General features: G+C 52.6%; 31 protein-coding genes and 2 pseudogenes. 28 read left to right on the top strand and 5 right to left on the bottom strand.

Annotation, left to right across the window (positions count from 1 at the left end; genetic code table 11):
• Together EDI29_RS22825 and EDI29_RS23085 are read left to right on the top strand one after the other, a co-directional pair.
• Positions 1-443, top strand: a 443-nt coding sequence (locus EDI29_RS22825) for a hypothetical protein (protein ID WP_167494543.1), incomplete at its 5' end; no start/stop codon positions are given.
• 274 nt (positions 444-717) lie between these two features.
• Positions 718-831: pseudogene (locus tag EDI29_RS23085) on the top strand (DUF4440 domain-containing protein); the annotation flags it as partial.
• Positions 832-937: 106 nt separating this feature from the next.
• Here EDI29_RS23085 and EDI29_RS20325 read toward each other — a convergent pair.
• On the bottom strand, positions 938-2,008 hold the full coding sequence (locus tag EDI29_RS20325) for a DUF1176 domain-containing protein (RefSeq protein WP_137742336.1): 1,071 nt from the start codon (positions 2,006-2,008) through the stop codon (positions 938-940).
• Positions 2,009-2,386: 378 nt separating this feature from the next.
• On the opposite strand from EDI29_RS20325, the gene lpxP reads away from it, so the two are divergent.
• The 24 genes from lpxP to EDI29_RS20445 all read left to right on the top strand — a co-directional run bounded on the left by lpxP (position 2,387) and on the right by EDI29_RS20445 (position 40,853).
• The gene (gene lpxP / locus EDI29_RS20330; protein WP_137742337.1) at positions 2,387-3,310 is read left to right on the top strand and encodes a kdo(2)-lipid IV(A) palmitoleoyltransferase; all 924 of its coding nucleotides are present in this window, start codon (positions 2,387-2,389) and stop codon (positions 3,308-3,310) included.
• A gap of 906 nt (positions 3,311-4,216) precedes the next feature.
• Positions 4,217-5,584: an NCS2 family permease gene (locus EDI29_RS20335; protein ID WP_137742338.1), complete on the top strand. Its 1,368-nt coding sequence runs from the start codon at positions 4,217-4,219 to the stop codon at positions 5,582-5,584.
• A gap of 279 nt (positions 5,585-5,863) precedes the next feature.
• Positions 5,864-7,510 (top strand): Na+/H+ antiporter, encoded by a 1,647-nt coding sequence (locus EDI29_RS20340; RefSeq protein ID WP_107167835.1) that lies wholly within the window; start codon positions 5,864-5,866, stop codon positions 7,508-7,510.
• A 372-nt stretch (positions 7,511-7,882) separates the two neighbouring features.
• Positions 7,883-8,593 carry a response regulator transcription factor gene (locus EDI29_RS20345; RefSeq protein ID WP_107167834.1) on the top strand — a complete coding sequence of 237 codons (711 nt, stop codon included), beginning with the start codon at positions 7,883-7,885 and terminating at the stop codon, positions 8,591-8,593.
• A complete protein-coding gene (locus EDI29_RS20350) occupies positions 8,571-10,085 on the top strand; it encodes a sensor histidine kinase (RefSeq protein WP_137742339.1) in 1,515 nt (504 codons plus the stop codon). Before EDI29_RS20345 ends, EDI29_RS20350 begins: the two co-directional genes overlap by 23 nt.
• A gap of 308 nt (positions 10,086-10,393) precedes the next feature.
• Positions 10,394-10,618, top strand: coding sequence for a Flp family type IVb pilin (locus EDI29_RS20355; protein WP_005971678.1), 225 nt, complete (start codon positions 10,394-10,396; stop codon positions 10,616-10,618).
• Between the two features lie 10 nt (positions 10,619-10,628).
• The gene (locus tag EDI29_RS20360) at positions 10,629-11,180 is read left to right on the top strand and encodes an A24 family peptidase (protein WP_137742340.1); all 552 of its coding nucleotides are present in this window, start codon (positions 10,629-10,631) and stop codon (positions 11,178-11,180) included.
• A gap of 46 nt (positions 11,181-11,226) precedes the next feature.
• On the top strand, positions 11,227-12,174 hold the full coding sequence (cpaB, locus tag EDI29_RS20365; protein WP_137742341.1) for a Flp pilus assembly protein CpaB: 948 nt from the start codon (positions 11,227-11,229) through the stop codon (positions 12,172-12,174).
• An 80-nt stretch (positions 12,175-12,254) separates the two neighbouring features.
• Positions 12,255-13,676: a type II and III secretion system protein family protein gene (locus EDI29_RS20370; protein WP_137742342.1), complete on the top strand. Its 1,422-nt coding sequence runs from the start codon at positions 12,255-12,257 to the stop codon at positions 13,674-13,676.
• Between the two features lie 20 nt (positions 13,677-13,696).
• Positions 13,697-14,383: a CpaD family pilus assembly protein gene (locus EDI29_RS20375; protein ID WP_137742343.1), complete on the top strand. Its 687-nt coding sequence runs from the start codon at positions 13,697-13,699 to the stop codon at positions 14,381-14,383.
• 14 nt (positions 14,384-14,397) lie between these two features.
• Positions 14,398-15,597, top strand: a complete 1,200-nt coding sequence (locus tag EDI29_RS20380) for a CpaE/TadZ family protein (protein ID WP_137742344.1) — start codon at positions 14,398-14,400, stop codon at positions 15,595-15,597.
• Between the two features lie 39 nt (positions 15,598-15,636).
• Entirely contained in the window at positions 15,637-17,046 is a 1,410-nt protein-coding gene (locus EDI29_RS20385; protein WP_137742345.1) for a TadA family conjugal transfer-associated ATPase, read from the top strand.
• 18 nt (positions 17,047-17,064) lie between these two features.
• On the top strand, positions 17,065-18,045 hold the full coding sequence (locus EDI29_RS20390) for a type II secretion system F family protein (RefSeq protein WP_137742346.1): 981 nt from the start codon (positions 17,065-17,067) through the stop codon (positions 18,043-18,045).
• A gap of 14 nt (positions 18,046-18,059) precedes the next feature.
• Positions 18,060-19,019: a type II secretion system F family protein gene (locus EDI29_RS20395; protein ID WP_137742347.1), complete on the top strand. Its 960-nt coding sequence runs from the start codon at positions 18,060-18,062 to the stop codon at positions 19,017-19,019.
• Between the two features lie 89 nt (positions 19,020-19,108).
• The gene (locus EDI29_RS20400; RefSeq protein ID WP_137742358.1) at positions 19,109-19,960 is read left to right on the top strand and encodes a tetratricopeptide repeat protein; all 852 of its coding nucleotides are present in this window, start codon (positions 19,109-19,111) and stop codon (positions 19,958-19,960) included.
• Positions 19,960-20,508, top strand: a complete 549-nt coding sequence (locus EDI29_RS20405; protein WP_137742348.1) for a hypothetical protein — start codon at positions 19,960-19,962, stop codon at positions 20,506-20,508. Before EDI29_RS20400 ends, EDI29_RS20405 begins: the two co-directional genes overlap by 1 nt.
• Positions 20,501-21,139 (top strand): TadE/TadG family type IV pilus assembly protein, encoded by a 639-nt coding sequence (locus tag EDI29_RS20410; RefSeq protein ID WP_137742349.1) that lies wholly within the window; start codon positions 20,501-20,503, stop codon positions 21,137-21,139. The genes EDI29_RS20405 and EDI29_RS20410 overlap by 8 nt, the downstream gene beginning before the upstream one ends.
• Positions 21,140-21,248: 109 nt before the next feature.
• Entirely contained in the window at positions 21,249-22,880 is a 1,632-nt protein-coding gene (locus EDI29_RS20415) for a Tad domain-containing protein (protein WP_137742350.1), read from the top strand.
• 58 nt (positions 22,881-22,938) lie between these two features.
• A complete protein-coding gene (locus tag EDI29_RS20420; RefSeq protein WP_137742351.1) occupies positions 22,939-32,637 on the top strand; it encodes a beta-propeller fold lactonase family protein in 9,699 nt (3,232 codons plus the stop codon).
• A 129-nt stretch (positions 32,638-32,766) separates the two neighbouring features.
• Positions 32,767-34,569: a TolC family protein gene (locus tag EDI29_RS20425; protein WP_137742352.1), complete on the top strand. Its 1,803-nt coding sequence runs from the start codon at positions 32,767-32,769 to the stop codon at positions 34,567-34,569.
• Complete coding sequence (locus tag EDI29_RS20430; RefSeq protein ID WP_137742353.1) at positions 34,569-35,324, top strand: efflux RND transporter periplasmic adaptor subunit; 756 nt, start codon at positions 34,569-34,571, stop codon at positions 35,322-35,324. Before EDI29_RS20425 ends, EDI29_RS20430 begins: the two co-directional genes overlap by 1 nt.
• Entirely contained in the window at positions 35,321-36,679 is a 1,359-nt protein-coding gene (locus tag EDI29_RS20435) for an efflux RND transporter periplasmic adaptor subunit (protein ID WP_137742354.1), read from the top strand. The genes EDI29_RS20430 and EDI29_RS20435 overlap by 4 nt, the downstream gene beginning before the upstream one ends.
• 2 nt (positions 36,680-36,681) lie before the next feature.
• Complete coding sequence (locus EDI29_RS20440) at positions 36,682-38,811, top strand: HlyD family efflux transporter periplasmic adaptor subunit (RefSeq protein WP_137742355.1); 2,130 nt, start codon at positions 36,682-36,684, stop codon at positions 38,809-38,811.
• Between the two features lie 326 nt (positions 38,812-39,137).
• Positions 39,138-40,853: a polysaccharide lyase family protein gene (locus tag EDI29_RS20445; RefSeq protein ID WP_193555683.1), complete on the top strand. Its 1,716-nt coding sequence runs from the start codon at positions 39,138-39,140 to the stop codon at positions 40,851-40,853.
• 138 nt (positions 40,854-40,991) lie between these two features.
• Here EDI29_RS20445 and actP read toward each other — a convergent pair whose 3' ends face one another.
• The 3 genes and pseudogenes from actP to acs all read right to left on the bottom strand — a co-directional run bounded on the left by actP (position 40,992) and on the right by acs (position 45,043).
• Positions 40,992-42,650, bottom strand: coding sequence for a cation/acetate symporter ActP (actP, locus tag EDI29_RS20450; protein ID WP_010295745.1), 1,659 nt, complete (start codon positions 42,648-42,650; stop codon positions 40,992-40,994).
• Positions 42,647-42,958, bottom strand: a complete 312-nt coding sequence (locus EDI29_RS20455; RefSeq protein WP_010295748.1) for a DUF485 domain-containing protein — start codon at positions 42,956-42,958, stop codon at positions 42,647-42,649. The genes actP and EDI29_RS20455 overlap by 4 nt, the downstream gene beginning before the upstream one ends.
• Positions 42,959-43,082: 124 nt before the next feature.
• A pseudogene (acs, locus tag EDI29_RS20460) lies at positions 43,083-45,043 on the bottom strand (acetate--CoA ligase).
• Between the two features lie 901 nt (positions 45,044-45,944).
• Between acs and EDI29_RS20465 the strand changes: the two are divergent.
• Entirely contained in the window at positions 45,945-46,337 is a 393-nt protein-coding gene (locus tag EDI29_RS20465) for a transcriptional regulator (RefSeq protein WP_137742356.1), read from the top strand.
• Between the two features lie 741 nt (positions 46,338-47,078).
• Entirely contained in the window at positions 47,079-49,463 is a 2,385-nt protein-coding gene (locus EDI29_RS20470) for a TonB-dependent siderophore receptor (RefSeq protein WP_137742357.1), read from the top strand.
• 73 nt (positions 49,464-49,536) lie between these two features.
• Here the strand turns inward: EDI29_RS20470 and EDI29_RS20475 are convergent, their stop codons facing one another.
• Positions 49,537-50,499, bottom strand: a complete 963-nt coding sequence (locus EDI29_RS20475) for an IS110 family RNA-guided transposase (protein WP_137742186.1) — start codon at positions 50,497-50,499, stop codon at positions 49,537-49,539.
• Positions 50,500-50,727: the final 228 nt, after the last annotated feature.

The following is a 50,727-nucleotide window of genomic DNA, read 5'->3' on the forward strand; positions in this document are numbered from 1 at the left end:
ATCAAGGGTTGGGAAATGGAGAAATAACAAAAAAGTGTAAATTTAATTTTTCATATTTCGATAACACACAAACGGCTGGACAGGATTTCAGAGACTGGAGTCAGGATGAATTAGTTAAATTACTTGAAAAAATTAAGAATTATTCTGAATCTCCTCTTGATTATTGGCGAAGTCAGAGATGTGGTGGTGGTGGGCTTAAAGTTCTTGAAATTTATGGTAAATTTCCTAAGAAAAGTGATTTCATTCATCCAAAGCATGTTCCACATGATGTTGCGTGGGCACGATTTAGAATGGAAAATCTTGTGAGGCTTGTCGGCTTTGTTGTGCCAAGAGGATTTAATTGCGATCAAGAGGTAACATTAACAGAGCCATTTGATAGCAATACATTTTACGTTGTTTTTCTTGACAAGCAGCATAAGTTTTATCTCACAGAAGATGCCTAGTTACGGGGATCGCCATCCACTAATTGCTTTCAACGAAAGATATGAGGGCATTAGTGGAACATTATTATAACAATTTGATTTTTTTGTTCGTGCTATCGCACTGATTATTTTAGTGGTTCTTGAATAAAGATGTGTATAGAAATGTGAGTAGGGTATCAGTTATTTTTTATTTAATTCTATTAAATTCATTACATTATGTGTTTTATTCGATTCCCTTCACTGCTCCAAAAATATCTCCTCTGAAGTTCTTCAAAGTCAAAAAAACTCAGTAAATCAGGGGAATCGTGTCACCACAACCCGACGAGCGACCTACGTGTTCAGGAAAGACGCTGATGAACACTGGCTTTGCACGATTGATAACTCCTATGGAACAACACTTCTTGACTGATTGTCTGGTCAATTCAGGCGCGCCAGGGCGATGCTGGCGCGTTTTCCTTCTTTCTCGATAGCTTTCCCATGTTTGGATATAGGCCAACGAGTGACCTCAATCTCTTTTATTTCCCTGCTTTAATTACGGTCGCCGTCCAGTAGGGTAAGTCCCAGGTGCCGCCGAGGCGGATCATACGGCATGAGCCTGTGATTGATGCTCGGCTTTGCTGAAATGTTTTGCCATCCCATATCCAGGCACTATCGCTCATGCAGTCCGCGAGTCCGCGCCCTTTCTGTACTGCGGTAATTTCACCGTTTTCGTAGCCGACTCCAATTGTGGTTACGAGCTGAGGCTGAGTTTGCATGGCGTGGTCGATGACCCAGTAAGCGTAGCCTTCATTGTAGGCTGCACGCCAGCAGAGAGTACTGAGCAACGACATGCTGCCATTGAGCGGTGTGAGCATCATTGGTTCCTCTACTCTGCCATCTTGTGGTGGGAAGTCATCGCAGTCATCTTTCCCCAGTGTCTTGAGCAGCTTTTTCTGGATAGCCGCTTGTTCCACATTCGTCAGATTTCGTGAGGGTTCCTGTTGGGTGGCTGCCGCGTAGATAATCGGGGCTGCTAAGGCCGGTAGATCGCTGCTTTTGTTGCCTTTTTTGGTTATGGCGTCCGTTGTACCAATGCGACCCTGTCTTTCATCCATTTTTAGCAAGACCGCGTAGGCACCTGCTCCAGAGAGTTCGGAGACTATGTCATCGTGCAGAAAAGCCACTTTCCCGCTTCCTTTTAGGGCCTGTAATACGACGGGAATTTGCGTCTCATTGAGTTGCCAGAGATTGTCTCCTGTTGAGGTGAGAGAGCCTTTATCCACGCCGTCAACGGTTAGCGTGAGTTTGGTGCCTTTAGGGATCTCTTTGTCCACTTCAGCGAGCGTGATCTCAGCTGTTATTGGCGTATTTTTCCCGGCATGGCGCGTTATGAGCAATGAGACGTCTTGAGCTTCTCCATCTTCTCCTATGCCTTTCTCTTCTGGTGAGTAGCCTGCTGCCCGGCACGTTAGTGTGTTATCGCAGACCAGCTCCCAATCTTTATGAAAGAAAGTGCTATCGGCGAATGTTGTGGCACATGCCAGAGTAGGGAGCGCCGCGATGAGGGCCGTTAGCACATTGACGCGGTAAAGGAGAGCGAAAGTCATTTTCCATCAAATCCTTGGTTATGTTACGGCTTATCCTCGACCTATTTGGGGCGCGAGGAAAGCAGTCGCTTTTTTTGACCTATGCCAAGAGGTTAGCTTGAGACCGCGTGATATTGCGAATATTTCTTATCCGGCCACTCCTCTATTAAGAACGAATCGGGTATGATGCCTATGCCGTCAGCCGTTCATCGGTTGCTCAAAATCCCCTCTGCGTTATCAGCATGTTTATCCTGCTTTTTAACCTCATGCGTGATAACGGTCAGAAATCAGTTTCCCACACAGCTGAAACGATCCCTATAAATAAGTGTCATGATAGATGTAGCGCGATGAGAACGACTCTTTATGCGGTACGCTGTTAATCACTTAAAGATGAGTATCATGAAAATTAAGCAAACATTTACCAGGGCATTACTCCACCCGCGCTATTGGGCGACTTGGTTCGGTCTGGGCGTGCTGTTTTTATTAGTCCAACTCCCTTACCCGCTGTTGATGAAGCTCGGGAGCAGTGCAGGTCGTTTATCCCGCGTCTTTCTTAAGCGTCGGGTGTCGATTGCCCGACGTAATCTTGAGTTGTGCTTCCCTACAATCTCCGACGATGAGCGAGAAGCCATGATCGATAGCAACTTTGCGTCGCTTGGCATGGCATTGATCGAAACCGGCATGGCCTGGTTCTGGTCCGATCGTCGTGTGCGCCAATGGTTTGATGTCTCGGGGCTTGAGCATTTGCGGCACGCTACGGACAAAGGGCAGGGCGTGATGGTGATTGGTATTCACTTTATGTCGCTGGAACTGGGCGGCAGGGCGATGGGGTTGTGTCGGCCAATGATGGCGATGTACCGCCCGCATAATAATAAAGCGATGGAAATGGTGCAAACCTGGGGACGTTCTCGTTCAAACAAGGCGATGATTGACCGTAAAGATCTGCGCGGTATGGTGCAGGCGCTAAAGCGTGGTGAAGCGGTGTGGTTCGCACCCGACCAAGATTACGGCCCGAAAGGCAGTGTCTTTGCCCCATTCTTTGCCGTGAAAAACGCGGCTACCACTAGCGGCACATTTACCATCAGTCGCCTGGCAAAACCTGCAATGATGACGACGGTGCTGATTCGTAAACCGAATGCGTTGGGTTACCAACTGGTGATTCAGCCTGAATTACAGGATTATCCTTATCACGATGAACAGGCTGCGGCGTGTTACATGAATAAGGTAATTGAGAAAGAAATCATGCGTGCGCCTGAACAATATCTTTGGCTGCATCGCCGCTTTAAAACGCGTCCCGCAGGGGAAATATCGCTCTACGCCTGATGGTTGGGTGAGATGACGTAAGTATGTGCGAAATGGGACGGCGCTTACGCGCCATCCTGATAAGACAGTTGCTACGTTTGGTGCAGAAACAAAAATGGCCGCCGGATGGCAGCCATTTTAGAGTGGTTAACGTACTGAGTACGATTAACGGAAGATAGCGTGGGGGTTAACACCGCGATAGGTTTTGCCCAACGCTTTTAATATTTGATTGATTTTGCGGACAACGCGCATCTTTTTATCCCCCACGATTCTTAAATAATTATTGGTTAAAAGTACCAAAGTTGATGTTGATGTTTTCAAACATAGCGATGATTTTGTTCAGCAGTTTCATGGTCATTTCCTCGTTGTTAGTTAATTTGTTTTCTGTGATGCTGTTCACGTTTTTAAGAATACTCGCACTGATACGGCTGGTCAACTTTTTTGTGATGGGAATCACAAAAAAATGAACGATCAGTTTGTGAGGAGTAAACCGCTGTTTTGATTTCAGTCTAAAAACCCTTTCTGTTTTTTATTCATACTGGCGCGTTTTCAGCGAGTTGCCTGATTGCACAGTACCTGTATCGATTGCACATTTCCTTAACGGGAAGATGAAATAGAGATAGGTAAATTGTCTCGATTAGCAGTTGAAATAAGCGCGGGGGAAGCGGGATAATCGTGCGCTTCGCATTACCTGGCACTGTTTATCCGGTGATGTTTTACTTCCGCTTGTTTTTATACCGCTCGTTTTGATCGAGCAACGTTTTCTGGTTCTGCATCCCGCGAGTTAATCGTTTGCGTGCGGAGCCATAGGGTTCATGGCGTGTTCTGTTCATTGCTAATTAGTGTACTAATGCGCTCGCGGAGCAAGGCTGCGAGAACCGTTCAGAATTGATCGTAAATAATAATGGCATTTCAGGGGATACCACTATGTCAAACACCACCCGTCAGGCAGAGAATGCGGCGCGTCCGCAAGGCGCGCTTGATGCTTTTTTCAAAATTACACAGCGTGGCAGTAACACGCGTCAGGAAGTGTTAGCAGGTCTGACAACGTTCCTGGCTATGGTTTATTCGGTGATAGTTGTACCGAGTATGCTAGGCAAAGCCGGGTTCCCGCCGACTACCGTGTTTGTTGCAACTTGTTTGGTTGCTGGACTGGGGTCGCTGCTGATGGGATTGTGGGCCAATTTGCCTATGGCGATTGGCTGTGCGATTTCTCTGACGGCGTTCACTGCGTTTAGTCTGGTACTGGGGCAACAAATCAGTATTCCCGTGGCGCTGGGGGCGATCTTCCTGATGGGGGTACTGTTTACCATCATTTCCGTTACCGGCATCCGTTCTTGGATCTTGCGTAATTTGCCGCTAGGCGTGGCGCATGGTACTGGGATTGGTATTGGTCTGTTCCTGCTGATTATTGCTGCCAACGGTGTGGGACTGGTAGTAAAAAACCCGATTGATGGCCTGCCTGTCGCGCTGGGTAATTTCACCTCTTTCCCTGTTGTTATGTCCCTGCTGGGATTAGCAGCGACTATTGGTTTAGAAAAACGTCGCGTACCGGGCGGAATTTTGCTGGTTATCATCGTGATCTCTATTCTGGGGCTGATTTTTGATCCGAATGTCAAATATGCCGGTTTCTTCGCATTGCCGAGTCTGACGGCGGCTGACGGTTCGTCGCTGATCTTCAGTTTGGATATCATGGGCGCGTTGCAGCCTTTGGTTCTGCCGAGCGTACTGGCGTTGGTAATGACGGCGGTGTTTGATGCTACGGGGACGATTCGCGCGGTAGCGGGGCAGGCGAATCTGCTGGATAAAGACGGGCAAATCATCAACGGCGGTAAAGCGTTGACAGCAGACTCTGTGAGCAGCATTTTCTCCAGTCTGGTTGGGACATCTCCGGCGGCGGTCTACATTGAGTCTGCCGCAGGTACAGCTGCTGGTGGTAAAACAGGCTTAACCGCGACTGTCGTCGGTGTGCTGTTCCTGCTGCTGCTGTTTGTGTCTCCGTTAGCGTATCTGGTTCCTGGTTATGCTACCGCTCCAGCGCTGATGTACGTCGGTCTGCTCATGCTGGGTAACGTATCCAAACTGAATTTTGATGACTTCGTGGATGCGATGTCTGGTCTGGTCTGTGCGGTATTTATCGTACTGACCTGTAACATCGTGACCGGTATCATGCTGGGCTTTGGCGCGCTGGTATTAGGTCGCCTCTGTTCCGGTGAATGGCGTAAACTGAACATCGGTACAGTGGTTATCGCGGTGGCTCTGGTCGTGTTCTACGCTGGCGGCTGGGCACTGTAAGTCGTTTTTCTGTAAACCTTCGGGCACCGTCCCGAAGGTTTGTTCCTCGCGTTTTCCTTTCCTCTCCCTTCCTCGTGATATGTCTCCAAAATAGAGGTTTATAGGCCTTTTTATTGGCTTTGGGTTTAAGTTTTTTGTGTGATAATCAACCTTGTTATTAATTTCGGTTTTTCGACCAAAAACCCATTTTCATACCGGGCTAAATGCGTTAAATATGGAAGGGTAGTTTGTGCGCTAACAGGCAGAATTTTTTGATTTAGGAGTACGTCTAAGGAAAGCATGGAAATATTTTTTACGATTCTTATTTTGACCCTGGTTGTCTCCCTGTCCGGGGTGGTTACCCGCATTTTACCTTTTCAAATTCCTCTGCCTTTAATGCAAATCGCGCTTGGTGCCATCCTGGCCTGGCCCCAGTTCGGTTTGCATGTTGATTTCAATCCTGAGCTGTTTATGGTGCTTTTCATTCCACCGCTGCTGTTTGCCGACGGCTGGAAAACGCCCACGCGTGAGTTCCTGAAGCACGGTCGAGAAATTATCGGTCTGGCGCTGGTTCTTGTACTGATTACCGTGGTGGGCATCGGCTATTTCATCTACTGGATGGTGCCGGGCATGCCGCTGATCGCTGCTTTCGCGTTGGCTGCGGTGCTGTCGCCGACCGATGCCGTCGCGCTGTCTGGCATTGTAGGAGAAGGCCGCATTCCGAAAAAGCTAATGGGCATTTTGCAGGGCGAAGCGTTGATGAACGATGCGTCAGGCTTGGTGTCCTTGAAGTTTGCCGTCGCGATTGCGATGGGCACCATGGTGTTTACGGTGTCTGGTGCGACGCTGGAGTTTATGCAGGTCGCGCTAGGTGGCTTGCTGGCGGGCGTCGGCGTGACCTGGATATTCGGTAAATCGCTGCGCGTTATTAGCCGCTGGAGCGGTGATGATGCAGCAACGCAGATTGTGTTGCTGCTGCTGTTGCCTTTTGCGTCATATCTGATTGCAGAACACATCGGCGTGTCGGGTATCCTGGCGGCAGTAGCGGCGGGGATGACTATCGGCCAGTCTGGTGTAATCCGTAGCGCACCGCTAACGATGCGGATGCGTGCTAATGGCGTGTGGTCGATGTTGGAGTTTGTGTTCAACGGTATGGTGTTCATTATGCTGGGCTTGCAATTGCCGGACATTCTGGAAACCTCGGTTACGCAGGCGGAACTGGACCCAACGGTTGAAACCTGGATGCTGTTTACCGATATCGCGATCATCTATGGTGCCTTGCTGCTGCTACGTTTCAGTTGGCTGTGGGTGATGAAAACATACAGTACGCATATCCAAAAGAAGCGCCCTATGGTCTTCGCCGAGTTTTCCACGCGTGAATTGTGGATCGCATCCTTTGCTGGTGTTCGAGGCGCGATTACGCTGGCGGGTGTACTGTCTATTCCGCTGTTGCTGACTGATGGCACCGCATTCCCGTCACGCTATCAGTTGGTGTTTATCGCCACGGGTGTCATTTTGTTTTCTCTGCTCTGTGGCGTATTGGCGTTACCGTTTCTGCTGCGTGGCGTTGTGGTGGCGGACAAAGCGGCGCATGCCAAAGAAATCCGCATGGCGCGTATGGCTGTGGCGGAAGTGGCGATCAAAAGCATGCACAAAATGGAGGAACGTCTGGCAGCCGATCGAGAGGAAAATATCGATGAGCAGGTGCTGAAAGAAGTCAGCGCACGTGTCATCGGTAATCTACGTCGGCGGCTAATTAATAAAGACGATCCTGAAAACGGTATGTTGATTGAGGATCTGGAGCGGCGTTTTCGCCTGACTGCACTGAATTCCGAGCGTGCGGAGTTATATCACCTGCGTGCCACACAGCAGATCAGTAATGAAACATTGCAAAAAATGCTGCGCGATCTCGATCTGATGGAAGCGCTTCTGATCGAAAATGAGTAACACCGCGTGAAGCGATCTCCGCTACTGCATTGATTTCTTTCTCTTCTCTTTCTTTCTTCTACATCCCCCTTGCGTAAGCAAGGGGGATGTTTTTTATACGCCGGATCTAAGAACAGCGTCAGACGATTGTAAACTGCTTGTCATTAAATGATAATGATTGTTATTATCTGTAGGACAATTCTCATAAACAGAGAGTTTAGAAGTAGAAAAGCCATAAATAGAAAGCGTAGAAACAAAAATCTCTGAAGTAAAAACGGCCCGCGCGGTAGCAGAACCGTGTGGGGTGAATGGCTGTTTGAAGGACCAGATAAAAAATAAATGCCTATTAACCCTAAATTAATGAGGGGAATTTGCGTTTATAGGGGAACATTTATGCGTGTATTAGTGGTTGATGATGATTCTGTGCTGTGCCATTGGCTGGGGTCTAAATTACATTCCCACGGCCATTCTTGCCGAATGGTGCACGATGGCGCACACGCATTAAAAGCGATCAAGGATGAAGTTTATGATGTCGTTCTGTTGGACAGAATGCTACCCATCATGGACGGATTTACGGTATTACGTGAATTACAAGGGTCTCGTCATCCGCCTATTATGCTGCTTTCGGCTCTGGATCGTGATGTTGATCGCGTCATGGGGTTAGAACTTGGCGCGGAAGATTATCTCGGTAAACCTTTTAACTTTAATGAGCTTAGATTACGCCTGGATATTATGGCGCGGCGTAGTAAACGTCATACTGATAATCCGTCGATGCTAACTTTTGAAGATCTGCAACTTGATCGTATGCAGCGTGTCGCATGGCGCGGTAGCAAACGTATCGATTTGACTGATAAAGAGATCAAGTTACTGATTATATTGATGGAAAATCCAGGCCAGGCAATTACGCGCACGATGTTGTTAGAAAGAGTCTGGGGCTACAATTTTGATCCGCAGACTAATCTTATCGATGTTCATATGTCAAAGCTGCGGGCGAAAATTGATAAAGGGTTCCCTCGTCCATTAATTAAAACGCTGAGAGCAATGGGCTATGCATTAGGCGCGGTAGATAAAGGTAAAACCGATGTTGGCAGCCACGCTGAATAAAATAAAAATAAAGAGGCTGGGGCAGCGCTGGCAGATAAAAATAAAACATTGGCAGTTACTTGGGGCAAGCCAATATCCTGGCTTCTTATGCACCTCTAATTTTCGTCAGGCAATAACCATTGTTTTTCTGTTCTTATTAATGATGCTGATGTGTATTGTCGGCTTCAGCTCATTAAGTGAAACATTGATTAGAACGCATGTTCGCGAAGTTATTTTGGGTAATATTTACGATTACTCAATGCAGTCGCGTTTAACGAATGCCGATAGCCTGATTACGCAATTGCGGCAGGATAATCGCGCAAAGGGTGACGAGTTACCGCTGTTTCTGGTGATGGATAAAGACGGTGATATTCTGTATCACAATCATCCATTAAAGGTGCATCCATTAAAGCCGGACCCATTAATACCGCATCCCACAAGTCTGCATCCTCTGGAAATGCGGCAACATACCACTTGCCAAATGGATGTCAGCTGTCTCAAGGCCGAAATTTCCAGCCCGGACGATCCTAATCTGATTGGTCTGTCTGTCATGCTAGATGACGGAGGCGTGCTATTCACCGCGTACAATATTCGACCTATGTTGGAGCGGGTGAGAACGATTCCGCTGGTAGCAGGGGCTGGTCTATTTGTTGTTCTGCTTTTTTGCCTGTTTGTCAGCCGCCATTTCAGCTTACGTAGCTTACGCAGTGTGGAGAAAATCCGCACGGCCTTACATCGCTACAGCAGTGGTGAGCAGCAGGTGCGTATGCCGCTGTCGCCTTACGACGATGATTTTGACAGCCTGAGCGCTGATATTAACCAGAATCTGGAACGTATTGAGCGTCTGATGGAGCAGGTGCGCAATACATCGAGCCATGTTGCACACGAACTGCGTACGCCGTTGACGCATTTACAAAACCGCCTGTTCAACCTGACAGAGCGCACAGGGCTGGATAACGACATTCGTGATGAATTGAATTTGGCCGTGGATGAGGTGCACAAAATTCTCGGGCTGTTCCGCACCGTGATGCGTATCGGTGAAATTGAAAGTGGGCGCTGCGTGCACCAGTTTGAGAACATTGAAGCGCGTCAACTGCTGGAAGAAATTGCGGAATACTATCAACCGCTGGCGGAAGCTCGGGGCTGCCAACTGAAGATTGAAATCAAGTCAGGCATCCAACTCTTCGGCGATCGGGCGCTGCTGTTTCAGGCTCTGGCGAATCTGGTGGAGAACGCGCTGAAATATGCGGCTCAGGGGAAATACATCACGTTGAGTGTGACGCTTTATCGCGGCTGGATCGCGCTGAGCGTCGCTGACCGTGGGCCGGGCATTCCGCCCGCGCTTCATGCTAAAGCGCTACAGCGCTTTCAACGGCTGGATACCTGGTTTCAGTCCGGTTATGGTCTGGGGCTGTCTTTGGTTCAGGCGATTACCGATCTACATGGTGGAAAACTTTACCTGGATTCCTCCGAGCCGGGCTTGAACGTCTACCTCTGTCTTAACCGCTGTTAATCCATTCGTTGGTTAATACCTCGCGCAATAAGCGATCAGAGATTGCTTACTACGATGTTCCTCTCATGATTTTTTATGAATATCCCTGCAAAAAATATGAATATTTATTAGTTTTGTCGATAAGATAAAATCGCTTTAGTTATTGATTTATATTGATAATTATTTGTATGGAAAGATTAACGAATATTAATGTTCTGCTGCTTGCGACGCTTGATAATAAGTCTCATTATTAATCTTATTATCATCATGGCTCCCCCCGATTTCCAAGTAGGCCATGATTTCTTTGGCGGCGGATAGAGAATCTTTCCATGAAAAACATGAAAACAAAATTACGTTCTTTCCTGCGTGACGAAAGCGGTGTAACGGCAATCGAATACGGCATCCTCGCGGCGGCAATGGCGGCGGCCATCGGTGCTATTTTCGGCGGCGACGGTATCTTCGTGAAAGCGCTGAATGAAAAATTCACCCAAATCGCCGATCAGATTACGGGCACGGGTACGACGGGCGGTGGTTCATCCGGCGCTGCGAAGTAACTCACGTAATATGACGGATTACACGCACTGGCTACAGATAGCGCTACTGGTAGGGTGCTTGCTGTGGTGTATCAGCACCGATCTGTTAGTACGAAAAATTACCAATCAGGCGGTATTGATTTTATTGCTGGGCTGGCTGTTCTTCAGCGCTTCACATGTCCTGCAATCCGGTGTGTTAGATATGGCGGCATTACGGAAAATGCTATGGGCGTTGCCCGGTGCGGTGGTCGTTCTGGTTGTGGGATTTTTACTTTTCCTCACGGGCAGATTGGGTGCCGGGGATGTGAAGTTGATGAGTGTGCTGTGCCTGTGGGTTGGGCAAGGGCACCAGATCGTTTTCGTCATGGTAACGGCGCTGGCTGGCGGTGTTTTGGCGCTAAGTCTGCCGCTGCTGAATACCGTACCGACAGCGGTGGCGTTGGGCATTCAAGCCACTAACCGGATATTCAAGAGTCGGTTGCCTATGCCACCTGCGTTGCCCGCCGATCTTTCTCAAGGCATACCTTACGGTGTCGCGATTGCATTTGGCGCGATATATGTCCTGATTTTTCCTTTGTTTTAATTCCGTCGCAGCTTTAAGACACACACGCTAGGGTAGGCCAGTTGAAATGAAAGTGAACTCTACATACGTACTGTCAGGCGCGCTCGTTCTGGCAGGTATTGTTGCGTTGATGGTACGCAGCCACCTCTCTTCTGCACCCCCACCGCCACCTCCGGTTGTTGTTAAAGCACCGGAAAAAACGGCTGTTTTGGTGGCGGCGAAAGATCTGCACCCCGGTGATTTTATCAGTGCTGAGTCATTGCGCTGGGAAGAAACGGATAAACCCGTTTCCCGTACGTTCAACTTTGTTCGCGGTAAAGACAGCCAATCACTGCTATTCGGTGCGACGCTGCGTGAAACCGTGACAGAAGGTTCCGCACTGACGAGTAACGTGTTGGTTAAGCCGAATGAACCGGGCTTTGTTGCTGCCGTCCTGAGTAAAGGGATGCGCGCTATTTCTGTTCCCACCAGCGCGCTTGCCAGCAATGCCGGTTTAGTCACGCCAAACGATCGTGTGGATGTGATCCTCAGCATGAAAAGGGACGATCAGTCCGAGTTACCACCAAGCCGTACTCAACCCGTGGTCATGCCGCTGCTGGCATCACAAACCATTGTGCGTGATATACGCGTGTTGGCGCTGAACGAGAAAACCATTTCCCCTATTTACCCGCGTGCAGATGTTGCACAAGACGATGTGGCGCTTGATGCCGCAGCCAAAAGCCGTGAGCCTGCCGCAGGTCCTCGTGCGCGTTCCGCAACCTACCAAACCGTTACGCTGGAAGTGACGCCTCAGCAGGCTGAAGCGCTGGCCGTAGCCAAGGAGCTGGGCGTTCTGCATTTAGCGTTGCGCAGTGCCGAGCAGGATGATGCAGTCGATCCAGCGACAGGGCGACCGCATGTGACCACCGTGCCAGTCGCGACCGATATCTACGGGGTGCTATCAGCAGGTTCTGGTCACAAGGTAAAAGTCTATCGCGGTGAACAAAAAGACGTGGTGACGTTCCCCTCCCGATAGGACGGACACGTAATCTGACAGCCTGCGGGAAGCCGTGCGCTGCTCATGGAAAAATAAAGCCCATTACGGAAATTAAGTAAATGACGATGTTTTCGCTGTTTTTGAAATCGGACGCTCGGGGAACGTGCAAACGGTTGCTGGTTGCCAGCCTGTTAAGTGCAGTCTTGCCTGTCATGCTGATGTTGCCTGCCGCCACGCAGGCTGCCGGGGTGTCTGAAGTGGCTGAAACCAATGTGGTGCATCTGACCGTGCATCAGGGGCGGTTACTCCAGCTTGATGGGTTGCCAGACAGCGTGCTGGTGGCCGATCCGAATATTGCCAGCTTTGAACTGCCTTCACCGGGGAATTTGTTTGTTTACGCCAAAAGTGTCGGTACGACCACGCTTTATGCGATGGACGAAAATGGCAATGTCATCAACGCCATTCGCCTGGTGTCTGAACATGACTTGAAAGCGCTGGGTGAACGCATGAAGCGTGAATTCCCCGGTGCGGATATCCAACTGGAAGCCTCGATTCCGAGCGGTGTCATTGTGCGCGGTAGCGTTGATACCCCGCAGGACGCCAAGCGCGTCATCGACAGCATACAGGCGTACATCAGCGCGTCGTCAAACGGTGCACAAGGTGGCGGTGGCGAGAAATTGCCAGGTTCTAGTGAATCCTCCGGCAAAGTGATCAATCAGCTCAAGATTAAAACGCCTTCGCAAATCAACATTCAGGTGCGCGTGGTGGAAGTGTCTCGCAAGTTAACCAGTGAACTGGGGTTCAACTGGGCGGCGTCACTGAGCACCGGCAGCGGCAATATGACCGCAGGCAGCGGCTCGCGCCTTAACCTGTTCAATGCCACCACGGGGAGATTTGCTAACCCAACGGATGCGGGCTTCCTGAATTTTGGCCGCTCCAGACTGAGTGGATTGCTGACCGCCATGAACCAACAGGGTATGGCAACCGTATTGGCCGAACCTAATCTGACGGCGATGTCAGGGGAAACTGCCGCGTTTGCCGCAGGCGGGGAAGTCCCGATCGTCCTGATTACCAATAACAGCGTCAGCATCGACTACAAATCTTACGGTGTGATTCTGCGTATGACGCCGACGCTACTGTCTGCCAACCGTATTAGCCTGCACATTGCGCCGGAAGTCAGTGAACTTACGGACGTGGGTTCTGTACAGCTGGAAGGTGGTTCGCGTATTCCGGCCTTAACAGTACGTCGTGCGGATACCACGGTGGAACTGGCCAGCGGACAAAGTTTCGCCCTGGCAGGGATGCTGCGTAGTGCGGGGAGCCAGACGATCAATGGCGTTCCTGGGTTGAGTAGCGTCCCGATGTTTGGCCGCCTGTTTGAAAGCGAATCCACCAGTCAGGAAGAAACGGAACTGGTGATCATCGCGACCGCTTATGTGGTTGAACCCGTCAATGCTGGCGATCTTCAGACGCCGGGACAAGGCGTAAAAATGCTGGACTCGTCCATGCCACGTTCTGCATCTGTCGGCTATCTCTACTGAGTCCACGAGGGGCAATAAACATGAACACGATTAACAACAATCAGCCTCCGTTCCGCCCGCTGCACATGCGTGCAGCAGTGCTTACCGCCGTTTTTCTGCTGGCAGGATGCGGATGGAATAAGCCGATTAATGATGTACGTATGCAGCGTTTTGACCAGCCAGGACTTCAACCGATCGCCGTGCAGCCTTCATCGGTGTCCGTGCCGTTATTGGTTGCACCAAACGGACGCGGCTTCCTGCCTGAATCGTTGAAACAACTCAATATCATGCTGAAAGATCAGGGGCGGTTATCCACACAGACGATAACGCTGATCCCACACAGCACTAGCGGTGAGCAGATGGCAGGACGACTGGCGACCGTGCTGAAAAATGCCGGTGCTAATCCACAGAATGTGAAACAGATGCGCCGTTCTACGGCGGGTGGCCAGAACGGCGATCTGGAAGTGATCTCTGAGGCACTGGTCGTCAAAACGACCCGCTGCGCGCTCAATGACCCAAATCAGCTGATGGTGAAGCCTTATGAGGCAATTGGTTCTCTCGGCTGCGCCACACAAAACAATCTGGCGATGATGGTCGCCGAACCACGCGATCTGATTCAGGCCAAAGCGCTGGATAGTGCGGATGGCGTGGCGGCGGTCAATAGCATTGAACGCTATCACAAAGGTGAAGTGAAAGAGCTCATCGACATTAACTTTGATGAAGATTAAGGGCGTGACATTCCATGAGTGAAATTACCCCTAACGATGGTGAAGAACTGGCGCTGCCGCTGGTTGCGTTCGCCAATGATGTGCGCGATGTGGCTGATATCAGCGATCTCTTCACGCGTCTGAAACAACCGGATGTTCCGGTGATGCCCGGTGGTATTACCGCCGCTCGCCAGTGGTGCGAACTGAATGTACCGCCACACATTTTACTGGTGGATCTGGAAGGGACGCACTGGCCGCTTCCAGCGCTGGAAGAGTTGCTGAGCGTCTGTGGCCCCACCAGCCAGGTGATTGCGACGGGCAAAGAGCAGGATGTTGGCTTGTATCGCGCCCTGCTTCAGGCGGGCGTGGTGGATTATCTGGTGAAGCCATTCACGCTGGATCTGCTGGCGGCAACGCTGGCGAAGTGCGAAGGCCAGCAGGCAGGGCCGGAATATGCCCGTACTGGCAGGACGATTGCGGTTGTCAGCGCCAGCGGCGGAAGCGGCGGAAGCACGGTAGCGATGGGGCTGAGCCGTCTGCTGTCCGGTGAACGTCATTTACCCGTGGCGCTAGTGGATTTTGACCGCCGCAACGGTGACCAACTGCTGTTGCAGGGGCAAACCGATGATGCGGGGCTGGCTGCGGTGTTGGGAACTCAGGAACTGGATACCCGACTGCTTCAGCGCGCCATGCTGCGTGTCGATACGCGTCTGCACCTGTTGGCACAGAAGCCGGAATTGGGTGAGCTGAGCCCGGTTGACGTCGATAACGTACTGAATCTCGGCGGGGCGCTGTGTCGCATGTTTAATCAGGTCATTTGGGATCTGCCCAGCAGTTACCCGGCAGGGGCGCTGGATGTGCTGACCTATGCGGATCTGCGCATCATTGTGACGGAATTGACGCTTCAGGATGCACGTAATGTACGGCGCGTACTGAATGAGATCGGTGATGAAAGCGAAGGGCAGCGTTTGCTGTTGGTGCATAACCAGAGTCGCTTTGCCACGACCGCGCCGCTCAGTCGCGATCAGTTTGAACAGTTTATTGGCCGGAAGATTGATGTCGTGCTGCCTAATGCCGGTCATGCACTGGCGCAGAGCCTCGCGCTTGGCGCATTAAATTTCGCTGCCGCGCCTGCTTTCCAGCAGGGATTACGCCAACTGGTCGATTTAGCCTGCGGTGTACGCGCCAGACAGGCGGAAAAACGCTGGTTCTCGCGGTGGTTAAAGCGAGCCTGATGATGTTCAGCGTTCGCCGTTTTTCAAAAGGTTACGGACATGTTGATTCGCAAAAATAACCTGCAAAAAAGTGAAGCAGGCAAAAGCACACCTCAGTCTGCGCCAGCAACTGCCAATGTCGCAGAACTGAAAACGCGTCCCGCTGCGGAGAACCGCACGCAGCCTGCGGCGAATGCGTCTTCAGGATCTGCTGCGCCAGCAGCCCGCCAGACGGACAACCGGACGAGCCAGCGCCGTATTATCCGCGCACAGCTTTACGATCAGATCGATGCCGGTAAAGCGGCGATGATGGGGCGTGACAAGCTGCTGGTACAGATCGAAACGGTAATCCGCCGTATCTGTGATGAGCAGCGCTTGCAGCTTTCTCGGCAGGAAGAGGAAGCTATTGCCACCGAAATGCTGGATGAGATGACGGGGATCGGACCGATCCAGCCGCTGCTGGCAGATGACACGGTCAACGATATTCTGGTTAACGGTGCCGGTCAGGTGTTTGTCGAGCGCTTTGGCAAGCTGGAACTGTCACCGATTACCTTTATCGATGAAGAACATGTGTTTAACACCGCGCAACGTATTGCGGCGGCGGTCGGGCGGCGTATCGATGAAGCTAGCCCAATGGTGGATGCACGTCTGCCTGACGGTAGCCGCGTTAACGTCATTACCTATCCGCTGGCGATCGACGGCACCACGATCTCAATCCGTAAGTTCATGCGCCGCAACCTGTCGCTGGAAATGCTGGCGGAGCGCCGCTGTATGTCCTATGCGATGGCGGATGTTCTGAACAAAGCCATGCAGGCACGCGTTAACGTGATCGTTTCTGGCGGTACGGGGGCGGGTAAAACCACCTTGCTGAACGCGCTGTCGCAGAAGATCGGCAGTACCGATCGCATCATCACCATTGAAGATGCCGCCGAACTGCAATTGCAACAAGAACATGTCGTGAGACTGGAAACCCGCCCTGTCAGCGCCGAAGGTACTGGCCGCATCGATCAACGCGATCTGATGCGTAACGCACTGCGTATGCGCCCTGACCGCATCATTTTGGGTGAGGTGCGCGGTGGCGAGAGCTTCGACATGTTGCAGGCGATGAACACCGGCCACGACGGTTCGCTGTGTACGGTGCACGCCAATACCTCGCGTGATGCGATACAGCGTCTGGAAAACATGGTGATGATGGCGAACATGCAGTTGCCGCTGATGGCGATCCGTCGGCAGATCGCCAGCGCTGTTCACCTGATCGTGCAAATTGAACGTATGCGTGACGGCATGCGCCGTGTCGTGTCCATTACCGAAGTATGTGGCATGGAGAATGAAGTGATCCAGCTTCAGGATCTGTTCAGCTTCAATATTCAGGGGATGGATGGACAGGGGCTGTTGACGGGTGAATATGTTCAGCACATACAGCGCCCGCAGTTCTACAGCGATAAAGCGCATTTGTTTGATGCGCAGTGATGGGCTGAGGAGACGCTGATGAGTGATTTACGCCTGAATCTGATTACGCTGCTGGTGTTTTGCAGCGTGCTGATGCTGCTTTTGGCGGTCAACGCCTGGAGAAAATCACGTCAGCAACGCATGCAGCGTGAACAACGCTGGCAACAGGTTTTGAATGAGGTTAGCCCATCGGTAGCCGCTGTGGCGTCTGATTCAATTCTGCGTGACGAGATTAAAACGCCGCTGATGGGAATTCCTGTTGTCGGGCGCTGGTTGGCGATCCTCTGGGCGCAAATGGCGTTTATTGGCTGGAAAAAGAACCTGCTTCAGCGTTCTCTCGCGCTGGCGGCAGCCAGCCTGATACTCGGCATGATTCTGGGGCAGCGTACTCTGCTACCACTTACGATGGGGCTGATATTTACACTGCTGCTGTTTGTCAGTATCGGCATGCTGATGTTCCGATCGACGTTGCAAAAGCATTTGAAAGCGCTGCGTGAGAGCCTGCCTGAAGCGATTGATGCGATTACGCGTAGCTGCCGTGCGGGTGTGCCTGTCGCGAATACTTTCTCGATTGTCGCTGAGCACTTAACCGGGCCGCTGGCGAATGAATTTAAGACGATCGACCACTGGCTGCGGCTCGGTATCCCGCTGCGTCAGGTGATTCAGGCCTCGGCGACGCGAGTGCCGATGGCCGAGTACCGTTTCTTCGTGGTGATTCTGATCATCAATCAGGAAGCGGGTGGGCGATTAGGAGAAACGCTTGAGCGTTTGTCCGCTACGCTGCGCGACCGGCGGGAACTGCAACTTAAAGTGCAATCTAAAACCTCCGAGGCGCGTGCATCGGCCAAAATTGTCGCCGCACTGTTTCCCGGCTGTCTGGCCTATCTGTACATGAAATCGCCGGAGGATTTCAGCTTTTTGTTCTCCGATCCGGTGGGGACAACGGTACTGATTTACGCCTTATGCAGCGTTTCGATCGGCATGCTGGTGACACACGTTATGGTTAAACGGATAGGGTAAAGGGTGAGCCACTCATGACTGTTTTTGACGATCCCTTACTGCTGCTGGCGCTAGTGCTGATGGTGGCGGGTATTTATCTGGCCCGTACGCATCATAAAAAACAGCAATACAAGCAGCTGGAAATTCGCATGCGCGGGCACCTGCCCACGGCCTCTATAGAGGCGACCTCTCAGGAAAACATCCTGAGAGGTCAGGGAACCGCACTCTCCCCCCTGCTGGAAAAGCTGCTACAGCCCCTTGCCACACAGGGGGAGCGTCTGTCGGGATCGGAACGCGATCGTCGCAATCTGCGCCGTCTGCTGGATCTGGCAGGCCTCCGCCGTAACGAAGCGGTGGGCTGGCTGGTCATGGGGAAATTTGCCGCCGGAGCGCTGCTCGCGATCGCTTTGGTGTGGGGATGGCTGCCACCTGCCGACCGTGCTGGTCTGACGGGGGTTGCTGCGGGGCTCATTGGCTTCTTTGTCGGCTCTATGGTGCCGGAGTGGTGGCTAAAATGGCGTGCGGCAAGCCGGGGTGAAAAGCTGGCGCGTGCGGTGCCGGATGCATTGGATCTGATGGTGGTCTGTGCCGAAGCCGGTTTACCTATCGGGCGCGTATTACAGGTGGTGTCAAAGGAGCTGGGGCTGTCGTCACCGGAAATGGCGGATGAACTGCACTACACCGCTGCCGAATTACAGATTCTGTCGGATCGTACGCTGGCGATGAAGCATCTGGCAGAGCGTACTCGCGTCAGCGAGATCGAAAGTATGGTTGCGACACTGATTCAGGCGGAGCGCTACGGTACGCCGCTGTCTCAGGCGCTGCGTACGATTGCGGATGAAAGCCGCAAAACGCTGATTTTAGGGCTGGAAGAGAAGGCGGGCAAATTGCCTGCGCAGTTGAGCGTGCCGTTGATGGCGCTGATCCTACCGCCGATTATCGCCATTATGGCGTCGCCTGCACTGGTGCGGGTGGTCCGCCTGCTGGCGCAGTAGTTTTGATTGCCAAGATAGTGTTTTTAAAAACATCGATTTCCGATATGTGCCGGAAATCACAAGAGTTACAACCGATGGAGTTAGCGAAAATGGTCGATCTGGTAGCAAAACTTAAGCGCGGCGCGCCCATGTTGGCACTGCTCATCGTCAGTACCGTGCTGGTGGGATGCGGCAGCTCGATGGCGATTAAAGGCAGTAAGGATGAGGGCCTGCGTCTGGCACGTCTGCTGCGCGATCAGGGGCGTGTTGAAGCGGCGACGGAAGTGTATGCGCGTCTCGACAGCCGTGATGCGCTGAAAGGGGCTGAGATGCTGGAGTATGCCAGTGTGGCTGCTTTAGCGCGTTCGCCGCAGCAAACGCTGGAATTATATGGACGAGCACGTCAGGCGTTGGGCGGCGATACCAATAAAATGACGAAGGAAGAAGCGCTGGCAGTGTGTCTGGGCATGGGACGTGCACAGCTGGCGTTGGGACGTAATGCGATGGCGCAAACCGATTTTACCTGCGCGCTGAAGGCACAACCAAACGACGCTGGCGCGCTCAATGGCATGGGTGTGGTAATGGATGCATCGGGTAAACATGCTGAGGCACGCCAACTGTTTGAAAAAGCGTTACAGGTGAATCCGGCCGATGTCGCGGCACTCAACAATCTGGCGCTTTCCTGGCTGGCGAGTGGCAATGCAGACAAAGCGATTTCTCTGCTGCGCTCGGTGGATGAGAGTAACGCAACCGGTCGACTGAATCTGGCGCTGGCCTATCTTTCTGGCGGCAGAGACACTGACGCTCGTGCCGCGCTGGCGACCATTGCCCAGCCGCAGCGTATTGATGGACTGATCGATGAGTTGAACCAGCGTTTACAGCAGATGCAGCAGGATAAATCTCGTGGCGACGCGCTGCTGTTATCCAGTCGCCAACGCCTGCAATTGAGTTCACCTGAGTAATGGCGTGGTTTCACCGTCGTTCCCCCTGGCGTGATGCGGGCATCGTGCCGCGTCAGGAGCGCAACTGGCGTAGTACCTGTGGCGTCATCGCGACGGAAGTGGCGTTTCTGGTGCCCGTCGTGCTGGTTGGCGTGATGATGCTGTTTGAACTGGCACGTATCGGGCTCGTGATCGCCATCGGCAGTGCCGCGCTGGATAAGGCCGTACAGACTTTCCGTCTTGATAACCTCGTATCGGACAGTGCGGAACAGATGGGAACCCGACTGAAGGCTCGCATGATTGAGGCCGGTTACGGCTACCTCAAGGAAGACGATTTAACCGTTAGCGTGTTGCACTTCGACAATCTGACTCAGCTTGGTGGGTTAACAAACGGAAATAGCAGTCAGGACGATCCCGATAGCGAGGCAACCACGACGCTTCCTGTGTGGTCCGTGACGGTACAGATCAAAAAGGCGTTTATTACGCCGTTGCCGGAGGTGTTAACGCTGGGTGACACCTTCCGCTACCAGTACAAACATGTGTTTGGGACGGAACTGCGTAATGACTGATCGCTTATTGAAACCCCGTCGTTTGTTGAAAAACAATCGTTTTCTGAGCGGAATTCGACGCTTCTGGTTTTCTCGCCATGCTTCTACTGCGGTAGAAACGGCGCTGGCGTTTCCGATTGTGCTGGCGATTGGTTCGCTGTGTGCAGATATCTACACCGTTGGGCTGGAGCGTACGCGACTGGAACAGCGTGTGGGTGCCATTGCATCAATATTAGCGATGCAGCAAAAACTGGATGAAAAAGGCTTACAGGGACTGCTTGATACGGTGTTGCCAACGGAAGGCGTTGGGAATTACCAGTTGTTGATCAGCAATGTGCGTCAGACCGGCGAACTGTATTGGCAATTGAGCCGAGGGACAGCGGCGGCACTCTGCGCCGAAAGCGAGACGCTGCCCGGTGAAGAATATACGCCTGAATTGCCGGAAAGAGACCGGGAAGAAGGCAGTAAGAACACCTCGATGATGGTAGTCGAAATCTGCCGTGAGGGGAAAGACGTCGGGTTGCTGGGGGGCTTGTCGCTGGGCGGCATGTTGCATGCTTCATCTATCAACCGGGTGGCTATTGGCGTGGTGACGCTGGATGAGACACTCAGAAAAGAAGCCGGGCTAGAAGAGGACGAACGGAATCCGTAGTCCCAAGCCGGAATAATAAATTTATCACGATGAGCAATGTCGTTTTTATTTTCCCGTTTCATGGGCGGGACGAGTACGCGCTGAATCCAGGTACACAGGATAGGAATTGATGAAAAAAACCTTACAGAACAGAAGAGTAAAAAAAGACGATACCGGAATCACTCTGTTCTGGCGTCAGCGCCTGTCCGCCTTTATTCATCAGGAAAAAGGGGCGGGTACAGGGTTTTATGTGCTGGGCGCAATGGCACTGTTGGTGACGGCGGCTTTCATTGTGGATACCTCAACGTCAACGGGTGATGCGACGCAGATCAAGCGTGCGACGGATGCCGCCGCGTTGGCCGTTGGCCATCAGGCCACCATTAACGGCGAAGAATACAGTCAGGAAGACATCAATACGCTGGCGTATGAATACGTCAAAAGCAATCTGGGAATGAATAAGGCGCTGAGTGAAAAACTGGTGGCGGGCGACGTGACCGTCATTGAAGGCCGCAATAGCGCTACGCGTAAAACCTATACCGTGACCGTGGCTTTTGAAACCAAGCCCAGCCTGCTGAGTTTGGGGTCGAGGGCGCAGGAAGTGTACTCGACCTCGGAAGTCATCAACCGCCCGACGGAAGTGGCCTTCGTAATGCCAGTGACGGGGGATATGAGTGATGCGGATATTCGCGCGTTGAAAAGTGTCAGTCGCTCGTTTGTTGAGCGCCTGCTTAGCAGTGGGGATGCTAAACGCGACAACCTGTGGGTGTCGTTGGTGCCGTATAGCCAATCGGTAAATGTGTACGATGCAGAAGATGCGAACCGCATTCGTCGCTGGTCTACACCGAGTGCACTGAACCCACCGGAGCTGCGTTCACTGTTTGCCAGTGGTGTGGTGAGCAGCTTGGCCGATCGCCGTTTCCCCGATCGCCGTGCGAATTTGCTGTGCATGTACCGTGGACTGGGTCGGGAAGAAAACTTCTTCTGGGATGAACCGCCCGTTGGGCAATTTCGCGTGTACTACCGCCATGATTTGCCGCAAAACGGCAGTCCTGGCGCACCACCTATCAGCTGGCGTGGTCCTAACCCCGATCTTTATCCGTGGGATAACAACTCCGATGCCGTAGATACCCGCTTTATTGTGGCGGATCGCGGATGCCCAAATGCTGCGCTGATGCCGCTGACCAACGAAGAAAGTAAGCTGAATCAGCGTATCGATCAGTTTTCTGCCCGTTTCAACGTGAACTACGCCATCGGCATGTCGTGGGCAGGGGCGGCGCTGTCACCCAACATGCGCGGGTCAGAAGGCTGGGGCGATGCCACGCTACCGCTGGATTTCAATCTGGACGGCAATGGTGACGGGCAAAAAGTGATCGTAATGATGGCCAACACTATCGGCAACTGGTTCGACACCGACAGCTACAACTTCAATCGCAACGAGTTCCGTGGTGAAACCGGCAACGATTCTGCCCGTACCTTTGCCGCGCAGCGCTTTCAGGATCTCTGCTCCAGCTTCCGCGCACGCAATATCAAATTCTATTTTGTCGGCATTCGTCCCGGCGACCCTGAAGATTTTGGCCGCAACCTGTTCGACAGAGAAGCGACGCCAGGCCTGCTGGTCTGCACTGAGGGTGAAAAACGTATGAGCTTTATTGATGGTTCGGGCTTTGGTGCAGAAGGCGTTGAGGATCAATTGATTCGGCGTTTGGATCGTATCGCCGGCCAGATCGAAACCGAGGGCGGCTATGTTCGGCTGGTTGAATGACCGCGGAAGGTAGCCAGGAATAACGCGATTTGCCCCTTTCATTACAGGACATAACACGATGACTTTTTCCCGCTCAAAATCTGGTTCAGCCTTAACGCGTCCTCCGCGTCAGGCGTGGGTATTGGAACCGCGCATGATGTTTGATGCTGCTGCTGTAGTGACTGCGGTCGATGTTGCAGCGCACGTTGCGGCAACGGATACGGCACCCGGCGTTGATGCCACGCCCGTTAAAGCGACAGTCACTATCACTGATACCAGCGACCGCTTTGAACCAATCGATCTGTTCAGCAATGTCAGCGTGTCAGCGGATAAAAATGGGCAGGAACTGACAAATTTGGTGATTACCGTTAATCGCACGGGTGCGAATCAGGCAATCGTCATCGACGGTACGGAAATTACGCTGGAAGCCGCTAATGGCGCAAGAACGACGGAAGGCGACGGAAAATACGGCTATACCGTTGCGGTTAGCGGTGCGACGACAACTATCACGGTGAGCATTGATTCATCCGATGCGTTTCAACCCAGCGATGTTGCTAAGCTGATCGACGGTATGACTTACCGACCACTCGATAAAACCGTGGCCGGCGGCGATGTGACGGTAACACTGAAAAGTCTGAGTGACGAGAGCGATACTGCCGAACTGAATATCCACTCGACCATCACCATTGACAGCAAAATTAACGTCGCGCCAGTGGTGTCTGCGTCGGATGCGCCCGAACTGTCCGAATTAATTATCGTACCCGGAATGGAATCCCCGCAGGACGTGCGCTATTCCAGTAATGGTAATTATGCCTACGCCATAGGAAACGATGGCACGCTGGGTGTCTTTACCGTCGGCGAGCATGGCAAGCTGACGTTGAGCCAAACGCTGAACGATGTCAGCGCGCTTAAGGATGTGAAAGAAATCACGCTGAGCGCAGATAACCGTTCGCTCTATGCCATTACAGGCAATAGCAATATTGTTGCACTGAGCCTTGACGACAACGGTCAGGTGATTCAGGTCGAGGGCAGCTATACCCAGACAACCCCTTCGCAAAACGGCAATATTACTGGGCTGGCCATCTCCAGCGATGGGGCTCAGGTTTATGTTGCCACGCAGTGGAACGGCATGGTCGTCTTTACTCGCGATGCGACGACAGGGAGTCTGACGCTACTTCAGGTGGTGAAGGACAGTGGGATCGATCGCAGCGGTATTGTGGCAAGCAGCGGTGACTATGTTGTTACTGTTGGGATGGGGGCGAAGCATACGCTGTCAGTTTTCCAGCGGAGTGAGAACGGGACATTAACGTCTGTCGCTAAGCTGGAAACGTCTGGAGAAGGCTATGGCGCGGTAGATTATCAACTGGCAATCTCGAAGGATCAGCAGTTTATCTATGTCGCCGATCCTGATAACGGCGAAATCAGCGTTTATCAATTGCGCGATGGCACCGAAGGAAAGACGCTGACCCGTACTGATACGAAAGCGTTGGAAAACATCAACGCGCTGTATCTTAACGCTAATGGTAGCCAGCTCTATGCCTTGAGCAGCGAAGGCACGTTGCAGATTTATAGCGTCAATGCCTCTACGGGGGCGCTAAGTGAAAGCGGCCAGATTACGAATATTGGCGATACGCATGGCATGGTGTTGTCGCCAGATGGGCAATCACTTCTGGTGGCTGGCGAAGCAATCCAGCGCTTTAGCGCATTACGCACTTACCTCTATGGCAGCGAATTATCGTTTGCCGATCATGTCACGCTGTCCGATAGCAATCTGGATGTGTTAAACGGCGGTGCGGGTAACTATAACGGTGCCACGCTGACTATCGGCCGTGAAACGCCTTCGGCAGACGATCAATTTGGCCTAAGCGCAGGTAATGACCTGACGCTGCAAGGCGGAAAAATTCTGCAAGCTGGCGTAGAAATTGGCACTTTTGCACAGAATCAAGGCACGCTCAGCGTGACGTTTACTGCTGATGTGACAAAAGAAACCGCTAATGCGGTTCTGAAACAGATTACGTATCGCAATATCGGCAGCCAGAGCACCACCGAGACGGTGGCGTTGACGGTGGCTGCGAACGATGGTGAGCTCAATAGCACGGTGACGAGCATTGCGTTGCTGCTGACTGCCAATAGTGCGCCAACGTTGGTTAGCCAGGGAGGAAGCAACCTGACGTTGGATACGCGCGGTGCATCCGTCACGCTGTTCAAAGACACGGCGGTTAACACCGGAGAAGCTGGGCAGGCGCTGACAAAGCTGTCGATCGGTATTGATGGCCTAAATAACCCGCATCAGGAATACCTGACGGTGGATGGTACGGCCATCAATCTCAGTGAGAACAGTGCGGGCACAACGGTGAGTGGCTACCAATATAGCTACACCTATGACGCCGTGAGTGGGGAATCTTCTCTGGTGCTAAACAGTGCTCAGGGTATCAGCAGTATGGCGATGATGAAGCTGGTCGACGGCATGAGCTATTCGGCTGGTAAAGAAAGTACCAGCGCCAGCGGTGTTCGTACTATCACGTTAACCGAATTGCAGGATAACGGCGGCACCGCCAATGGTGGAAATGATACCGCGACGCTGACGGTCTCCAGCAGTATCAATTTGGCCTTAAATGAGCAGCCTGCGATCGAGGCAACCTATTCCCCAGACACCACGCTGTTTTACAACGATGGAAAGCTCAGTGATTACAATGAGCGTGTTTCGGCGATTAGCGTTTCTCAGGATGGTAAAACCCTGCTGGTAACCGGTAGCGAAGGCAACAATAACAGCGGCAAGACTCATCTGCGCGTTTACGCTCGTGATGCGGAAACTGGCGCACTGACGTTGTTACAAAGCTTCACGCAGGGCGAACAGGATGATCCGTCCACCTCCGCGATTGAAGTGAATGGCCTGAACACCATCACCACGCTGGTACAGTCGAAAGATGGTGCCAGCGTGTATGTCGCAGGGGGAAGCGGAAGCGCCTACTCGCTGGTGCAGTTCAGCCGCGATGCCACAACGGGACAGTTGAGCTATGTCGGCATTGTTGCCACACAGGGGGTGGATGGTGTTAGCGGGCTGGATGCAACAGTGTCTGAAATTGTTCTGTCCGATGATGGTACTTCGCTATATACCATTAACGGTGTGACGCCGATGGATGGATCGACAGGGAAGGATGCTGTGACTTTCTTCTCGCGTGATACCACCTCCGGCGCGCTGACGTTTATCGGTTCGCTGATTGGCAGTGATACCCTCCCGCTGAAAAGCCCAAGCGGCATTGTGCTGTCCAGCGATGGCACATCGGCTTATCTCTCCAATTTGGGGAATCACAGTATTACCGTTCTGTCTCGCGATGTGGAGACAGGCAGCCTGAGCTATGTCTCGACGATTAATAAAAGTACGATCGCCGCTGATGAGAATAGCGCCGAGATTCCGAAAGACGATCGTTACCTGACCGCGTTGCAAGACATCGTTATTTCACCTGATAACCGTTTTGTCTATGTGTCGTCAAACTCGCAGGGTACGGTCTCAATTTTCAGCCGCGATGCGGATACCGGCGCGTTGACCTACGCCGGGACGATGGATTTGTACAACAGTGAAAGCCACGTTCCTACTGAACTGAGAGCGACATCACTGCGTGAAATCGCGATCTCTCAGGATGGCGCGGCGCTGTATGTTGCGGCGCTCGGCGGTAGATCACTGTTGGTATTCGCCCGCGACGCCGATTCTGGGACACTAACGTTCCGCAATGGTGTTGACCTCTCAGTTAACACGATCAACCATCTCGCAGTCAGTGCCGATGGTAAGAATATCTATGCTGGTGTCAGCACGTTCTTTGCCGGGCTGAACGTGTTCACCGCAACGGCAAATGCACCTTATAGCCAGACGGCGGATATCGCGTTTGCCAAAGGTGTCATGCTGTCAGACCAAGAGCTGGATGCTGCTGATGACTATAAGGGTGCATCAATCACGATTAGCCGCAACGGTGCAGCGTCGGCAAATGACCACTTCGCTTTCCAGAACGGAAGCGGTCTGACGCTGTCCGACAGCAATATTCAGTATCAAGGCGAGACAATTGCTACGTTCAGCGCGAGTGAAGGCACGGTGAAGATTGTCTTTACCGACAGCGTCACTAAAACGGTCGCTAATCAGGTTTTGCATCAAGTGACTTACCGCCATGATGGTGATACGGCAGGCGCATCGATTCCACTGAACATCACCTTGAGCGATGGGTCTAAAGATACCAGCCTGCTGTTGACGCTGGTGGAGAATAAAGCGCCGGTTGTGGATAATAGCGAGTACGCCCCGCCGTCTGGTACAGCAGGGCAATCGTATACCGCAGTACTGCCAGAAAATCTATTCCGCGATCCTGAAAATGACACGCTGACGTGGCAAGTTACCGGCCTCCCTGATGGATTAACCTTCGATCCTGAAACGCGCACGATTTCCGGCACGACCGCTCTCAATGGCGCGGGAAGTTTCTCTATTACCGTCGTCGCGACGGATGAGTCGGGTGGACAGGCGGAGCAGACGATTACGCTGACAATTGCCTCCGATCCTGCACAAGTGCCAACGCTCGGCGGTGAATCCAGTTCTCTTGAAAGTGACTATGCCCTCGATGGCTATGATCCCAATAGCTATGCCGATGTACTGACTGGCGTAAAAGACAGCCAGCTGTCCGCAGATGGTAAAACCCTCTATGTCGTGAGTTCACCAGAGAGTGGGTCAGCGGTGCTGAGCGTCTTTGTGCGCGATGCTGAAGGCAAATTTACCCTTTCGCAGACCTTCTTTAACTACCACTCCGTTTACAACGATGAGACGAAGCAAACCGATAATGTTGTGGATAATGCTGGATTAGCAGGTGCGTCAGATGTGATTCTGGCCGCCGATGGGCGTTATCTGTATGTGGTAGGCAGTGAAGACAATGCGGTGACCATTTTCAGCGTTGGCAGCGACGGTGAATTGACACAAGTAGGTGTCCTTGACTCGGCTGCTCTGGGTGGGCGTTCTCTGGATGTCCGTTCCCACATTGTGTCTCAGGGTGACTACCTCTATCTCACCGCCGCCCAGTCTGACAGTGATAATGACAGCCGCAGCGTGCTGGTGTTTAAGCGCGGAACGGACGGTACGCTAGAGGCGGTTTCTCAGGCCGATAATTTGATCGGCGCGAGCCGTCTTGTGCTCGATCCCGCAGGGCGTTACCTGTTCGTATCGGGTTCCGGCGGTACTGTTGGCGTCACCGCGTTCAGTATTAGTGACCAAGGGGAATTGACTCAGGTTGGTCAGCTTACGGGAACGAGTGAGTATTACATCAATGGGCTTGCGCTATCGCCTGATGGCAAAACGCTGTATGCGATTAATGCTGATGGAATTCAGTACACGCTCAATACGATAACGGTGGGGGCTGATGGCGCGCTCTCGCTTACGGATACAACGCCAATTACCGATGACGGGGGTGATACTGGTGAAGCGCTGGCAACCGGTCTGGTGGTTTCTGCCGATGGTACGGCGCTGTTCGTAATTGGCAAGAATATTTCTGTTTTCTCTCGTGCCGAAGATGGCAGCCTGACGCTGAAGAACACGATTAGCGGCAGTTGGGATAGCTCGATCAATATTTCCTTCTCGAATCTGCAACATGTGGAACTGAGTGCAGACGGCAAGCAACTGTACTTGATTGGTGGCGATAAGGTTCATGTGCTGAATGTCGGTACTGCGGGTGCCACCTATACCGAAGATAAAGATGCAACGGTGTTGTTGCCGTCAGGCCGTCTGTCCGATCCGCAGCTCGATGCGTTAAATAGTGGTGAGGGGGATTATAGCGGCGCGAGCATCACGGTAGGTCGACAAACGGGTGGGCTACCGGAAGACGTCTTCGGCTTTAAGGCTGATAACGGCTTAACGCTGGACGGTAATAATATCGTCAAAGACGGTACCACGATCGCCACTTTTACGCAGGTTGACGGTGCGTTGACAGTGACCTTTACCGCTGCGGTGACAAAAGCTGATGCGCAGAACGTGCTGCGCCAAATCACCTATCTCAACAGCAGCAAAGATCCTGAACATGCGGGCGCGTCACCTGTCTTCACCTTCAGCATTAATGACGGTGACAATAACGTTGCGACATTGGACGTGACGGTTAATCTGATTGGCGTAAACGATCCGGCTGTACTGACGACGACGGTGTTGAATCCATCGGTTCCGGGCAACGGCGAGTTCGTGAAGCTGTTTAAAGATACCCAGATTGATACGGTTGAAAGCGGGCAAACCATCTGGCAAGTGATATTAACCTTTGATGCATCAGGTCCAAATGAAGCCATAAGTGTAGGCGGTGAAACGATCGTTCTTGAAGACACTAACGGTGTCAGGAAAACTACGTCGGGCATGGAGTATCTGGTTGATGTTGTGGATGGCAAAGCTACCGTCACCCTCTATGTTGAGCAAGACGGTGTTGGCCCCGAAGCGATGATTGACAGCATCGGCTACAACTATCTGGGTAGCAACGGCAGCGGAGAACGGCATGTTACGTTAAGCATTAAAGAGAATGATTATAGCGGAAGCTCCCCCGTCACCACGCTGGAACAAAGCATTACGCTGACGCTGGTGCCTGCGGCAGAAACCAATACCGCACCGGTTATCACGGTTCCGGTTACGACGCCGACGTATACCGAACGCGCTGAACCTGTTGTGTTAGCACCAGAGGCAACGGTGTCCGATGCGCAGATGGACAAACTTAACGGTGGCAAAAGCAATTATGACGGTGCGACGCTCAAAGTGACGCTGGGCGACGGTAAAACTGCACTCGATAAGCTCGGTTTCAATGCGGGTAATGGCCTGACGTTATCCGGTAATGTACTCCAGAAAGATGGCGTGACCATTGGTCAGGTGACTAACCAAGATGGCGTGCTGACGATCCGTTTCAACGCGGATGCGGGCACAATTCCGACCATGGAAGACGTGCAGAACACGCTGCGTCAGATTACTTATGCCAGTGACAGCCATACACCTGCTGCGCAGGTAGCGGTATCGGTAACATTATCCGACCGCTATCTGGTGTCTCAGGATACGGCTTTAACCATAGGCATCACACAGATTAATGATGTTCCAGCTGTTAATACCGATCCTGTTCTGTCATTCGGCGATTTAGATCGGCTCCAGACTCTGGAATTATCGGCATTTGGGCTGACAGGTTCAACGAACAGCGCGGTGTCTGCTGACGGTAGCCGTGTCTATATTGCCGACCAGCAGGGTCACATTGCGTTATTTACTCGCAATGCCGATGGCACCTTGACGCACATGCGGACGAGCGCGATTGCCAGCGGCGTCATTCAACTCCAAATGACGTCTGATGGTGCGAATTTATACGCTCTGCAAAGAAATAACAGCGAAGGCATTATTGTTACTTTCGCTCTTGATAGTGAGGGCAATCTGACAGAGCAAAGCTCTCTGAAACAGATCTGGGATGCGGCGCAGATTACGCTGTCGGATGATGGGAAAAACCTTTATCTGATGGATCGGACGACGATTATCGTTTATGGGCGAGATCCCACGACGGGTGCACTGACCCATCTTCAAGATCTCCAGAGCAATATGTCAGCACCACCTTATCTGTGGGCTCCGACGGAAGTTGTCACGCAGGGGGATAAAGTTTATGTGGTCACCAACCCCAGCAACGGTTCATCACTCATTGTTTATCAACGTAATAGTGAAACAGGTCAGTTGACCCCGCTGACGTATCTCCATTCAGGGGAAACGGATGGCGCTGGTAAGGTCGTGAATCTGGACTATGTGCAACATTTATCTGTCAGTGCTGATGGGCAAACGATCTTTATCGCGAATAGCCGTACCAGTTCCTTTAACGGATGGACAGGGGAAAACACGGTAAACAACCACCCATTGAAAATAGATGCTTTCCGCCTCAACGCTGCCGGGACGTTAACGCATTTGGGCACCATCAATGGCACCGCGACGGTGGAAGACATTTCACTGTCAGCGGATGATAAAACACTGTATGTCGCCTTATCCGATGGTTCTCTGGCTTATTATTCGGCGGATACGTTGGAACGTATTGATGCCCAGAATAATCTGACGGATGCCCAGAAAATTGCAGTATCGCCACGAGGTGAGCTCATTATCCTTGCCGATGCGCTGGTGGTGATGCGCCAGACTCCGCTAAGTGCTTTCTATACCAATGGAGGATCTGCGGTAGCAGCAGTGCCGACATTGACACTCAGCGATGCGGAATTAGATGCTGCAAATGGCGGAGCAGGGGATTACCGTGGGGCATCCGTTGTGTTTCAGCGTAGTGAATCTCCTTCATCAAACGATCGTTTTGAGATGATTGCCGGCAACGGTTTTACCGTCTCGGGTAACATTATCAGTAAAGATGGGCAACCGGTGGCAACGCTGAGCCAGGCTGATGGTCGGGCTTCTGTGACGTTTACTGCGAGCCTTTCCCGTGATGAGGCGACCGCTCTTGTGCGCCAGATGGGGTGGCGTAGTACGGTAGTGGTTAATGAAAGTTCTGTGGTACTCCGCGTGGTACTGAATGACGGAGAGCAGGATTCCACGCCTTATGAGGCGACGGTAACGATTTCCGATAGTGTGAATCAAGCGCCTGTGGGGAATCGTGATGCCTTTGCCCCGCCTGTCGCACAGGTTGGCACCCGCTGGAGTTATACCTTACCGGATTCGCTGTTTACCGATCCTGAAAATGACGCGCTGACGTTTACCGTTGACGATACGCGATTGCCTAACGGCGTGAGCTTTGATAGCGCAACCCGTACTCTCAGCGGCACGCCGTCAACGGCGGGAACATTCAACCTGACCATTACCGCCACGGACAGCGCGGGTAACGCGACGGCGCTGAATGTGGCGCTGACGGTTAATGCGGCCTCAACGCCGGTCGATCCGGGAACGCCGGTTGACCCAGGCACGCCAACGGAGCCTGCCAATCCCGATAACACCGCGACTGCGGCTCCGGTGATTCTGGTGCAGCAGGGCGCAAGCCTACCTGTTGATGCGAGCGAAAGAGAACGCGAACAGCCGCTGAATGCAATTGTCGCCGATCTGTCTCGCTCGGAAGCACAGCCATCACCGACTAACACTCTTATCGAACCGATGCGCCAGCGCGATGCCGAGACGGCACGCCAATCGGATGCGCCTTGGGTGCTCGATCCTGTGATGTCACAGTTGATGCCGACGCTGGAGCAGGTCAACTTCTCTTCTCGTGCTAACACCGCCGTGCGAGACAGTTCGCCAGCCTCTCCGGCGGATTCCAACCTGTTCCTAAGTGTGCGTGGTCAAACAACGTCACTGGAGTCGGCGTTCAGCAGCGTGCAGGGCGCATTACGGCCTGATGCCTCCGGTGCGCTCGCCTTTAGCTTGCCGCAGCGCATGTTCAGCGTGCGTGAAGGTAATGCCACGCTGACGCTGCAACTGGCGAATGGGCGTCCGCTACCTGCGTGGGTGCAGTTTGATGCCCGTAGCGGTGTAGTACGGGTTACCGATGCCAGTGCATTGCAGGTGAATCAGATCCAACTGGTGCTGAAAGCGCAAGCCGCAGATGGTACTAGCCGGACGGTACCGATCACGCTGCAAACCGGGCAGGGCGATGGCGCAGCGATGGCGACCGACCGTGGCGCGATGCGACTGCCTTCACACGCTACTCAAAATGACGATGTGGAGCAGTTAGCACCAACGGGGAAAACCGCCTTTACCGAACAGCTGCGTCAGCATCAGCCGGAACAGGATGCGTTGCTGGCAGCGCTCAGTGAATTGAGCAGCCTGCGTGCATAGCACACGCAGACTGAATATTGAGACGAGATTTTATTTACTTAACCACTAACCCAGGCGCTTGCAGGCGGTAATCAATCCACCGCCTGCAAGATGAAGGGAACAGACAAATAGAAGATGGGGAGAACCCGGGTGAATCAGCACATAGCGCATTTCTGGGATAGCCAGCAACACGACAGTCAGCAGCAGAATGTTCAACACGAGGCTACACCACGCACCGCAGGTTCCCGAGCGTTACGGATCGCGGTAACCCTCGCCTGTCTGGGGTTAGCCGGCTGTGCCGTCAAACCAGAACCTGTGACGGTCGAACAGCAGGTTGCACAGGCATTGAGTGACAGAACGCAGATGTTCGCTAATCAGGAGCCAGTACGCGGCACGATTACGCTGGATGAGGCGATTGCCCGTGCGCTGAAATATAACCTGCAACAGCGGGTCGCACTGATGGAACAGGCAATGGAAGATGACCTGTTAGGCGTGCAGAATCTGGACATGCTGTTACCTAAACTAACCGCACGCGCCGGGTTGCAAACTCGCGATAATGTGGCAGGTTCTAGCAGTCAGTCGGTCACAACAGGGCGACAATCTCTGGAAGCCTCCACGAGTCAGGATCAAACCCAGCGCACTGCCGATCTGACGATGAGCTGGAACGTGCTGGACTTCGGTATCAGCTATTTCAACGCCAAAGTGCAGGCGAACAAATCGCTAGCGGCGGAAGAGCGTCGTCGTCGCGTAGTGGCCGATATTACCCGTCAGGTGCGTACCGCTTATTGGGAAGCGGCCACGGCGCAGCGTTTGCAGCCGGAAGTGACCACGGCGTTGACGCAGGCGCGTCAGGCGCTGGAATATGCGCGTCAGACCGAACAGCAACGCCTTTTGGCACCGGTTGAAGCGCTGCGTTTCCAGAAAAACATGCTGGAGATGGTGCGCCAGTTAGAAATTGTCGACAGCGATCTGGTGGTGGCGAAATCCCGTCTGGCCGCGCTGATGAACCTGCCGCCGTCCAGCAAGTACGATGTCGTCGTGCCGAGCGAAAGCAGTCTGGTTGCGCCAAAGATGGCCTACTCGCTCGACGATCTGGAAAACTTCTCGATGGTAAAACGCCCGGAAGTGCGTGAAGAGAGCTATCTGGCACGCAATAGCGTACTGGAAACCCGTAAATCACTGCTGCGTCTGCTGCCGGGCGTGTCGCTGTTTGCCGGTATCAACGGCGACAGCAACAGCTATCTGGTTAATCACCAGTGGGCAAACGCGGGCGTTCAGGTCAGCGGTAATCTGTTGAACGTGCTGTCGTGGTCATCGGTGAAACGTGCCGGACAGGCGAATGAAGATCTAGCGGAAGTGCGTCGTCAGGCGCTGCGTATGGCGGTGTTGACGCAGGTGAATGTCGCCTGGCAGGAGTATCAGCAGAGTACGCAGATGTTTGGCCGCTATCAGGAACTGGCGCGGATTCAGCGCGGTATCCTCAACCAGACCACGCTTAGCGTACAGCATCGTGCCGAAACACAAATGGAGCAGGTGCGCGTTAGCACCGAAACCATTCTGACCACGCGCGCCCGCGATCGCAGCTTTGCCGATGTGCAGAACGCATTGGGCGCAGTGTATCAGGCCGCAGGTCTGGACGTGCTGCCGGATAACGTGAACGATGTCAGTCTGGCGGCGTTAAGCAACTCGATTGCCCGCACCACGGGGAATCTTGAAAAAGGCGGCGTTGCGGTGCCGCGTCTGTCCCTGTCAACACCAGCAGTGCCTGCCACCACGACGGCTTCCACCAACGCCGTTTCTACCGCGCCAGCACCGTCAACCGCTGCGCCAGTAACGAAACCTATCGTGCCCGCTACTGTTACGCCTGCGGCTAATGCGGGAAAACCTTATCGTGTGGTGAATACGGATATGTGGGATAACCTGCAATCCTTACAGGCGGGAGGCTCGCGTTAATGGCTGTCGGCATGGTGCGTCCGCTGTTGCTGGTCAGTGCGTTAAGTCTGCCCCTATTGGGGCAGGCTGCGACGCAGGGAGACATTCGCGTGCAGCTTAGCGCGCAGCGCTATACCGTGTTATCCAGCGAAATCGCCGGGAAAGTGACGGATATTGCAGTGAAAGAAGGCGAACACTTCAAACAGGGGGATACGCTGCTCACGTTTGACTGCACCGTGCTGCGTGAAAAACTGAACTACTCAAACGCGGCAGAGAATGCCGCGCGTAAGAAACTGGCGATTGCCGATCGGTTGGATAAACTCAATTCGATCAGCCTGTCGGATGTCGATCAGGCGCGATCGTCGGTGTCGATGGCGCAGGCGGAAAGCGGCGTCAATCGTGCGATGCTGCAACGCTGTGCCATTAAAGCGCCGTTCTCTGGTCGCGTAACAGAAACTAAGGTGAAGCGTTGGGAATCGGTGCCGGAAGGCAAAGAGCTGCTGGCGATCTATGATGACAGTGCGTTCGAGTTGGAAATGATCGTGCCATCGCGCTGGCTGGTGTGGTTAAAGCAGGGTAGCGCTTTTCAGGTCACGCTGGATGAAACTGGCCTGAGCTATCCGGCTGAAATCAGCCGACTCTCGTCGGCTATCGACCCGGTCAGTCAATCGGTGAAGGTCTTTGGTCGGATTACCCAATCCACCGCCGGATTGCTGCCAGGCATGAGCGGCGTGGCGCAAATTGTGCCACCGGATGCGGGTAGCGTAACGCCATGACCGATTGGCATTCGACGGCAGCAGCATCAACGGAACAGGATACCCGGCTGGCGCTGCTGGCCGAACTGTTACAGTTACAAAGCCGCGCCAGAGCGCGAGAAACGCTGGATGAATTGGCGTTTTTCATCGTCAATGAAACGCATAATTTGGTGAAATATCGTCAGGCGCTGTTGTGGGATAGCGATAAACGGCGTTTGCAGGCCGCTTCCGGGCTGGCTTCGCTCGATCATAACGCACCGTTTTGCACCGAATTTAGTCGCCTGTGCCGCCAGTGGCAGGAAGAAGGTCGTCAAACGCAGGCGCTCAGTTTTCAGGATTTACCCACAAACGATCGTCAACTGTGGCAGGAGCATCTGCCGGAATTTTTACTCTGGTTACCGCTGCGCGTGGCGCAGGGCGATGCGCCGCTGGTGCTGGTTTTAGCGCGGGATAGTGCGTGGCTGCCCGCAGAAATTATCCTGCTGGAAAAGCTGGCAGACGCCTACGCACATGCATGGTTAAGCCTGTGTAAAGTGCGCCGTCGTCAGGTCAAAACCAGTCCGAAAAAACGCCGACTGATCGTTGCCGCGGCGGTGGCGTTAGTGCTGATCTTATTGATCCCCGTTCGTCAGTCGGTACTGGCTCCGGCGGAGATCGTCGCCCACCGTCCGGTTATGGTTCGGGCCCCTGTTGCGGGCGTGGTGGATGATATTCTGGTTCGCCCTAATCAAACCGTTAGCGCTAACCAACCGCTAGTGCGGCTGGACGTGCGTGAACTGGAAAATCGGCTGGAATCCGCGCGACAGGCTTTTGCGACTGCCGATGCCCAGTACCGTCAGGCACAGCAACAGGCGCTGTTCGATGCCAACAGCAAGGCCAGTCTGGCCGTGCTGCAAAGCCGCCGCGAGCAGGCGCAGAGCGACATGGATTTTCTGCAACGACAGCAGGAACGTATGCAGCTTGTTTCCCCGCGTGACGGCGTGGCGATTCTTGATGATGCCAGTGACTGGATTGGGCGTTCGGTAGCGGTCGGCGAACGTATCATGATGATCGCCGATCCACACGATGTGGAACTGGAGATCCAATTGCCTGCGGCAGATGCAATTGCACTGGAAAATGGCGCGGATGTACGTCTATTCCTCAATGTGGCACCGAATTCAGCACAGGAAGCGCGACTTGAACAGATCGGCTATCGTGCCGCGCCAACGCCGGATAATGTGATGGCCTATCGGCTGCGCGCGCGTTTTACGCAGGATGATCCACAGCTGCGTGTAGGGCTGAAGGGGACGGCTAAGCTATACGGAAAACGTACGGTGTTGTTCGTTTACCTGCTGCGTAAACCGCTGGCCTCTCTGCGCGTTTGGCTGGGCGTGTAACGATGGCTGGAGGAGCGATGCCCACCGCTGGGCTTAGCCCGCTGCGCGATGAACTGATCCTGCACGCGGGACCGGCTAACCGTGACGGTTCGCCCAGTTGGACATTGGAAGATCCGCTGCGTGGTCTCTATTTTCGTATCGGCTGGGCAGAAATGGCAATGCTATCGCGCTGGTCGATGGGGAATACCTCGCAGATTGTCGCCGAGATTAACCAGACTTCCGCGTTGACGCTTGATGACAGCGATGTGCAGTACTTCAACCGTTTCTTGCAGGCCAACAGCCTGACGCGTGTTTCCGGCGATGAGGCGCTGGCGCAGTTCTCTCGTCAGGTAGAGCAATCGCGTGTCTCGATGTGGCGCAAGCTGCTAAAGAATTATCTGTTCTTCCGCATTCCTTTATGGCACCCGGATCGCTTTCTGGGTGCCACGCTACCGTGGATTGAACCCTTTTTCAGTCGTACTTTTCTTAAACTGACGCTGCTGGTGGCCGCGCTGGGGTTATTCCTCGCCGGACGCCAATGGGAAACGTTCAAACATACCTTTCTACATTTCTTCACGCTGGAAGGGGCGGCACTGGCAGGACTGACGCTGTGCTTTACCAAGATCCTACATGAGTTTGGCCACGCCTACACCTGCAAGCGCTTTGGTGCGCGGGTTGCCACCATGGGCATCGCGTTTCTGGTGATGATGCCAGTGCTGTACACCGATACGTCCGGTTCGTGGAAGCTCACCCGCCGCCGACAGCGGATGGCGATTGGTGCAGCGGGTATGATGACCGAACTGGCGTTGGCGGCATGGGCAACGCTGGCATGGAGCTTCTTGCCGGACGGTATGCTGCGCAGCGCCGCATTTATGCTGGCGACGACGACCTGGATCATGACACTGGCGATTAACCTCAGTCCGTTGATGCGCTTCGACGGCTATTTCCTGCTTTCTGATGGGTTGCAGGTGCCGAATCTGCAAAACCGAGGCTTCGCGATTGGCCGCTGGCAGATGCGGGAATGGCTGTTCGGCTTGGGCGATGCGCCGCCGGAGCACTTTCCCCGTTGGCTACAACGCACGCTGGTGGGTTATGCCTTTGCGGTGTGGATATACCGTTTCTTTCTGTTTACCGGTATCGCGATTCTGGTTTACCACATGGCGTTCAAGTTATTAGGAATGCTGCTTTTCGCGATTGAAATCGGCTACTTCGTGGTGATGCCCGTGGTGAATGAAGTACGCGAATGGAGTAAACGCCGTAAGGATTACCGTATGAACCGTAATATGACGACAACGCTGGCCGTGAGTACCGTGGTTCTGCTTTTGCTGATGATTCCCTGGCAGCGTAGCGTGTACGCACCGGCGCTGCTGCGGGCGGAACAGCAAAGCAGCCTGTACATGCCTGTGCCTGCGATGATTCAGCGCATTGAGGTGCAGGTCGGTCAGCCTGTGCGCGCCGGGCAAACGCTGTTTACGCTGTCGTCTGACGCACTGGCGCATGAACGGCAACAGCTTGAACGCCAGATTGCCACATTGAACTGGCAAAGCACCTTTCAGGTATTCAACAAGGAAGCCGCAGGCGATCACCAACGCGTGAAGCAGGAGCACGAAGCGGCACTGCAAAAGTTGCAGGTATTGCAGCGCCAGTCTGAGCAGTTGACGGTGCGTGCGCCGATAGACGGCGTAGTGGCAGATATGGCGACACCGCTGGAAGCGGGCGAATGGCTGGGGCAGGGCGAGTGGCTGGCGGTGGTGACCAAACCAACCGGCGGACTGGTGGAAGCCTTCGTGTCGGAGAAAGACTGGCAGCGGCTCAGCACTGGCGCAAAAGGCACGTTTTATTTACAGGATGTCAGTCGTTCATCGTTGCCGCTCACGATTGTGGAAATCGCCAGTACGGCGACCCGCGATCTGAATGCGGCACCGGAGCTCGCCTCGGTATATGGCGGTGATATTGCCACACTGAGCGATGCACAGCGCAAGCTGCACCCTGAACAGGCGATGTATCGCGTATTGCTCAGCCTGCCTGCCGATTACCGTGCTCAGCCGCAGGTACTGCGCGGCACGGTGGTGATGGACGGTGAAGCTCAAAGCCTATTGGTTCGTGGCTGGAAAGTGGTATCCGCCGTGCTGATCCGCGAGCTGTCATTCTGATTAGTTTTGATTTCTGCGATGTCGATCCTGACTTTCTTCCCGCTATTGCCAGATTGTTGTTTCTTCTGGCAGTGGCGTGAAGGAGGGCGCTTAACTCCTCGATTATGTTGTTGCTGTTATCTCCATTCTATCTGTTTAAAATAGCTGGTTTTTTTACATTAGTGACAAGGCAGCGACGTGATATCGAGATACACGGGGCTACCACGGTGCGAGGTGTCCCTGCGGGAACCTCATCACCGTGTTTCCCTTAATATCTGGCATTGGCCGTTACCTTGAACCACAGTGAAAAATTATGATTTAACCAATGGAACACAAGAGGGCTGACTGTGAAGCGATCTGTCTTGTTGTTGGTGGGAGCCATGCTGGCACCCTATGGCTATAGTGCACAGGATAATGCCGTGTCGTTATCCGTTTCGGGCTTGAATACCGTGTTGGATAATGGCTTGCTGAAAGTCACATTCGGTGAGGATGGCAGCGCGGTGAGCATGGTAACGGGAGGTAAAAATATCGTCACCAACCTGTCCGGTGCGGCGCGTGACCCGAGCAAAACCCGTAGTGCTTACCTCGACTATTACGTTAAAGGCGTCAAAGATTTTGTTCCCGAGCGTGTAGAGGTGCTGCGCAACGATCGTGAGATGGCGCATGTGGCCTATATTGACGATCGCGGCGGGCTGCTAAAACTTGAATATCACCTGATTATGCGGCGCGGCGTTAGCGGGCTTTATAGCTATGTGGTGGCTGAAAATAGCGGAAGTCAGAATGTTAACGTCAGTGAACTGCGCAACGTTTATCGCTTCGATCCTGCGCGGTTAGACCACCTCTACAGCGGTGTTCGTCAGGGCAAACCGCTGCTCTATAGCCAGCTTGAGGCCTCACCAAAGGTGCAGGATGAAACCTGGCGACTGCCGGATGGCAGTATCTATTCCAAATATGATTTCGCTGGCTACATGCGTGCAGCGCCTTTCTGGGGCGTTTTCGGTAACGGCGTAGGGGCATGGCTGATTCACGGCAATCGGGAGTATTTCTCTGGCGATGCGCTTAAGCAGGATTTGCTGGTGCATCAGGATGCGATCATTCTGAACTATATGACGGGGTCGCACTTTGGTACGCCGGATATGAAAGCCCCGCCGGGCTGGAAAAAATTCTACGGACCGTGGCTGCTCTACATTAACCAGGGCGATACCAAGCAGATGCTAGCGGATGCACAGCGTCAGGCGCTGACAGAAACGGTTAGTTGGCCGTACCAATGGGTGAACGATTCTCGCTATGCGTTCGAACGCACGCAGGTTAGCGGACGCGTTGCCAGCCAGCAGCCCGTCACCGTCGTGCTTTCATCATCATTGGATGAGCCGTTTGATGTGCAGACCCGCGGTTATTCGTATCAGGCAACGACGGACTCGCAGGGATATTTTGCTATTTCTCATGTCCGTCCGGGCAATTACCATCTAACCGTGTACGCCAACAGCGGTACTCAGCCAGGGGTATTGGCAGAGCAAACGCTGTCTGTTTCCGGTGATAAGCAAGCGCTGCCGGTGATAACGCTGCCTAAAGCGGAACCGGTTGTTTGGGCGATTGGACAGGCCAATCGGCTGGCGAGCGAATTTCGCTTTGGTAACGAGGCGCGCAATACCCGCTGGCAGCATGAGGTTCCGGCAAATCTGACGTTCGATATTGGCCGCAGCGACTATCAGCACGACTGGTATTACGCACAGACTAAACCGGGAAAATGGGATATCCGTTTCGCTCTGCGGCCGGAGAAGAAAACTTATTTCCTGAACATCGCACTGGCGGCAGCCAGCAACAGCGGCATGAGTGAACCGTCCACGCCACAGTTGGCGGTAATGGTAAACGGCACCACGCTGGAGACGCTGACTTACGAGAACGACAAAACCATCTATCGTGGTGCGCTACAGAGCGGTCGCTATCACGTTGCCCGTATCCCGGTGTCATCCCGTTTCCTGAAAAACGGCAACAACACCATCACACTGCAATTAAAAGGCGGTAGCGTGATGTATGACGTGGTGACGTTAAGCGAGGAATAAACGCAGTTTCAATAACGTGAAGGGGCGTGGGCAGGGATAGTCCACGATAAAAAAGCGCAGGAGCGATTTTCAACAACGCGAAGCGTTGGGTTTCAAAGAAGGGCTGGCCCGCATTTCGCGGGCCAGTGAGAAGGAGAATTAGTGGGAACTGCCTTTTGATGCGCCGACGCCGGTTTGTGAGCGGACAAACTGTGCGTGGAAGCGAGCGCGTTCCTGCTGTCCGGCTTCGGAACGATCGGTGATGGAGAAGAACCAGATACCGATAAACGCGACCAGCATGGAGAACAGTGCTGGATAATCGTAAGGATAAATAGGCGTGGCGTGGCCGAGAATTTTCACCCAGATAGTCGGCCCCAATATCATCAGAATGACGGCCGTTAACAGCCCCGCCCAACCGCCAATCATGGCACCGCGTGTCGTCAGCTTCGACCAGTACATGGAAATGATAATGATCGGGAAGTTACAGCTGGCAGCGATAGAGAACGCCAGCCCGACCATGAAGGCGATGTTCTGGTTCTCAAACAGGATACCGAGTGAAATCGCCACGACGCCCAGCACCAGTACGGTGATTTTCGAGACTTTCAGCTCATCACGTTCTGTCGCTTTCCCTTTCTTAATCACGTTGGAGTAAAGATCGTGAGAAACGGCAGAGGCACCTGCCAGCGTCAGCCCGGCAACGACGGCCAGAATGGTGGCAAAGGCCACGGCGGAGATAAAGCCGAGGAAGAAGTCGCCGCCGACTGCATCAGCCAGATGCACTGCCGCCATGTTATTCCCGCCAATAAGTGCGCCCGTCGCGTCCTTAAACGCAGGATTGGCACTAACCAACAGAATGGCACCGAAGCCGATGATGAAGGTCAGGAAGTAGAAATAGCCCATGAACCCGGTGGCATAGAACACGCTTTTTCGTGCTTCTTTCGCATCGCTGACGGTGAAGAAACGCATCAGAATGTGTGGGAGACCCGCTGTACCGAACATCAGACCTAATCCGAGCGAGAGCGCGGAAATTGGGTCAGAAACCAGCCCGCCAGGGCTCATGATCGACGCGCCTTTTGGGTGAACCGCCATTGCCTGCTTGAACAGCGTATCAAAGCTGAATCCGACAGATTTCATGACCATCACAGCCATGAAGGTGGCACCGAATAGCAGCAGGACGGCTTTGATAATCTGTACCCATGTAGTGGCGAGCATGCCGCCAAACATCACGTACATCACCATCAGAATACCGACGAGTACCACGGCAATGTGGTAATTGAGGCCGAACAGCAGCTCGATAAGTTTCCCCGCGCCCACCATCTGTGCGATGAGATACAGGGCCACGACCACCAGCGAGCCACAGGCAGAGAGGCTACGGATTGGGCGCTGTTGCAAGCGATAGGAGGCGACGTCAGCAAAGGTATAACGCCCGAGGTTGCGCAGCCGCTCTGCGATCAGAAACAGGATAATTGGCCAACCGACTAAAAAGCCAAGTGAGTAGATCAGGCCGTCGTAGCCGGAGGTATAGACCAGTGCAGAAATACCGAGAAAGGACGCGGCGGACATGTAGTCGCCCGCAATCGCCAGCCCGTTCTGGAAACCGGTGATGTTGCCGCCAGCCGTGTAATAATCACTACGTGAGCGCGTTTTCTTCGACGCCCAGTAGGTGATATACAGCGTGCCGCCAACGAACAGCAGAAACATCACGATGGCCTGAATATTCAACGGCTGGCGCTGGACATCCCCCGTGAGTGCATCCGCCGCCCATGCAAGCACTGGCAGCGTCAACAGCCCGAACAGCATCATAAAGCGTATTTTCATTGCTTTACCTCATCCAGTAACTGCTTGGTCAGACGATCAAATTCACCGTTAGCGCGATACACATAGACGCCTGTCAGAATGAAGGAAATCGCAATCAATCCCACACCAATCGGAATGCCGCGGGTAATGCTGGAACCAGGAGCAATCGGCGTTCCTAGCCAGCCGGGGGCAAAGGCGATGAGCAGAATAAAGCCGACATAAAGCACCAGCATGATCAGCGAGAGAAAAGCAGCGAAACGCTGCCGCTTATTGACCAGTTCTCTGAATAAGGGGTTACTTTCAATCCGTTGATAAATGGCATCATTCATCGTAAGTCTCCAGTAATCTGTAGGGTTGAGTCTTACCGCGAGTCACCGCCTGATTTAGCGCCAGCCACATCCCCGCAAGCCACGTCATGGCTTACGGGAATGAAGAGAGCGGTGGGTCAGAAGGTTATTGAGAGGCGGTACTCATGGCCTGCTTTTCTTCGAGCAGTTTTTCGACGACGCCAGGATCGGCCAGCGTTGAGGTATCCCCCAGATTGCTGGTGTCACCGGCGGCGATCTTACGCAAAATACGGCGCATGATTTTGCCGGATCGCGTTTTGGGTAAGGAGTCTGTCCAATGTAGAATGTCCGGCGTGGCAATGGGGCCGATTTCCTTACGCACCCAGTTGCGCACTTCCGTATACAACTCGCTGGACGGCTCTTCGCCGTGGTTCAGTGTGATATAGGCGTAAATAGCCTGCCCTTTCATATGGTGCGGGATGCCGACCACGGCAGCTTCGGCAATCTTGGGGTGGGCAACGAGCGCTGATTCGATTTCTGCCGTCCCCAGACGGTGCCCGGAAACGTTCAGCACGTCGTCAACGCGACCCGTGATCCAGTAATAACCATCCTCGTCACGGCGTGCGCCGTCGCCGCTGAAGTACATGCCTTTAAAGGTGGAAAAGTAGGTTTGCTCAAAGCGGTCGTGATCGCCAAACAGGGTTCGTGCCTGACCTGGCCAGGAATCCACAATGACCAGATTGCCTTCAGCGGTGCCTGCCTGCGGGTTGCCGAGGTTGTCGACGAGCGCAGGCTGGACACCGAAGAACGGACGTGTCGCGGAGCCCGCTTTCGCCTCGATCGCGCCGGGGAGCGGGGTGATCATGAAGCCGCCCGTTTCCGTTTGCCACCATGTATCGACGATAGGGCATTTACCATTGCCGATTTTGTTGAAATACCACTCCCAGGCTTCCGGGTTGATTGGCTCACCAACAGAACCCATGATCCTGAGCGATTCACGCGATGTGCCCTCGATCGCTTTATCACCTTCAGCCATCAGTGCACGGATCGCGGTCGGCGCGGTATAGAGGATGTTGACCTGATGTTTATCGACCACTTGTGCCATACGGCTGGCATCTGGCCAGGTTGGCACGCCTTCAAACATCAGCGTAATCGCACCGCATGCCAGCGGGCCATAAAGCAGGTAGCTATGCCCCGTGACCCAACCGACGTCCGCCGTACACCAGTAGATGTCGCCAGGGTGGTAGTCGAAGACATACTTGAAGGTCAGTGCGGCATAAACCAGATAGCCACCGTGGTGTGCAGTACGCCTTTGGGTTTACCGGTCGACCCTGACGTATAAAGGATAAAGAGGGGATCTTCCGCATTCATTTCTTCTGGCGGGCAATGGTCGTCTGCTTTTTCAACCAGATCGTGCCACCACAGGTCGCGCCCATCTTTCCATTCACCGCCCTTTCCCGTACGACGGAAAACGATAACGCTGGAAATAGTGGTGACGTTCGGATTCTTCAACGCCTCATCAATATTCTTCTTCAGCGGGATCACCCGTCCGGCACGTACGCCTTCATCAGCGGTAATGACCAGTTTGGCGCTGGAATCGATGATACGCCCGGAAATCGCTTCGGGAGAGAAGCCCCCGAAGATCACCGAGTGAATCGCGCCGATTCTTGCACAGGCCAACATGGCTACTGCTGCTTCCGGCACCATCGGCATATAAATGGCAACGACATCGCCTTTCTTGACGCCTTGTGACTTCAGTACATTGGCGAAGCGGCACACGGACTGGTGCAGCTCGCGATAGGTGACTTTCTTGCTTTCTGTTGCGTCATCGCCTTCCCAGATAATGGCGGTTTGATCGCCACGTTCTGCCAGATGACGGTCTAGGCAGTTTGCTGCCACATTAAGCGTCCCGTCCTCAAACCAGCGGATACGGATGTGGCCAGGGTCGAATGAAGTGTTCTTAATCGTTTCATAGGGTTTGATCCAATCGACGATCTTTCCCTGTTCACCCCAAAAGGTGGCGGGATCGTCAACGGACAGCCGATACATATTTTCGTATTGCTGGGCATTTATCAGTGCATTTTCCGCAATTGTAGCGGGAATGGCGTGTTTATTATGTTGTGTCATAGCGCTTCTCCTTAAACATGTTAATGCTATGTCAAATAATGGTTAATTGTAGTTAACCCGTTATCTTTGTTTCTTTTTTGCGCGATTGATCACGCAATGCAGGAAAAGCAATGAAGCGTTACTTAAAAGATAGTCTTTGGGTTCAGAAAACTGGCTGCTTTTTTTGGGGAGCCAAAACGCGATAAGTGATGTATGTCACAATATGAAAGTCAGTAGAATTATCTATGCTGTTATAATGTCATTAACGATCAATTCATTGTTTTCAATAGATTATGTCTATCGTTATCAAGTTTTTGATCGCCCTTTACGATCAAAGGGTATAAAGATCCCGCTTATTCAGCCGATAGTAAAAATCCTGTTCAGAGTATATTTCTACGTGAGCCAGCTATTTAGCGCACTCGAGTGTGTTTCATATGTTGATATTTTGTTCTATTTGTTAATTATATGTAGGCTATTAATGAAATAGATTTATCTGATTATCAACGGGCAGATAAGTGTGAATAATCTACACTCTAGGTGGTTGCATAGCACAGATGCTGGCTTTCTTAAAAAGAGTAAAGGTGCCGCTCAGCAAGTCGCTGACAACAAAGAAAAGTGAAATGTTATTTTTGTGTCTTATTCAGAAATATCCGGTTTCCAAAAATAAATAACATAGATATACCCAACCTCACTGACGTCGAGTAAGGCGGCAGATGTTTGAGCCTTGGTAGCCTAAGAACATGTAAAGAGTTCTGGTTAGTGATTTCACCTTCTTCATCAGGTGATTTCCTGGGGTAGGGAAGAACACTATTAATCCGGAAACCTTTTGTATTCCGGTAGGTTGATTGCTTATCAATGGTGCACTGTGAGGACATGGCGCGCTGTGAGATATCTTTTTACATAGCATGATGCAGAGGAAACAATGAGTCTGATATTTGGCCGGAATGAGATTTTAGGCATGCTTTCTCAACCAGTTCAGAATGATCGGCGTGCTGTGGCAGTGATTGACGAGAAATGTAAAGTCGTCTGCGCAAATTCTGCCTTCAACGCCCATTTTGGATTGCGTGCTGAAATGAATACGCCCGTCTCAATTGATGATGTGCTACCTGTCAATGTGAAGTTTGCCTATCACGACTTTATGACGGATGCGAACGTGTTGAGTACACGCGTGGTGTCGGATCTGTTGTCTGATGGCTTTACGAAAAAGCAGCTCAGTACGCTGTCTTTTTCTAAGCTGAACGTTGAAAACCGAGTGCTTTCTTTGCTAATTCTGAACCAAGATACGGTTGAGTCTTCAACAAATTTGGCTTCATAAGTTTGAAGAATCGTAGATTATCTGGCCGGAAGAGTAGACTCGCGCATTTTCCAGTGGAAGATAATGGCAAAAGAAAAATTATCGTTATTAATAACGCCATTGTTGCTAGCATAGGTGCGTTTTATTAATAGCAAACGATTGCCTTAAATTGTTCTCCCACACTCGTTTACGGGCAGTAAAGCGATAAAACAGTACCCATTTTCCTAGCATGGAGAATAAAAGCCCATTTTATTAGCCACAGGGATGTGAAAAACAAGTTAAAATAAAGAGTTAACTATTTTATTGTATATAATATGCCTCTTTAAAATAAGCAGCGAAACGTTTCGATTTTATCCTATTTTTCTCCTCTCTATTCCCTTTCGCTTGTGCTCGCTCACGAATTATCCCTTTAAGCGTCACTGTTTATTAAATACGAGTAATAAGCTCTGAAAAATTTCTTTATTTTTAACCTGTTGAACCCCGAAGTGGCGGTAAGTGAAATAAGTAGACCCTCGTCTAATTATTGATGTGATTAAGCCAATATAGCCTTTCCGACTATGCAGTACATGTTGATGAGAACGACGTTATTTTTTACGCGTTCTGGCATGGTTTACCAATATTGACGACACGTTTCCCGTAATGGTTTTGTTTTATTCACAATGCATCATTTCAATTATTTTTCGATTTTTAGTTCCCCTTTTTACTCCCTCAACTGGCATAGCTTCTGAAAACAAGCGTTTCTTATGCGATAGGGGATAAATAATGGTCAAATTTCGTACCCACCTGTTGGCGCGTGCTTTACGTGCCGGGGTACTTGGGGCATCGTTTGCCTCAGTGCTGCCAGTGGCAGCGGTCTATGCTGCATCTGTCCAATCATACGCGGTGTCATCAGGTCCGCTTAATCAGGTACTCAATCAATTCGCACAACAGGCTGGTGTATTACTTTCTTACGATCCGGCATTAGTAGCAGGTAAACGTGGCGCGGGATTGCAGGGGAACTACAGCGTTGAGCAAGGTTTCCAGCTGATTCTTGGCAGCAGTGGCTTAAATGCACAGTACAGTGCCGATGGCAGCGTGACGCTAGTACAGCGTACGGCGAGTGAACCCGTGCCAGTTTCAGCGCCTGTTACTGCTAAAAACGATCGAATCGTTGTCACTGCACCACCGAATACCGCGATGAAGCTGGATGTGCCTATTTCAGAGACGCCGCGTGCGGTTGCGGTCGTGACAGATAAACAGATCGAGGAGCGCGGAGCACAAAAAATCGATCAGGCGCTACGTTACAGCAGCGGGATTCTGGCTACGCCATATGGGCCGGATAATAAAGCCGAATGGGTGACCATTCGTGGATTTAGCGATCAATCCCGCTTCCAAAATGGCCTGGCTACGCTGAATGAAGATGGGTTCTATGGCCAGCAGATTGAGCCATTTGGCGTCGAGCGTATCGAAGTGCTGAAAGGTCCCGCCTCTGTTCTGTACGGGCAAAACCCGCCGGGTGGTCTGGTTAACGTCATTACTAAACGACCTACGCGTTTGCCGCAGGGAAAAGTGGAACTGGAATATGGCTCTAACGACTATCGCCATCTGGCCATCGACAGCGCAGGTCCGTTGAATGATGAGGGTTCGGTGCTGTACCGCGTTGTCGCGCTGGCGCGTGATACCTCGGGCGAGATGGATTTCTCGAAGAGCAAACGTTTCTATTTAGCGCCAAGCGTTACGTTCCTTGGAGAAAATACAGAACTGACGGTGTTAGCCAGCTACATGGATACAAAGTCTGACACGACCAACGGCTTTAAGCTGCCGTACGGTACATTACATGGCACGCCGTTTGGCAAAGTTGGCTATAAAACGTCGCTAGGCGAGCCGGGTATGAATCGCCACGATACCCGACAGTTCAACTTAGGCTATGAGTTTACGCATCATCTGAACGACACCTGGACGTTCCACCAGAACCTGAACTATGCCTATCTGAATTTGGATCTGCGTAATGCTTATGCAATCAGTATGGTTGATGATCGCCGTGCCGACCGTGGGCTGACTTACCGCGACGGCTTTGCGCAAAATTGGGCTACGGATAACCGTTTAGTTGGCGAATGGCAGTGGGAAAATATTGAAAATACGCTATTGCTCGGTTTTGACTATCGCCGAGCCAATACACAAAGTCACGATGCTGATTTATCACCTTATAATTCAGCACAGTATCGGTTCATTAATGACCCGATTGATATTTTCAATCCAGTCTATGGCAACTATATGCTGCGTGACGATCAACTTTCTTACCACCGCTCTGGCCGTCATCAGAACGGTTACTATATCCAGAACCAGATCAAATATGATGAACGCTTGATCTTCTTGCTGGGTGGGCGTTACGACCAGTCAAAATCACGCACGCAAAATGAAATTATCGGGATTGATTCCCGCACGGATGACTCTAAGTTTACGAAGTCTGCGGGAGTGATGTATCTGTTTGATAATGGAGTTTCTCCTTATATCAGCTATGCAGAATCTTTCCTGCCTATCGCCGATTACGATGCATCAGGACGGCAATATAAACCGACGATGGGCAAGCAAACTGAGGTGGGCGTTAAGTACACTCCGAGTGGGTTTAACGGCTATGCCTCAGCTGCCGTTTTCAATCTGAATCAGGACAATATCCTGACTACAGATATCAATAACCCTATTCGCCGGGTGCAAGCGGGTGAAGCACGTTCTCGTGGCGTTGAGGTAGAACTGAGCGGCGAGGTGTATTCCGGTCTTTCAGTGACAGCCAACTACACGTACAACAAAGTTGAGACAACGAAGTCTGGCACCGTGGAGGAAGTGGGGAAACGCCTGGCAGGCTTGCCGTTACATAGCGCTTCTGCATGGGCAACCTACGCTTTCTCTGGCTCACTTGAAGGGCTGACGGTAGGGAGCGGTGTACGTTACGTTGGAAGTTCATTCGGCGATAAAATTGAAAGTCGGAACTTGAAAGTCCCAGCTTATACATTATGGGATGCGATGATCGCCTATGACTTCAGTAAAGACTGGCGATTGCAGGTTAATGCCACCAACCTGACAAACCGTGAATATGTCAGCGCTTGCGATTTCTGGTGCTATTACGGCGAAGGCCGTAACGTCAACGCGAATGTCAGTTATCGCTGGTAATTCCTCGTCTCGAATATCACTGAAAGCCCTTGGGCTACTATTTTACGCCCGTTATTAGATACCGTCTTGCCAGCTATCTGGCAAGACATATCTCAGCATCGAACGGACGACCCGATTTCAGCACCCCGTAAGCCAGTTGCAGCAGCTTTTTCATTGCTGCACACACCACCACTTTCCCTGACTTATTACGGGCATTCATCCGCTCTCTCAACGCAGCTACCGCCGGGTTATACTGCATCGCAACTATCGCTGGCATATACAGTGAGCGGCGCATTATGCTGTTACCCATCTTCGAGATCCGACTTTTTCCCTTCCACTGTCCTGACTCCTGCTGCATCGGATTCAGCCCTGTCCACGCCACCACCGCCTTACTGCTGCTGAACCTCGACATATCGCCCAGATACGCCAGCAGCGTACTGCTCAGCACACCTGCTATCCCGGGGATCGACTCCAGCAGTTTCCTGTTTTTCCTCAGCCCCGGGTCATTATCGATATGGTCGTTTATTGCCCGCCGTGTCTCTTCTGACTGGGCATCCAGCATGGCTATCACTTCGCTGATGGAAGGCTGCACCACTGCATCCGCTGTCTCCAGACGATTTTCTTCCATCTGCTTCATCTCCAGCAGATTATTCAGGCGGTTTACCAGAGCCCTGAGTTTTCTTTCATTCAGCGGGATCGGCTGCCATTCCACCGGAGAGTGCTGACCGCAATAGCGCGCTATCATACGTGCATCGCCTTTGTCCGTTTTGTTACGGCTCAGCTCGCTGCGACCGAAGGATTTAATACGCGCCGGATTTTCCACGCTGACGACATAACCCGCATCACTCAGGAAGGTGGCCAGCGGCTCGCTGTAAACCCCGGTCGCTTCCATGCAGACATGACATTCACCAAAGGGCTCAAGCCAGGTTTGCAGCGCTTTAAAACCTTTAGGGGTATTGGGGAACACTTTGGTTTTGTAGGATGTGCCGCCTTTCCAGACCGCTACATCAAATTTCTGTGAGGCGACATCAATACCGACAGGCGTGAGTGTATGCATTGCTTTTCTCCTTGTGAACATATCAGAGAACCGCCATGACCTTCCTTACAGATGCGTGCTCGAAGCACAGGATACCGTCCGGTCTTTGCTGGCGGGAAATAAGCCGCAGGGGATGAATCTAAAACACAGGCTGTGAGCCCGAGGGGAAACCCCATCTCACCCGCGACTTCCCGATGATCAGTCGGGGATCATAATACCCTGAGGAGAATGATCGAGATATAAGGGGAA

The sequence above is a fragment of the Pectobacterium polonicum genome (genome assembly GCF_005497185.1).
Taxonomy (GTDB): Bacteria; Pseudomonadota; Gammaproteobacteria; order Enterobacterales; family Enterobacteriaceae; genus Pectobacterium; species Pectobacterium polonicum.

What these genes read in the sequence shown, in the direction of transcription:
- EDI29_RS20405 (WP_137742348.1), top strand. Translation starts at nt 19,960, where the DNA reads ATGGCGTGGTTTCACCGTCGTTCCCCCTGGCGTGATGCGGGCATCGTG.
- EDI29_RS20455 (WP_010295748.1), bottom strand. Translation starts at nt 42,958, where the DNA reads ATGAATGATGCCATTTATCAACGGATTGAAAGTAACCCCTTATTCAGA.
- EDI29_RS20420 (WP_137742351.1), top strand. Translation starts at nt 22,939, where the DNA reads ATGACTTTTTCCCGCTCAAAATCTGGTTCAGCCTTAACGCGTCCTCCG.
- EDI29_RS20470 (WP_137742357.1), top strand. Translation starts at nt 47,079, where the DNA reads ATGGTCAAATTTCGTACCCACCTGTTGGCGCGTGCTTTACGTGCCGGG.
- EDI29_RS20325 (WP_137742336.1), bottom strand. Translation starts at nt 2,008, where the DNA reads ATGACTTTCGCTCTCCTTTACCGCGTCAATGTGCTAACGGCCCTCATC.
- EDI29_RS20340 (WP_107167835.1), top strand. Translation starts at nt 5,864, where the DNA reads ATGGAAATATTTTTTACGATTCTTATTTTGACCCTGGTTGTCTCCCTG.
- EDI29_RS20390 (WP_137742346.1), top strand. Translation starts at nt 17,065, where the DNA reads ATGAGTGATTTACGCCTGAATCTGATTACGCTGCTGGTGTTTTGCAGC.
- cpaB (WP_137742341.1), top strand. Translation starts at nt 11,227, where the DNA reads ATGAAAGTGAACTCTACATACGTACTGTCAGGCGCGCTCGTTCTGGCA.
- EDI29_RS20350 (WP_137742339.1), top strand. Translation starts at nt 8,571, where the DNA reads ATGTTGGCAGCCACGCTGAATAAAATAAAAATAAAGAGGCTGGGGCAG.
- EDI29_RS20395 (WP_137742347.1), top strand. Translation starts at nt 18,060, where the DNA reads ATGACTGTTTTTGACGATCCCTTACTGCTGCTGGCGCTAGTGCTGATG.
- EDI29_RS20430 (WP_137742353.1), top strand. Translation starts at nt 34,569, where the DNA reads ATGGCTGTCGGCATGGTGCGTCCGCTGTTGCTGGTCAGTGCGTTAAGT.
- EDI29_RS20385 (WP_137742345.1), top strand. Translation starts at nt 15,637, where the DNA reads ATGTTGATTCGCAAAAATAACCTGCAAAAAAGTGAAGCAGGCAAAAGC.
- lpxP (WP_137742337.1), top strand. Translation starts at nt 2,387, where the DNA reads ATGAAAATTAAGCAAACATTTACCAGGGCATTACTCCACCCGCGCTAT.
- EDI29_RS20475 (WP_137742186.1), bottom strand. Translation starts at nt 50,499, where the DNA reads ATGCATACACTCACGCCTGTCGGTATTGATGTCGCCTCACAGAAATTT.
- EDI29_RS20355 (WP_005971678.1), top strand. Translation starts at nt 10,394, where the DNA reads ATGAAAAACATGAAAACAAAATTACGTTCTTTCCTGCGTGACGAAAGC.
- EDI29_RS20435 (WP_137742354.1), top strand. Translation starts at nt 35,321, where the DNA reads ATGACCGATTGGCATTCGACGGCAGCAGCATCAACGGAACAGGATACC.
- EDI29_RS20380 (WP_137742344.1), top strand. Translation starts at nt 14,398, where the DNA reads ATGAGTGAAATTACCCCTAACGATGGTGAAGAACTGGCGCTGCCGCTG.
- EDI29_RS20410 (WP_137742349.1), top strand. Translation starts at nt 20,501, where the DNA reads ATGACTGATCGCTTATTGAAACCCCGTCGTTTGTTGAAAAACAATCGT.
- EDI29_RS20465 (WP_137742356.1), top strand. Translation starts at nt 45,945, where the DNA reads ATGAGTCTGATATTTGGCCGGAATGAGATTTTAGGCATGCTTTCTCAA.
- EDI29_RS20335 (WP_137742338.1), top strand. Translation starts at nt 4,217, where the DNA reads ATGTCAAACACCACCCGTCAGGCAGAGAATGCGGCGCGTCCGCAAGGC.
- EDI29_RS20375 (WP_137742343.1), top strand. Translation starts at nt 13,697, where the DNA reads ATGAACACGATTAACAACAATCAGCCTCCGTTCCGCCCGCTGCACATG.
- EDI29_RS20415 (WP_137742350.1), top strand. Translation starts at nt 21,249, where the DNA reads ATGAAAAAAACCTTACAGAACAGAAGAGTAAAAAAAGACGATACCGGA.
- EDI29_RS20345 (WP_107167834.1), top strand. Translation starts at nt 7,883, where the DNA reads ATGCGTGTATTAGTGGTTGATGATGATTCTGTGCTGTGCCATTGGCTG.
- EDI29_RS20360 (WP_137742340.1), top strand. Translation starts at nt 10,629, where the DNA reads ATGACGGATTACACGCACTGGCTACAGATAGCGCTACTGGTAGGGTGC.
- EDI29_RS20370 (WP_137742342.1), top strand. Translation starts at nt 12,255, where the DNA reads ATGACGATGTTTTCGCTGTTTTTGAAATCGGACGCTCGGGGAACGTGC.
- actP (WP_010295745.1), bottom strand. Translation starts at nt 42,650, where the DNA reads ATGAAAATACGCTTTATGATGCTGTTCGGGCTGTTGACGCTGCCAGTG.
- EDI29_RS20400 (WP_137742358.1), top strand. Translation starts at nt 19,109, where the DNA reads ATGGTCGATCTGGTAGCAAAACTTAAGCGCGGCGCGCCCATGTTGGCA.
- EDI29_RS20440 (WP_137742355.1), top strand. Translation starts at nt 36,682, where the DNA reads ATGGCTGGAGGAGCGATGCCCACCGCTGGGCTTAGCCCGCTGCGCGAT.